We start from the raw sequence: 56,005 nt of genomic DNA, 5'->3' as shown, positions 1-56,005 counted from the left end.
GATGCGTGTGCGCAACGCGGTAGAGGGTTACGGCAAGCGCGAGGGCGCGATGCGACTCATCGCACGCGGCCTGTCGCCCACCACCGCATGGCCGGTGCAGGTGGCCGAGCGCGACCAGGCCACCTCGCAGTCGCGTTCCGCGTTGATGTTCTCCTTCCTGCCGTACTTCTTCGTGCTCACCGTGTTCCTCGGTGGCATGTACCTAGCCATCGACCTCACCGCCGGCGAGCGCGAGCGGCAGTCGCTGGAACCGCTGTTCGTGAATCCCGTGTCGCGGTGGAAGATCCTCGCCGGCAAGCTCGGCGCGATCTGCACCTTTTCGGTGGTGAGCCTGCTGCTCAGCGTGACCGCCTTCGCCACGGCGCCGTGGTTCATCCCCACCGACAAGCTGGGCATCGCGCTGGACCTCGGCTTGCGTTTCGGCGCGCAGGTAGTGGTGCTGATGCTGCCCCTGATCCTCCTGCTCGCCGCGCTGCAATCGCTGGTGTCCGCCTTCGCCAAGAGCTATCGCGAAGCGCAGACCTACCTGTCGATCCTCATGATCGTTCCGGTGCTGCCCAGCGCGCTGCTCTCGGTGATTCCGGTGCGCGCCGAGCCGTGGATGTACGCGGTGCCGCTGCTGGGGCAAAACCTCGGCATCGTGCAACTGCTGCGCGGCGACGGCGTACCTGGCTGGCAGATGGGGCTTTGCCTCGCCGGTGGATTCGTCGCGGCCATACTCGCGGTATGGGCCACGGCGTGGATGTACCGCTCCGAACGCCTGGCCATATCTGGCTGACGTGGTTGCGTAGGAGCGCGCCTTGCGCGCGACAGCTTTTCGCAAAGAGCAACAGGCCCTGTTGCTCTAGGCCCCAAAAGATGTCGCGCGCAAGGCGCGCTCCTACGTCAACGCCAGCGGACGTCCACGCCCACGAGGAAACTCCGCCCCGGTGCAGGTTCGTAATACCGGCCATTCCCGTCGTTGACGATCACCGACCCGATCACATGCCGGTCGGCAAGATTGTCCACGCGCGCGAAGGTATTCACCCGCCACGGGCCTTCGTCGAACACGTACCCGCCCGATAACCCGAACAGCGCATAACCGGGCGCGGATTCGGTACCGAGGTCGTTGACCGAGGTGGTGCCCATGGCGTTCATGTCCAGGCCCGCCTGCCATCCACGCGCGTCGCCGTAGTTCAATGCGGCATATCCAGTGGAACGAGGAACGCCCGGGATGTGCGTGCCGGCCTGCACCGGTGTGTCCGGCGCGGGGCACCCCGCCGATACGCAGGTGAGGAAGGGCGTGCGGAAACTTGCCTGCAGATGCGTGTACGAAGCGACGAATCGCAGGTTCCTCGCCAGCTCGTCCTTGAACGACGCCTCGATGCCCTGGCGGCGCGAGCGCGCGATGTTCTGGTAGGTCGTGCGTCCGCCGAGGTTCGTCGCCACGGCAAGTTCGTCGTCGCTGTCCGCGCGAAACACGGCGAGGCCCGCCTCCATGCTGTCGGTCGGGCGCAGCTTGAGGCCAAGCTCCGCGTTGTGCGAATGCGAGGGCTTGAGGTCGAAGGCGAGGCCGGGGCCACGGTCGGCGCGGTAGCCCAGTTCCGAGAAGGTCGGCGTTTCGAAGCCTCGTCCCCAGTTCGCGTACACGTGCATCCACGAGGCCGCGCGCCAGAGCACGCCGAACACCGGCGTGGTCGCCGAGTACTTCACCGTGCCGCTGTCGTCGGGGTTGCCGGCCGCCATGTAACGGTCGGTGGAACGGAAGCGCACGTCGCTGTGCCGGGCACCGCCCATCAGGGTCCAGTCGTCGGCCACGCGCCAGGTGGCCTGTGCGTACTGGTCGAAGTCGAACACGCGATCGATCTCGTCGCGGCGCTTCGCGCCACGCACGCCGAGCGTGTCGCCCACGAAGTTCTCGTAGCCCTGCCGATGCTGTTCCTGGTTGTCGTAGGCCACGCCGGCGGCCAGTTCGAACGGCCGCCCCGCGAGCGTGTCGTGCCATGTCCAGCGCGCGTCGCCGCCACCGTACTCGTTGTCCAGGTCCACCACGCCGCCGGAGTTGCCCGGCTGCGAGAGCTGGGTGGCGATGGGAATCGAAAGGTATTGCGTCACGCCGCGCTGGCCGTAATAACCCATCACGCGCAGGCTGTTGGCCGCGTCGATGCGCTGGTCGTAGATGAGCCCCGCCTGCTGCTGGTCCGCCGACTTGCGTGTGTTGAACGTGTCCGCGGCCGTCGCCACCTGGCGCGGATCGGCCTTGTACTGCTCGCGGGTGAGGCCGAGGGGGTCCTGCGCGTCCGGTACGTCGAGGGTATTCACCACCACGGTGAGCTTTTTATCGTCGTCGATCTTCCAGCCGATCTTCGCGTTGCCCGATTCGCGCCGCGCCGCGCTGTGGTCGCGATAACCGCTGGTGCGGAAGTGGGTGAAATCGACGTTGTAATCGACGGGACCGTCCACCCCGCGCGCATTCACCGAACTGCGAAAGTTGCCGTTGCTGCCCCCCGCGACGCCGAAGCGGAGTTCCGCGGGATCGGTGCCGTCAGCGGTGAACAGCTGCACCACGCCACCCGAGGCGTTGCCATAGAGCGCAGAGAACGGTCCGCGCAGGACTTCCACGCGGTCGGCCGAGTCGAGGTTGAAGTGCGACACCTGGCCCTGGCCGTCAGGCATGCTGGCCGGGATACCATCGGTATAGAGCCGCACGCCACGGATGCCGAAGGTGGAGCGCGCGCCGAAGCCACGGATCGATACCTGGGTGTCCTGGGCGTAGTTCTGCCGGTCGCGCGCCACGATGCCCGGGATGGCCTGCACCCGCTCGGACAGATTCACATCGAGCGACCCGTCGGGCGGCGTGGCGGCCACGTCGATGGCGGCGGGGATGTCGTAGGGAGACTGCGCGCTGCGCGTCGCGGTCACGACGACCGGGGCAAGCCGGACATCCTGTGCGGCGGCCATGCCGCACAGCGCAAGCAAGATACCGCCCGCCAGGGGACGAAGGTGGGGCAGGGACATGTGCTGGGTTCCCGGGGAAGTGGGGCGGTCATGATGCGTAAAGAAGTGTATGCGTTATCTCAATAGCGCATGCTAGCCTTTCCGCCCATCCCCCTGAGAGGTAGCGGTGCCGCCATGAAGAAGTTCACGAAGAAATTCATCATCGCCAATATGGTCGGCCTCGCCGCCTCCTTTGGCGCCCAGGCATACCAGGCCGATCAACCGGCCCAGGCCACGCCGCCAGCCAGCGCCGGGCAGGTGGCTTCGAACCAGTTGAAGGCCGCAGTCGACGGAAGCTGGCGTTCGGAGAAGAACAAGGCGCGCGACCCGTACCGCCACCCGGAGCAGATGCTGACCTTCTTCGGCATTCGTCCGGACATGACCGTGATCGAGATCTGGCCGTCCGGCGGCTGGTTTACGGAGATTCTCGCGCCATTCCTCCATGACAACGGTCACTACGTCGGCGCGGTGCCCCCGGACTCGAAGAGCGCCGCCGCGCTGACGAAGCGGTTTGGCTTCGACAAGGCGCACTTCGGCAACGCGAAACTGGTCGAATTCAACGACAAGGCCCCGAACCTCGGCCCCGACGGTTCCGCGGACATGGTCCTGACCTTCCGCAACGTGCACAACTGGGCAGCCGGCGGCAGCGCAGACGCCATGTTCAAGGCGTTCTTCAAGGTGCTCAAGCCAGGCGGCGTGCTCGGTGTGGAAGACCATCGCGCGGACAAGGGCAAGAAGCTCGACGAGGTCGTGAACACCGGCTACCTGCCGACCGATTACGTCATCAAGCTGGCGACCGACGCGGGCTTCAAGCTCGACGGGCAGAGCGAGATCAACGCCAACCCGAAGGACAACCACGACCATCCCAAGGGCGTGTGGACCCTGCCGCCGACGTACGAACTGGGCGAGAAGGACAAGGCGACGTATGCGGCGATCGGTGAGTCCGACCGCATGACCTTGCGTTTCGTAAAGCCCAAAACCGCGAAGTAAGGTGCTGGTCGCGCTGAACAAACCGTTTGGCGTGCTATGCCAGTTCACCGACGAGGCCGGCCGGCGCACACTGGCCGACTTCGTTCCGCAGAAGGACGTTTACGCGGCAGGCCGCCTGGACCAGGACAGCGAGGGATTGCTGCTGCTTACCGACGACGGCGGGCTGCAGCATCGCCTCGCCGATCCGAAGCACAAGCAGCCGAAGACGTATGTGGTGCAAGTCGAGGGCATCCCCTCGGATGATGCCCTCGAGCGCCTGCGCCGCGGCGTCGTGCTGAAGGACGGCCCGACCCTCCCTGCCGGCGTCGAGGCCATCGACGCACCCGAGTGGCTATGGCCGCGCGATCCGCCGGTGCGCTTTCGGAAGACGGTGCCGGATGCGTGGTTGCGGATCGTGTTGCGGGAAGGGCGTAACCGGCAGGTGCGACGGATGACTGCCGCGGTGGGGTTACCCACGCTCCGGCTGATTCGTGAGGCGGTGGGTGGTTATGAGCTGGATGGACTGGAACCAGGCCAGTTGCGAGTCATCGATCCTCGACCCGCCCGATAGCTAATGTAGGAGCGCGCCCTGCGGGCGACATCTTTTCGCCCCGGTCTGTAAACTTGCGCGCGAGCTCGAAGACACGGCCTCAAAAGCTGTCGCGCGCAAGGCGCGCTCCTACGGAGTGCTGGTCGCTGGGCGACCTACCACTCCGCGACCGAGCCATCCGGATGCCGCCACAGCGGATTCCGCCAGTCGACGGGCTCGCGGCTGCGCTCGATCACCAGTTCCTCGTTCACCTCGATGCCGAGGCCCGGCCCGGTGAACGGCTTCGCGTAGCCACCCTCGTCCAGCGCGAGCGCTTCCTTGTTCAGCACGTAATCCAGCACTTCGCCGCCGCGGTTGTAGTGGATGCCCATGCTCTGCTCCTGCAGCGTGGCATTCCAGCTGATGAAGTCCACGTGGAGGCACGAGGCGAGCGCGATCGGACCCAGGGGGCAGTGCGGCGCGAAGGCCACGTCATACGCCTCGGCCATCGCGGCGATCCGCACGCATTCGGTGATGCCGCCGGCGTGCGAGAGGTCGGGCTGGATGATGGCGATGCCGCCACGCTCGAGCACGTGCTTGAACTCGAAGCGCGAATACATGCGCTCGCCGGCCGCCAGTGGAATAGACGTCTGCGCGGCGATGCGCGGGTAATACTCCGCCTGTTCCGCCAGCACCGGTTCCTCGATGAAGAGCGGCCGGAACGGCTCCAGTTCCTTCACCAGCACCTTCGCCATGGGCGCCGAGACGCGTCCATGGAAGTCCAGCCCGAACTCGATGGTGTTGCCGAAGGCTTCGCGGATCTCGGCGACGCGCGCCACGGCATCGTCCACCGCCTTGCTCGAGGCGATCATGCCCAACTCTTCGCAGCCGTTCATCTTGAACGTGTCGAAGCCATGCGCGAGGCGTTCGCGGATCTGCGCGATGATGTCGGCGGGACGATCGCCACCGACCCAGCAGTATGTCTTCATGCGGTCGCGCACACGGCCGCCGAGCAATTCGAACACGGGGGCACCCAGCAGCTTGCCCTTGATGTCCCATAACGCCTGGTCGATGCCGGCGATCGCGCTCATGAACACGGCACCACCGCGGTAGAAGCCGCCGCGGTACATCGTCTGCCAGAGGTCGTTGATGCGCGAGGGATCCTTGCCGATCACGTACTCGGACAATTCATGCACCGCGGCCTCGACGGTGCGTGCGCGCCCCTCGATCACGGGCTCGCCCCAGCCGACGATGCCTTCGTCGGTTTCCATCTTGAGGAACATCCAGCGTGGCGGGACGCGATAGGTGGTGATGCGGGTAATCTTCATGCTTATACCGAGCGATAGGCTTTGACGAAGGCCTGCGCACGCTCTTGCGTGCGCGATACGGACTGTCCCGCTTTATACAGGTCGCCGCCCAGCCCCGCACCGATGCAGCCGGCGTCGAGAAAGTGACCGATGTTCTCCGGCGTGACGCCGCCGACCGCAAGCAGGGGAACATCGGGCGGCAGGACGGCCCGGATGGCCTTCACGTAGCCCGGTCCCCATTGCGACGCCGGGAACAACTTCAGCGACTGCGCGCCCGCCGCGAGCGCCGTAAAGGCCTCGCTGGGCGTGGTGAAGCCGATGGAGGTGTACATGCCGCGCTCGCGACCCCGGCGGATCACCGCGGGATCGGTGTTCGGCGTGACCAGCAGGTGACCGCCGAGGTCAGCCACGGCGTCAACGGCCTCGGGCGTGAGCACGGTGCCCGCTCCGACCAGCGCGCGGTCGCCGGCGGCGCCGAGCGCCAGCGGGATGCTGCGCTGCCAGTCCGGCGAATTGAGCGGTACCTCGATGGCATCGAAGCCTGCCTCGAGCAGCGCCTCGACGTGGGCGACGATCTCGTCCGGCGTGATGCCGCGAAGGATCGCGATGAGCGGTAGGGCGGTGGGCCAGGCCATGTCGTTCACTCGTGGTAGAGCTGGGAACGGCCGCCATCGATGCAGATGTCGGCGGCGTTGATGTAGCGGGCCTCGTCGGACGCGAGGAAGAGCGCGGTGTATGCGATCTCTTCGGGTTCGCCGATGCGCTTGTTCGGGAGGATCTCGGTCTGCTTGCGCCGCTCGGCGTCGGGGTCCGGCGCGGCGGCGAAGCCGGCCTCCGCGATGGCGGTGAGCACGAGGCCCGGCGAGATCGAGTTCACCCGGATGCCGTGTGCGGCGTACTCGATGCCCAGCGCCTTGGTCAGCCCGATCAGGCCGTGCTTGGCGACCGGATACGGGAAGCAGTGCGGAATGATCTTGTGCCCGTGCACGGAGGCGATGTTGACGATGCTGCCGCGCCCGAGTTCAAGCATGCCGGGCAGGACCGCCTTCGCGCAGTTCCAGGCGCCCTTGAGGTCGACCTCGAAGCAGCGTGTCCATTCCTCGTCGCTCAGTGCCAGCGGATCGTTGAAGACGTTGATGCCGGCATTGTTCACCAGCACGTCCGGCGCGCCGAAGCGGTCGGTCGCGGCGGCGACCATGCGCTGGATGGCGTCGGGACGCGTGACGTCGGCCTCGAAGAGCATGGCCTGGTCGGTATCGAGTCCGGCCAGGGTCGTGCGCGCCTGGGCGTTGTCCTCGAGCACGTTGAGCACGATCTTCGCCCCGTGCGCGGCGAACAGGCGGGCGATAGCGGCGCCGATACCCTGGGCCGCCCCGGTGACGATGGCCACCTTGCCGGCCAGCCGGGGCAGGGGCGTGGTGCGTGGATCGGGTCGCTGGCTCATGCCTTCACTCCATGGCCGTAGCGGGCTTCCGGCAAGCCCAGGCCGCGCGGCGGCTTGCCGATGAAGATGGCGCCGTTGGCGGGCTCGTCTTCCAGGATCGCAGAGGAGAGACCGACGTGAGCCGATGTGATCACCATCCGGTCGAGCGCCGGGCCGGCGAAGCTCACGCAACTCGGCTGCCGCGCGGGCAGGTCGATCACGGCATCGAAGCTGCCGTCGGGCGCGTAGCGGATCACGCGCGAGCCGCCCCACTGGGTGTTCCACAGGAAACCCTCGGCGTCGACCGTGGAGCCATCCGGTTCCCTTCCAGGGGGCAGTTCGGCGAAGACGCGGATGCGGTCCACCTCGCCGCTCGCGGCGTCGTAATCGCACGCCATGATCTGCGCCGTGGGCGAGTCGGCGAAATACATCGTGCCACCGTCCGGGCTGAAGCAGATGCTGTTGGTGATCGCCGCCTTCGGCAAGGCGAGGCGGCCGAGCTTTCCGTCATGGGTGTAGCGCCAGAACGAGGCGATCTTCTCCGGCCCGCGCTCGTTGAGCGTGCCGAAAATGAAGTTTCCGCCGCGGTCGCAGCGGCCGTCGTTCGCGCGCATGCCAATGAGGTCCGGCTCGATATCGTCGAGGACGTGCAAGGTGCCGTCGCGGGTATCGTAGCGGGCCAGCTGCTTTTCCAGCGCCAGCAGCAGCACGCCAGGCACATGGGTGAGCGCGAAACAGCACAGGCGCGCCGGGAGCTCGGCTTCGGACAAGGCGCCCGTGGCCGGATCGTATGCGTGCAGGCGCGACGTGGCGATGTCGGTCCAGCGGACCAGGTTCGCCAGGTCGTCCCAGATCACGCCTTCGGCATGGGCCTGCCGCTGTGGGGAAATCGGCTGGAAGATGTCGGTCATCAGCGGGATTGCCTGCGGTTCTTGAGCTGGTCGACGAGCACGGCGACCAGGAGGATCGCGCCGCGCACGAGGTACTGGTAGAAGGCGTCGATGTTCATGAGGCTCATCGCATTCTGCACGGTCCCCATGATGAGGACACCAACGACCACGCCGCTGATCGTCGCGCGGCCCCCCATGAGCGACACGCCGCCCAGCACGCAGGCCGAGATCACGTTGAGTTCGAAGCCCTCGCCCGCGTTCGGCTGGCCGCTGGTCATGCGCGAGGCGAGGATGATGCCGGCGAGTGCGGCGACCAGCCCCTGGATGAGGAAGATGGCGATGCGCACCCGGTCGACGGCGACACCTGCGAGGCGGGCAGCGTCGGGGTTGCCGCCGATGGCGAGGGTGTTGCGGCCATAGATCGTCTTGTTGAGCAGCACGCCGAAGACGATGAAGCAGGCGAGGGTGACCCAGACCGGCACCGGCAGGCCGAGCACCTGCGAGCTGCCGAGGGTGAAGAAGGCTTCGCTGCTGACGCCCACCGCCTGCCCGTGTGAGGCGATGAAGGCAAGGCCCCGCACGATTTCCATGGTCGCCAGTGTCGTGATCAGCGCGTTGATCTTCAGCTTGGCGATCACCACGCCGTTCACGAAGCCCACCAGCGCGCCGGCCACGATGGCGGAGGCGATGCCCACCGTCACGCTGCCCGTGGCATTGGACACGATGGCGCAGAACACGCCGGCGAAGGCCACGGTGGAGCCCACGGAAAGGTCGAAGTCGCGCGAAGCCAGGCAGAACATCATGGTGCAGGAGACCATGCCGATCTGCGATACCGACAGGGCGAGGCCGACCACGTTGTCCCACGAGAAGAAGTACTGCACCGTCATGCTGAGCACGGCGAACAGCACGATGAAGATGCCGATCAGGCTGTAGTCGTCGACAAGCTGCCAGAGCAGGGCGCGACGGCGAGCCTCGGGCGTCTCGCGAGTCGCGGCGATGGCGGCGGCGTTGGGCTCGGTCATGGGTCAGGCATTCCTTGGAAGGGTGGTTCCCGCGCTTTCGGGCAGGGCGGCGGCGAGGACGTTTTCCTCGTTGGCCGAGGCGCGGTCGAACTGAGCGGTGATGCGGCCGTGGCACATGGTGACCACGCGATCGGAAACGCCGAGCACTTCGGGAAGTTCGCTGGAGACCATTACCACGGCCACGCCGCGCGCGGCGAGTTCGTACAGCACGTTGTAGATCTCGTTCTTCGCCCCGACGTCGATGCCACGCGTGGGTTCGTCCACGATCAGCACGCGCAGGTCCTTCTCGGCCAGCCAGCGCGAGAGCACGGCCTTCTGCTGGTTGCCGCCGGAGAGCAGGCGGATCTCCTGGCGACGATGCGGCGTGCGGATGCGCAGGCGCTCGATATAGCTGTCCGCCGTGCTTGCCTCGATGCGGTCGTTCACGAACAGGCCGGCGGTGAGATGGTTGCGCCGCGCGCTGATGTTGATGTTCTCCGACACCGAACGCACGCCGATGATGCCTTCCTCTTTGCGGTCCTCGGGACAAAGCACGAGGCCGTGGCGGATGGCATCGCGGATGTGCGATGGCTTGATCGGCCGTCCGTCCACGCTCACCTCGCCGGCGGTGCGGCGATCGGCACCGTAAACGACACGCATGATTTCGGAACGTCCGGCACCGACGAGGCCGAAAAACCCGACGATCTCGCCCGCGCGCACGTCGAAACTCATCGGTACCGGCAAGGCACGGCCTGTCACGTCCTTCACGGAAAGGCGTACCTCGCCCTGCTCGCGCGGGCGGTACCCGAAGATATCGCTGATCTCGCGGCCGACCATGCGCTGCACCAGCGTGTCGCGCGTGACGCCATCGAGCGTGTCGAAGTCGGCCACCTTGCGGCCGTCGCGGAAGATCGTCGCCGCGTCGCAGAGTTCGAAGATCTCGTCCATGCGGTGCGAGATGTAGATCATCGCCTTGCCCTGCGCGCGCAGGTCGCGCACGAGGCGGAACAGTACGTCGGTTTCGCGGTGCGAGAGCGAACTTGTGGGTTCGTCGAGCGCGAGGATCTTCGCGTCGCGCAGGATCGCCTTCACGATCTCCACCATCTGTCGCTGGCCGATCGAGAGCTGCTTGAGCTTCGCGCGCGGATCCAGGTCGACACCCAGCGCATCCAGGCGTTCGCGCGTCCAGGCCAGGGCGCGGCGCCGATCGACGAGGCCGAAGCGGGTGGGCAGGCGGCCGAGCAGGAGGTTCTCCATCACTGAGAGCTCCGGCACGTACTGGAGTTCCTGGTGGATCACCGCCACGCCGGCCTCGATGGCGTCCGCCGCCTGGCGGAAATGCATGACCTGGCCGTCGATGGCCACTTCGCCCTCGTCGGGGATGTACTCCCCGCCGAGAATCTTCATCATCGTGGACTTGCCCGCGCCGTTCTCGCCGAGCAGGCCGTGCACGCTGCCCGCACGCACCTGGAAGCCGACGTCGCCGAGTGCCCGTACGCCGGGAAACGTCTTCCCGATGTGGCGGAACTCGAGGCGCGGCGCTCCGGCCATGGTCAAAGCCCCATTTCCTTGCGGATTTCGTCCGCGTTGGCACGCGTGATCAGCTTGCCGGTCGTGAGGGTGAGCGGCGGCGGCGCCTTGTCGTTCTTGATCCACTCGTACATGTTCACCGAGGTTTCGTAACCATGGCGTCTCGGGCTGATGAGCATGCTGCCGAAGAAGCCGGTGGATTGCGCCTTGGAGAACTCGTTGAGTGCGGACTTGCTGCCGCCGATGCCGACGCCGATGACGTTGTCCGCGTTGAAGCCACGACCCTCAGCGGCGCGCACGGCGCCGAGCACGGCTTCGTCGTTCAGGCCGAACGCCACCCAGTGCTTGTAATTCGGGTGCTGAGTGATCGCGATGTTCGCGGCGTTGAACGCGTTTTCGGTATCGGTCTTGGCCTGGGGGGCGTTGACGATGTTGGCCGCCGGGAAGCCTGCCGCGGTCAGCGTGGTGACGGCGCCGTTCGTGCGATCGCGTGCCGTGGGCAGCTGGTCGTAGGAAATGCGCAGCGCACCGGTCTCCTCCGGCTTCCAACCGCGCGCCTTCATCTCGTCAGCGATGGCCTGACCGACCTGCTCACCGATCTTCGAGGCCGAGATACCCATATGCGGCACGGAGTCGATAGGGTTGCCGGCACCGTCGACCAGACGGTCGTCCACGGTCATCAGCTTCAGGCCATCGGCCTTCGCCTTGGCGACGATGGAGGGACCCAGCTTCACGTCCGGCGTGCAGATCACGAAACCCTGCGCGTGCTGCGCCTTCAGGTTGTCGATGGTGGTGAGCACCTGGCCGCCGTCGGGCGCGCCGATCTTCACCAGGGTGAAGCCCTTCTCCTTCGCCGCCTGCTCGGCGTACCTCCATTCGTCCTGGAACCAGGGTTCTTCCGGCTGCTTCACCACGAAGCCGATCTTCACCTGCTCGTCGCCCGGCCCATGGGAACAGGCCGAAAGAGTCAGCGCCAGCGCGAGTGCCTTGAGTCCAGGGGCGATCTTGATCTTCATCTGCTGCTCCTCGTGAAACGCATGGTCATTACCCGGCCAGCCCGCGACGGCGGGCGACGGCGATGGCGCCGTAACCTGCGAGGTCGCGTTGCTCGTCGTCGCCCAGCACCGTGACGGTGCCGGAAAAGAAGTCGTCGCCTTCCACCAGCCTGGCGATCGCCTCGCGCAGGATCGGCTTGCCGCTGACGACGAAGCGCGTGCCCGGGCTCATCCGGATCGCGCTGGAATTCTTGAGGGTAAGAAGGTCGGAGCCGAGCACGGCGCCCAGCAGGAAGTTCGCGCGCGCATTGGCGTCGTATACCGCGAACTGGTCCAGGATGCGCACGCTGAAACATGCGCGTCCGAGGCCGATCCTGTTCGCCGACGCGGCGCCCGCGAGCAGCATCTCGGCGTCGATGCGCTGGGCAAAACCTTCCTTCAGCGAACTGGCAAGAATCGTGTCGTGCGAGATCACGTGCAGCAGTTCGCCCGCGAGCGTGGTGACGCAACCCTCGATGCGGCGCGCGGCGTCGATGCTCACGAACTTGGAATGCGACCCGGGCAGCACGATGACGGTGGGTTCGTGGAGGCCGAGGCGCTCGACCAGCGCGAAGGACTCCACCTCCTCGCCGCGCATCATGTCCATGGCCTCGCAGTTGTGCAGGCCGATGTGCTCGACGGCGTTGCGGACGCCGGGCACGAACCAGATCGGGTCCCGCCAGACATGGGGCAGGTGGCTTTCGCGCATGGCCCCGGCGAGGTCGTCGATGCCGACGGCGGCCACCACGTGCGGAATCTCGCAGAGGCCCATGTTCGAGGTGATCATGCCGGAGGCCAGGGCAAGGCCGATGTCGGCCTCGTCCAGGTTCGCCGCGGCGAGGGCGTCGGCGATCGTTTCGCGCACACCTTCCTCGAGCCGGGCCTTGCTGCCGGTGATCGCCGTGTCGCGCACGCCGACCTGCCGTGCCGCCTGGCCGATGACGCTGCCGTCCTGCCATACGCTGACGCGGGTATTGGTGGTGCCGGTGTCGATGGTAAGGGTGTTCATCGAGGATCCGCTCAAGGTCGCCCGGATTCTTGGCGTGGCCGCCCGGGACAGGCAAACTAGAATTTCTTCGTGCCTTCCCCAAATTTTTCTTGATGACCTTGCCATGAAGCGCTCGCTACCCCTCAACGCCGTGCGCGTGTTCGAGCTTGCAGCGCAGCATTCCAGCTTCACTAAGGCCGCTGAAGAATTGTCGCTGACCCCCGCCGCGGTGAGCGCTCAGGTCAAACTGCTGGAAACCTACCTGGGTACGCCGTTGTTTGTGCGTCGCAACAATCGACTGAGATTGACGGCAGCGGGAGAGAACTATTTTCCCCGCATCCGGGACGCTTTTCGTGCACTGCAGCAAGCCACCGACCAGGTGCGGGGCCAGCGAAGCGCCTCATTGCGGGTCTCCGTGCCGCCCACTTTCGGTACGAAATGGCTGGTGCCGCGGCTCTTCCGCTTTTTTGCGAAGCACCCGGACATCGCCGTCGAGGTGGTTACCGACGGTGGGGAGGGTGGTGGCTGGGATCTGGCCGTGGACGACCGGTTGGGCGAGGGGATGGAGCAGTCGATCCTTGCCGTCAGCCGGTACACCCCCGTTTGCGCGCCTGGTCTCGCCGGTCAATTGCGTGGCCCGGAGGACCTGCCGACGCAGATGCTCCTGCACGAACGCCCCGGGCGCCGAGCCGCGCCAGCCATCGGCTGGGACCAGTGGTTCGAGCGCGCGGGCGTCGCCCCGGGCCCCGTGTCCCGCGAAATGGGCTTCGGCGACGGCACGATGATGTTGCAGGCGGCGATCGAGGGTCAGGGCGTGGCCCTGGCGCAGGAGCTGCTGGTGGCCTACGACCTCGCCGCTGGCCGCCTCGCCGAGCCGTTCCGCCTGGAGGTGCCGTTGCAGCACACGTATTACCTGGCGGTGTCGCGCGAGGCGGAGTCGCGGGAGGAGACGGGATGGTTCAAGGCCTGGCTTTCCGCCGAACTAGGTAGTGCGGGGTAGAGTCGCTGGCCCGGCGACTTCCGTTCAGCAGTCCCTGGCCGTCTTCCGCTTGCGCCACCAGATGAACCCCAACGCCGCGACGGCGGCAACGATGGCCAGCCACACGCCGGTCTGTCCGCGGTGGATCCACATCGCCAGCCACTCGTGGTTGTGCGCGCCGAAGTAACCCAGGTAGACCCAGATCGGCACGCTGATGGCGGCGGCGAGGCCGTCGAGGAGCAGGAAGCGGAAGAAGCCCACCCGATGGGTGGCGCCGGCGGTGATGAAAACGGCGGTGCGCATGCCAGGCAGGAAGCGCGCCACGAACATCATGCGGTTCCCGTAGCGCTCGAACTTCTCCTGCACCTTGGCGTAGCGCTCGGGGGTGAGCAACCGCGCGACGAGGCGCCAGCTCATGATCCGCCCGCCGAAGTGGCGGCCGAGCAGGAACATCGTGGAATCGCCCACCAGCACGCCGGCCATGCCGACGCCGACCATGGTGTGCACGTCGCCATAACCCAGGCCGGTGATGATGCCGCCAGCGACCAGGCTGATGTCCTCGGGCAGGGGAATGCCGGCACCACAGAGCATCAGCGCGAAGAAGACGGCGAGATAGCCATTCCTTCCGAAGAAATCGACGAGGTCGTTGAGCAGGTCCATCAGTGGCGCACGATTCCGGGCTTGGCCGGTCCTTTGGATGCACGAAGGCGGGATGATCCCATGGATCGCGTTATGAACGCGGTGTGGCGCATCATTCGCCCTCCGCCGGGGCAGGTGCGGCGCGGGCCGCGAGCAGCACGCGAAGCTCCGCCTTCTCGGTGTCGTCGAGCACGCCCTCACGGCTGCGGGCGATGAGGAATTCACGGCGCTGCATCGTCACCTGGCGCTGCATCTGGGCCAGGGCGTCAAGGAACTCCACGCGCTGCATCTCCGCTTCGCCGATCACCTCGGCCTGCATCAGCTTCTGCAGCGAGGTGTACTCGGGCCGATCAAGGAAATGCTCAACGAGCACCGCCGGATTGATCCCCGGGCGGGCCCTGGCCACGTCGATCAGCTCCGCGAGCAGGCCCACGCCCGGCCGGTCCAGGCGCAGGAAGGGATAGGGCGGCTCGACGTCGTCGGCCAGTGCAGGCTGGGCCAGGAGGAGGGTGATGGCGCTGCGCACGAGGCTGCGCTGCACGTTGGCGGGACGGGCGGGCGCCCTGCGTGCCGGCTCAGGCTCGGCGTCCAGCACGGCCCGCGCACCGGTACGGCGCTGCAGTTCCTGGGCCATGAGGTCGCGGAAGGCGCCGTCGGGCAGCTTGGCGATGAGGGGCCGGGCGCGCTCGGCCAGGCGTGCCTTGCCGTCGATCCGGCTGGTGTCGACGTCGCGTCCGAGTTCCTCGAAGAAGTATTCGGACATTGGCATGGCGTCTTTCATGCGCTGTTCGAAGCCGTCCTTGCCTTCCTTGCGCACCAGCGTGTCCGGATCCTCGCCGTCGGGCAGGAACAGGAAGTGCGCCTGGCGGCCGTCGCGCATGCGCGGAACGATCGATTCCAGTGCGCGCCATGCGGCCTGGCGGCCGGCACGATCGCCGTCGAAGCAGAAATACACGTCGGGTGCGGCCCGGAACAGCACCTCCGCATGCTCAGGCGTGGTCGCGGTGCCCAGCGTGGCCACGGCGATCGGCAGCCCTGCCTGGTGCAGCGCGATGACGTCCATGTAGCCCTCCACCACCATGATCCGGGTGAGGTGCTGGTGGGCCTGCTTCACCTGCCACAGGGCGAACAGTTCCCGGCCCTTGTGGAACAAGGCTGTTTCGGGCGAGTTGAGGTACTTGGGGCTCTGTTCCGGCGAGAGCACACGGCCGCCGAACGCGATGACGCGGCCGCGCCGGTCGAGGATGGGAAACATCACCCGTTCGCGGAACCGGTCGTAGCGGTTGCCGCGCTCATTGCTGGCGACCATACCGGCTTCGTTGAGCAGCTGGCGCCGGCGGTCGCTCGTGCCGAGCGCCTTCATCACCCCGTCGAAGCCGGCGGGCGCCCAGCCGATGCGGAAGCGCTTCACGATCTCGTCGTCGAGGCCGCGGTGGTCGATATAGGCGCTGGCCTCGGGGCTGGTGCCCAACTCACGCTGGTAGAAGGAGGCGGCGTCGTCGAGGAGACTGTAGAGGTCGCTGCGATCCTCGCGCGGCTTGTCGTCGCGGCCGCCCTCGTACGGCACCTTCATGCCGGCCGATTGCGCCAGTTCCTCGATGGCGTCGGGAAACTCCAGCCGGTCGTAGTCCATGATGAACTTGATGGCGCTGCCGTGGGCACCGCAGCCGAAGCAGTGGAAGAACTGTTTCTGCGGGCTCACGTAGAACGATGGCGAGCGTTCGTTATGGAAGGGGCAGCATGCCGTCCATTCACGGCCGGCCTTCTTCAACGGCACGCGCCGCTCGATCACGTCGACGATGTCGACGCGGGTCAGCAGTTCATCGATGAAGTTGTCGGGAATTCGGCCACGCATCAGTCCCCTAGGATGCCATGCATCCGCTTCCGTAAGGAGTCCGGGAGGTCGTCAGAAGGCCATCTTGAAGACGCCGATCACGGCCAGGATCGCGATCACGAACAGGATCAGGAAGATGGCGAAGCAGACCTTGGCGATGGTGGCGGCCACGCCGGATACCCGGCTGAAGCCGAGCGCGCCGGTGACCAGGGCGATCAGGCCGAAGATGATGGCGTACTTGAGCATGGGTATTCCTCCTTGGGCGCGGGGGAGGATGCTGGGCAGGGTGTCGGAGAGCCGTGAAGCGTTGTAGGAGCGCGCCCTGCGCGCTCCTACACGGAAGCTCAGCTCAGCTTGGCCTTCACCTTGCCCGCCACGGCGGCCATGTCGGCGCGGCCGGCGGCCTTTTCCTTCACCAGCGCGACCACCTTGCCCATGTCGCGGGCCGTGGTGGCGCCGGACTCGATGATGGCCGAGTCGATGATGGCGGCCAGTTCGGCCTCGCCAAGCTTGGCCGGCAGGTAGCCGTCGATGACGCCCATTTCGTAGCGCTCGATGTCGGCCAGGTCCGTGCGGCCGGCCTTGTCGTACTGCTCGATGGAGTCGCGGCGCTGCTTCTGCATCTTCTCGAGCACGGCCAGCACCTGGGCGTCGTCCAGCTCGATCCGTTCATCGACCTCGCGCTGCTTGATCTGGGCCTGGACCAGGCGGATCACGCCCAGGCGGCCCTTCTCCCCGCCCTTCATGGCGGCCTTCATGTCTTCGGTGATCTTTGCCTTGAGGCTCATGCTTTTTTCTCCGGGACGACGAAAAGCCGGCTTCGCCTTTTGGCAAAGCCGGCTCGGGATTTCCGCCTGATCGCGGTGGCTGCGCGAACGCGCCAGCCGCGCTACCATGCCGGCCATGAGGCCGGATGGTGAATCAGTACATGCGGGTCCGGCGCGTCGTGTCGCGGGACAGACGGCGCAGATGGCGCTTCACAGCAGCGGCGCGCTTGCGCTTACGCTCCTGGGTCGGCTTTTCGTAAAATTCGCGCTTGCGCGTTTCGGCCAGCACGCCAGCCTTCTCGCACGTACGCTTGAAGCGGCGAAGGGCAAGCTCAAACGGCTCGTTCTCGCGGACTTTAACGCTCGGCATGGAAACTCCACTTGTTTAAACTGACCCGTGAATCCGGGTGAGCCGTGGATTATAACGTGATCGAGATGAGAAATTCAAAGCCCGTTTTGGGCGTGGAAACGTCCTGTGACGAGACGGGTGTGGCCCTGCTGCGCTGGGATCCTGACCAGCCCGGCCGCGGTCTGCTGTCCCATGCGCTTTTCAGCCAGATCGCCCTGCACGCCGAGTACGGCGGCGTGGTGCCCGAATTGGCCAGTCGCGACCACGTGCGCAAGCTGCTGCCCCTGGTCAGGGAAACCCTGAAGGCTGCCGGCATGACCACGGCCGACCTCGGTGGCGTGGCCTATACGGCGGGCCCGGGGCTGGTCGGCGCATTGCTGGTAGGCGCGTCCGCGGCGCGGGCCATGGCGTGGGCCCTGGGTGTCCCGGCCATCGGCGTGCACCACATGGAAGGCCACCTGCTGGCGCCGCTGCTCGAAGACGATCCCCCTGAGCCGCCCTTCGTGGCGCTGCTCGTGTCGGGCGGGCACTCGATGCTGGTGGAGGTCAAGGCCATCGGTCAGTACCGGGTCCTTGGCGACACTCTGGACGACGCCGCGGGCGAGGCCTTCGACAAGACCGCCAAGCTCATGGGCCTTCCCTATCCGGGCGGCCCGGCGCTGGCGAAACTGGCCGAGCAGGGTACGCCGGGCCGCTTCCGCTTCTCCCGTCCGATGGTCGGCCGCCCCGGGCTGGATTTCAGCTTTTCCGGGCTGAAAACCCAGGTGCTGTTGGCGTGGCAGGCCTCGGACAAGAGCGAGCAGACCCGGGCCGACATAGCGCGTGGTTTCGAGGAGGCCATCGTCGACACCCTGGCGATCAAGTGCCGTCGCGCGCTGGACGCCACCGGGGCGAAGCGGCTGGTGATCGCCGGGGGCGTGGGCGCGAACAAGCGTCTGCGCGAACAACTGGCGCAGGCGGGCGCGGCCGGAGGCTTCCGGGTCTACTTCCCTCGCCTGGCGTTCTGCACCGACAACGGCGCGATGATCGCCCTTGCCGGCGCCATCCGCCTGGCCTCGGGCCAGCACCAGGACGAAACCATCCAGGTGTTCCCACGCTGGAACCTCGAGACCCTGCCGGCGGCCTGATGGGGGCCGCTTGCGCAATCGTCTTTCGTCGTCGACCCTGTAACCCCTCTCCACCGCCATACCTCCATGGACATCGTCTTCATCGAAGACCTGCGCATCGACGCGGTCATCGGCATCTACGACTGGGAACGCCGGATCCGGCAGACGCTGTCGTTCGACCTCGAAATGGCGTTCGACAACCGCCGCCCGGCTGCCAGCGACGACATCGCCGACACGCTCAATTACAAGTCGATCTCCAAGCGTCTCCAGGCGTACGTGGAAGGCTCCAGCTTCGGCCTCGTCGAGACGCTTGCCGAGCGCTGCGCGGACATCGTGCGCGAGGAGTTCGGCGTGGCCTGGGTGCGGCTGAAGCTCTCCAAGCCCGGAGCCGTTCGTGGCGCCCGCGCGGTGGGCGTGCGCATCGAACGCGGCACGCGGCCGGCATGATCGAGCCGCAGCATATCCAGGCCCTTTTCGACGAAGTCGTCCCATCGCCGGTGCTGCGACGATGGGTACTCGTCGCAGGGCTGGTCGTCATGGCCTGGCTTGTTGACCTGCTAGGCCGCCTGTTCCTGCATCGCGTGGTGCGTGCGGCCACCCGGCACACGCAATGGCGCTGGGACGATGCGCTCTATGAATTCGGGAGCTTCCGCTGGCTCGCGCGGATGCTTCCCGGCATCGTCGTGTACTACGGCATCGAACTCCTGCTGCCGGTCGACGATGGCATGGGCGCCTTCGTGCGCAACCTCGCCGTGTGCTGGATCATCGTCTGCGTGATCTCGGCGATGGGCCGTGCGCTGCTAGCGTTCGAATCGCTGTACAGCGCCACGCCCGCGGGCAAGCGTTCGATCAAGGGTGTCGTACAGCTGCTGCAGATGGCGCTGTGGATCGTCGCGCTGGTGCTGGTGATCACCAAGCTCACGCACCAGAGCATCGGACTGCTGCTCTCGGGCATCGGCGCCATGTCGGCGGTGCTGCTGCTGGTCTTCAAGGACACCATCCTCGGCTTCGTGGCCGGCATCCAGCTGAGTACCAACGACATGCTGCACGTCGGCGACTGGATCACCATGTCGTCCGCGGGTGTCGACGGCGACGTCATCGACATCACGCTGCATACGGTGAAGGTGCGCAATTTCGACCGCACGATCGTCACGGTGCCGACCTGGAAGCTGATTTCGGAATCGTTCCAGAACTGGCGCGGCATGGCCGAATCCGGCGGGCGCCGGATCAAGCGGGAACTGTTCGTGGACGCGGCGTGCGTGCGTTTCCTGGAAGAGGAAGAGATCGAACGGTTCGGACGCGTGCATCTCCTGAAGGCTTATCTCGAACGCAAGCGCGAGGACATCCGGCGTTGGAACGAAGCGCTGGGCGAGCCCGGCAAGTTGGCGGTGAACCGGCGTCGGCAGACCAATATCGGCGCGTTCCGCGCTTATGCGGAGGCGTACCTCATGGCCCACCCCGACGTGCACGAGCGGATGACCCGCATGGTCCGCATGCGCGATCCCGGGGCGCAGGGTATTCCGCTGGAAGTCTATTGCTTCACGAATACGGTGGCCTGGCTCGACTACGAGCGCATCCAGGCCGACATCTTCGACCACCTCATCGCGATCCTTCCCGAGTTCGGGCTGCGTCCGTTCCAGCAGCCGTCGGGCGGCGACGTGCGCGAGGTAGTCGCCGGGCTGCGTCATGCCGTCGCGGCAGATGCCTGACGTGGGTCGCGCTTACCTTAGCCTGGGCTCCAATATCGACGCCGGGCGATGGCTCGGCCTCGCCGTGGCCGAACTGCGCGTCCGTTTCGGTGCGCTGGACGTGTCGCCGGTGTATCGCAGCGCGGCCGTGGGTTTCGATGGTCCGGATTTCCTCAATCTCGCCGTGGGCCTGGACAGCGACCTGGCACCAGAGGCGCTCAACGACTGGCTGCACGCACTGGAAGATCGCCACGGCCGCATTCGCGGCGGCGAGCGCTTCGCCAGCCGTACGCTGGACGTCGACATCGTCCTCTACGACGACCTTGTGCTGAGTGGCGAGGGCCATCTCCAGATCCCTCGCGGCGAACTGCGCCACGCCTTCGTGCTGAAGCCGATGGCGGATATCGCGCCCGGCCTGCGCCATCCCGTCAGCGGCCACACGATGGCTGAGCTCTGGGCGGCGTTCCCGGCGGAAAGCGAACCGCTCGCCGTGGACGAGCCGTGCTCGCTGGTCGTAGGAGCGCGCCCTGCGCGCGACAGTTCTTCGCCCCAGTCACGACGTTAGCGCGCCAACTCCAAGGCACCGCCTCAAAACATGTCGCACGCAAGGCGCGCTCCTGCGGGTAACTGGCGGGGGCGGGTCCAAGATGCTACAACGCCTCCCACATCGGACCACGGGGATACAAGGAAATGGGTAAGTTCGGACGCAGTTGGGCGCTGATGAAGGCCAGCGCCACCATCCTCCGCCAGGACAAGGAGCTGATGCTCTTTCCGTTGCTGGCCGGCCTGGCATCGCTGATCGTGGTCGCCACGTTCGCGTGGCCGGTGTATACGCTGTTCGCACACCACCACGTGGATCTCGAAGGCCAGCGCCAGCATGTCTCGCCGCTGTTCTTGCTGGTGAGCTTCCTGTTCTACTTCGTGCAATACGGCGTGGTGATCTTCTTCAACGTCGCACTCGCTTCGGCAGCCATGATTCGCCTTAGCGGCGGCAACCCCACCCTGGGCGATGGCCTCCGTACCGCCATGGCCAAGCTGCCGAACATCATCGGCTACGCCCTCATCGCCGCGACGGTGGGCATGATCCTGCGCGCCCTGCAGGAACGCCTCGGCTTCGTCGGTCGCATCGTCGTGGGCCTGCTCGGTCTTGGCTGGACAGTGGCCACGTTCCTCGTGGTGCCGGTACTCGCCGCGCAGGACGTGGGTCCGATCGATGCGGTGAAGCGCAGCACCTCGCTGCTTAAGCAGACCTGGGGCGAGAACCTGATCGGCAACGCCGGCATCGGCCTGGCCGGTGGCATCCTCACCGTCTGCCTGATCTTCGCCAGCGGCGTGCTGTTCTTCGCCGCGGTCGCGACGAAGTCGATCGCATTGATGGTCGCCGTGGGCGTGGTGGCGGTGATCGCGCTCATCGCCCTGAGCCTGTTCCAGACGGCGATGCACGGCGTGTACTCCGCCGCGCTTTATCGTTACGCGCAGGACGGCGATCCGGGTCAGGGCTTCGACCGTGCGCTGCTCGAATCGGCGTTCCGTTCGAAGAACTGACCCGTCCACTTTGTTTGTGTAGGAGCGCGCCTTGCGCGCGACAGCTTCTGGGCCGTGAGCGACAAGGCCTGTCGCTCTTTCGCGAAAAGCTGTCGCGCGCAGGGCGCGCTCCTACGGCATCTTGGTTCAGATCGTAAGGGCCCGGCCGCCATCCACGCGCACGACCTGCCCGGTCGTGTAATGCGCATCCATCAGCAGCCAGCGTACCGCCTCGGCGACATCCTCGGGCTCGCCCTTGCGGGCGAGCGGGGTCTTCGCGATCAGCGCGTCGGCGGCTTCCTCCGGTTTCCCCGATGATGGCCAGAGGATCGCGCCGGGAGCCACGGCGTTGACGCGCACTTCCGGTGCCAGTTCCTTCGCGAGCGACAGGGTAAGCATTTCGAGTGCCGCCTTCGCCATCGAATAGACGGTGTGGCCGGCCAGCGGCCGTTCCGCGTAAATGTCGACGATGCTGACGATCGCGCCTTTCGCTTCGCGCAACGCGGGTGCGGCCGCCTGGGCGAGAAAGAACGGTGCCCGCGCATTGGCGGCGAACAGGTCATCCCATTGCGCCGCCGTGGTCTGGCCGATCGGCGTCGGATAGAACGCCGAGGCGTTGTTCACCAGGCCGTCGAGTCGACCGAACCTGCGCACTACCGATTCGACCAACGGGTGCAGCGCCGCATCGTCTTCGAGTGCGGCAGCGAAGGTGGCCACGCTGCCATCGCGCACGGCGTTGAGTTCGCCCGCCAGCGCATCGGCTTCGCCGGCGGAATGGCGATAGTGCAGGGCGATCGAGCAACCTGCCGCATGCAGGCGGCGAACGGTCGCGGCACCCACGCGGCGCGCGCCGCCGGTGACGAGGATGACCGGGGAAGGGTTCACGGCTTGCTCCTGTTCGTGATCCGCACGAGCTTGCCGTAAACGGTGCCGCGCGTCACGTCGCGGGTTTGCGTCTTGCGACGGTTTTCTTCGCGGTGGCGGCGCGCGGGGCGGATTTCTTGGCGGCCTTGCGGGTAGCAGTTTTCTTCGCGATTGCCTTCTCTACCGCCTTGCGGGCCGAGGTCTTCGGCTTCGGATCACCGACGGAGTTGGCTCCCACAGGGTTTGCGGCAGTCCCGGAAGCCCGCCGTTTACTCTTCGCCGCAGGCGTATCGCCGTCGTCGATGTGGACGTCGCCGCTGAACAGGTCGATGGCGGTTTTCGCCACCTGGCCCGTGTCGTAGTAGGCGTAGGCGCCCACGCCCAGCGCGCCGACGATCGGTAGCCAGCGCGATATGCCCTTGCCGACCGCTCGTTTCGAAACACTCACGCCGATGCGTCCGGCGAGATGTTGCAGCACGCTCGTGGCGGCGGTGCGGAATACAAGGCGGTCGCCCACGCGGATCGCCACGTCGCGGAAGGCCTGCGCGGCGGTGTGACGGAAGAGGCACCAGAGCATCTGCTCGCGGCCGAGCGTCGCCGTCTTCCCGTACGCCGAGGCGATATCGCTGACCAGCTGGCCCTGGATCCGCCAGATGGCAACCAGCTCGGGCAGCACGGTGAGCCAGCCGAGCGGGCCGGGGGGCAGGGCCAGCGAGCCGGCCGTGATCGCGGCCTTGTTCGCGGCGGCGCTCGCCAGGCGACGGCATGCCTCATCGACGTTCCCCTTGCCGGCCCTCGGGATGTCGCTGTCCGGGATGCGGCTGACGAACTCCAGGATCGCCTTCGCCACGGGGCTTTCGCCGCGGTCGGCGGTGACGGGAACGATCTCCTTTGACGTCGAGGCCGGATCGCGTTTTACCATCGTCGTTGACTCCGTGTGCGGGTGCGCGGACATCGTCGCCGCCGTCACGTGATTCGTCCATGAAGCACCGGGGCGGTGGTGGCCGAAAGCAACGTGAAAGCTTCGGCCTTCACACTTATTGATACGTTATAACATTTTACGAAGTGAGCCCATGACCCCTGTTCGCCTCGCGTCCTGCATCGCACTGGCCCTCGCGGCCGCTACCGCCCACGCCGGCGACGTTCCCCCGCAAAAAGCCACGAACCTGGGCGCCGTCGACGTCACCGCGAGGCTGGATGAGGCGCGCAACAGCCTTTCGCCCGATACGGGCAGCAGCCAGTACGTGATGGACCGGCAGACCATCCAGGCCTTGCCGCTGGGCGATTCCACACCGCTCAACCAGGTGATCCTGCAGGCACCGGGCGTGGTGCAGGATTCCTACGGACAGCTGCACGTGCGCGGCGACCACGCGAACCTGCAGTACCGGATCGATGGGGTGCTCATTCCCGAAAGCATCGGAGGCTTTGGCCAGACCCTCGATGCGCGGATGATCCAGAACGTGAAGCTGCTTACCGGTGCCCTCCCGGCACAGTACGGCGAACGCACGGCGGCCATCGTCGACATCACCACCCGCTCGCCGTCGAAGGATGGGGTGGGCGGCAGCGTGGGAATCACCGGCGGGCAGTTCGGCACGGTGAACCCGAATGCCACCCTGTTCGGCCGCAGCGGTGCCTGGAGCTGGTTCCTCACGGCGAACTATCTCGAGAACGATGCCGGTATCGAGAACCCGACCTCCAGCCGCAAGCCGGTCCACGACCACACCAACCAGGTGAAGGCGTTCGGCGATATCTCTTACCTGATCGACAACGACACGCGCCTCAGCTTCCTGTTCGGCGCCACCAACAACCGCTTCGAGATCCCGAACAATCCCGGGCAGGCGCCGGAGTTCGGTTATCTCGATGTGACCAACTTCGACTCGGCGCAGCTGGATGAACGCCAGCGCGAGAAGACCCGCTTCGGCATCCTCAGCCTGCAGGGCAAGCTTGGCAGTACGGCTTACCAGGTGTCGGCGGGACAGCGCTACAGCAGTCTGGATTTCACGCCCGATGACATCGGCGACCTGATGTTCAATGGTGTCGCATCCGACGTCCGCCGGGCCAATCGCGCGAGCACGCTGCAGGCGGATTTCTCGACGCCGCTTGGCGACAGCCACACCTTGCGCTACGGCATGTATGCCTCGTTCGAAAGGGCCACGGCGACCAACGATGCGCTGGTCTTCCCCGCAGATGGCGACGGCAATCAGGCCTCGACCACGCCACTCAATATCGTGGATGCCAGCCGGATCGTCGCTCACACCTATGCGCTCTACCTGCAGGACGAGTGGAGCATCGGCGAGAAGTGGACGGTGAACTATGGCGCGCGCGCCGACCGCTATGACGCCTTTCGCCCGGAAAGCCAGCTCAGCCCGCGCGTGGGCGTTGTCTACCAGCCGACCGACAGCACCACGATCCACGCGGGGTACTCGCGCTACTTCACGCCGCCGGCGTCGGAGATGATCAGCCCAACGTCGATCGGGAAGTTCGCCGGCACGACCAATGCCTTGCCGGGCGAAGGCAACGACACGCCCCTGGCGGAGCGCTCCAGCTATTACGACATCGGCATCTCGCAGAAGCTCGGCAGTGAGTGGACGGTGGGCCTCGACAGCTACTATCGCCGCGTGTCCCGCATCCAGGACGAAGGCCAGTTCGGCACCGCGCTGGTCTATTCCACCTTCAACTACGACCAGGGCAAGGTAAAGGGCGACGAGTTCACCCTGAACTACGACGGTGGCGCGCTCACCGCGTACTTCAACTTCGCGTACAACCGTTCGGTGGGCAAGCGCATCATCACCGGCCAGTACAACTTCGATCCGGACGACCTCGCCTACATCCAGGACCATTTCATCCACCTGGACCACGACCAGAAGTACACCTCCTCGGGTGGCATCAGCTATGCCTTCGACGATGCGACGCGCGTCGGCGCGGATTATCTGTTCGGTTCGGGCCTGCGCCGCGACGGGCTGGTGCCGAACGGCGACACGATGCCCTCGTACTTCCAGTTGAACCTCAGCGTGTCGCACGATTTCCACCTCATGCCTGAGGGCGCCACGCACGCGCAGCTGGCCCTGGTGAACGCGCTCGACCGTACTTACGAGATCCGCGACGGCTCGGGCATCGGCGTGGGCGCACCCCAGTTCGGACCACGCCGGGGCCTGTTCCTGTCCCTTCAGCAGGATTTCTGATCGCGATCCGTTATCCTGCGGGCTCAATCCCGAACACGCACGGCATGAACGCGAAGCTTCCCGAACCCGGCGCCGACGAGCGCGCTCATTCCGACCACCTCGCGAGCCTGCTGCGCGAGGAGATCGCCGCCCGCGGGCCGATGCCATTCTCGCGTTTCATGGAGCGCTGCCTCTATACCCCCGGCCTCGGCTATTACAGCGCCGGGAAGGCCAAGTTTGGCGCCGAAGGCGATTTCGTCACGGCGCCCGAACTGGGCACGCTTTTCGCCCGTTGCATGGCACGTGCGTTCGAGCCGGTGCTGGCTTCGCTGGGGCCCGATGCGGACTTCCTCGAACTCGGCGGCGGCACCGGCGCCTTCGCCGAAGCCGCGCTGCTGGCGCTGGATGCCGCAGGACGGGCACCGCGCCGCTTCATGATCCTGGAGCCGAGCGCGGACCTGCGCGAACGCCAGCGGGAACGCTTGCGCGCGGCATTGCCTGCCGGGCTGTTCGCTCGCGCGGTCTGGCTCGATGGGCCGCTGGAAACGGAATGGGACGGCGTGCTGTTCGCGAACGAAGTGATCGACGCGCTGCCGACCACGCGCTTCACCACGCGCGACGGCGAGGTCTATGAAGAGCACGTGATCCTCGACGGTAACGGGAGCTTCGCGCGCAGTGACCGTCCCGCCGATACCCTGGTGGGCGGCGCCGTGCGCCATGTCGAACGTGACCTCGGCCGCGAGTTCGAAGCGGGATATCGCAGTGAGATCCTGCCGCAGTTGCCGTACTGGCTGCAGGCGGTGGCCGGCACCCTGCGTCGCGGCGCGATGATATTCGCCGACTACGGCTATACGCGCGGCGAGTTCTACCTGCCCGAGCGCACCGACGGCACCCTGCGCGCCTTCTACCGGCATCGTACGCATGGCGACGCCTTCCACCTTCCCGGTCTGCAGGACCTCACCGCGTCGGTGGATTTCACCGCGCTGGCAGAGGCCGGCAACAGTGCCGGATTCGGCGTAGCCGCGTACATGCCGCAGGCGCAGTTCCTGCTAGCTACCGGCATGCAGGAATTTTTCGAGAGCGACTACCTCGCGCTGGAGGACGAAGCGGCGCGCTATCGCCTGGCGCAGGAAGTGAAGAAGCTCACGCTACCCGAGCAGATGGGCGAACGCTTCCAGGTGATGATGTTCGCCAAGGGGATCGACGCGGCGGCGCTGCCGGCGGATGTCATGGCGGCCGACCGGGGCTCGCGGTTGTAAAAGCACTGCCGCCACAACTGTAGGAGCGCGCCCTGCGCGCGACAGTTTTTCGCGAAGAACAGCAGGCCCTGTTGCTCAAGGCCTCAAAAAATGTCGTACCCGACGCGGGCATAAACGCGCAAGCGCGCTCCTACGAGGGCCTCGGCACTTGGGTAATTGCCTGTACCTGCGCCTTCTTCATCGCCTCGCCGATCGCCGGCCCCTGCAAACCCTTCTCCACGAACGGCTGCGACGTGATCGCCGCAGCGCCCTCGCGGCAGGCGCGCAGGAAATCCGCCTGCGGATAGTCCGCATCCTCGCTGCCGAGGCGCCCGCGCTTGTCGGCCATGCACGTAAGCAGGAAGGTCTCCAGTCGCGCGGGACGGCGCAATGCGTCCAGGCCTTCGAACAGGCGCAGGATCGTCGCAGGCTTCAGCTCCAGCGCCATGTGCGCATTGAGATGGTGCTTGCAGACCATCTCCGCCATGAAGGCGTATTCCACCGGTACCTTCAGCCGCGCCGAGATCGCACGCACCGGCTCGATGCCTCGCTGCTCGTGCATGATGTGCCGGGGCAACACATCGGCCGGAGTCAGCGCCTTGCCGAGGTCGTGGGTCAGCGCGCACCAGCCAACGAGCGCGTCGCCGGGCGCGAGCTTCGCGGCGGCATCGGCCACCAGTTCCACATGGACGCCGGTGTCGACTTCGGGATGAAACTCCGGTCGCTGCGGCACGCCGTAGAGCGCATCCACTTCGGGGAACAGCACGCGCAGCGCGCCACTCTCGCGCAGCACGCGCAGGAAGGCCGACGGCATCGGCTCCGACAGCGCCTTGCGCGTTTCCGCCCATACGCGCTCGGGAACGAGATGATCGACTTCACCGTCCTCCACCATGCGCCGCATGAGCGCCATGGTCTCGTCCGCCACGCTGAAACCCAACGGCGCGTAGCGTGCCGCGAAACGGGCCACGCGCAATAGCCGTACGGGATCCTCCGCAAAAGCGTCGGACACGTGCCGCAACGTCCGCGTCTCGATGTCGCGCACACCGCCAAAGGGATCCACGAGGGTGCCGTCTTCATGCTGCGCGATGGCGTTGATGGTAAGGTCGCGCCGCTCCAGGTCCTGCTCCACCGTCACCGATGGATCGGCATGGAAGGCGAAGCCGTGGTAGCCGCGGCCCGTCTTGCGTTCGGTGCGCGCGAGCGCGTACTCCTCCTTGGTCTGTCCATGCAGGAAGACCGGGAAATCCTTGCCAACCGGGCGGTAACCGGCGGCGAGCATGTCTTCGGGCGTGGCGCCCACCACGACCCAGTCGCGGTCGATCACGGGGCGGCCCAGCAGCGTGTCGCGGACGGCGCCGCCAACAAGATAGATATCCATAGGTGTCTTCAGGTACGGCGCCGGGCGCGAGCTTCGTCGAGACGACGCTGGCGCACGGATGGGCCGAGCAGGCGGGGCAGCCAGGCAGAGAGTCGCTGCGGCTGGATCCCGAGTTGGGCGAGGCCGTCGACCTGACCCACCGAGTCCGTCAGCAGCGAGCGGAAGTTGTCCGGCGTGAAGGGTTTGCCGGGGGCGAACTGCGCGATCTGCGCCTGCAGGCGGCCGAGCGTATCGGGCATGGGCAACACCAGGCGGTACCGGCCACGTGCGTCGCGGATGCCCCGCACGATGTCGATCAGGGACCACGTCTCCGGGCCATACAGTTCGTACGTGCGCAGCACGGACGACGGATCGGTGACGGCGCGTGCGATCGCTTCCGCGACGTCGCCGACGTAGACCGGCGCCATCTTCGCCCGGGGGCGCGGGAGCGGCACGATGGGGGCGATGCGCAACAGGCCGTCGAAGCGCGTGACGAGGCCATCGCCCGGCCCGAAAATGGTGCTGGGTTCGTAGATGGTCCAGTCCAGCGTGGATGCCTTCACCAGCGCCTCCGCTTCGCCACGCGAACGCAGGTAGGCGGATGATCCCTGACCGGCTTTCAGCGAACTCATGAGATGCAGGCGATGTACGCCGCTGTCGCGACAGGCTTCCACGACGAGGCGTACCAGGTCCACATGCACGCGCTGAAAGGTTTTCCGGCCGCTTTCGTTGAGGATGCCCACGAGGTGGATGACGGCATCCGCATCGGCGATGTGCCGGCGCAGGCTCGGCGGATCATAGACGTCGGCGCTTACGACGGTGACGTTTCGTCCCACGGCGCGCTGCCGGTGTGCCTCGCGGTTGCGTGAAAGCAGCAGCAGGCGGTGTCCGTCGGCGGCCAGCCGGGGCACGAGGCTGCCGCCGAGGAACCCGGTGCCGCCGAGGATGACGATGCGCTGTGCTTTCATGCGAGCAGCGTAGGCCCCTTCCGTGCCGCCGCCAAGCGGGTCACTGCCTGGGTTCCTGCGGGGTGGGCGCCGACGAGGCCTCGGCCGGCGCCGGCTGCAAAACGGCTGGCGTCGTGGGCGGCGTCGGCTTCGCCACCGCGGGCGCGGGGCAGGTCACCGGCTTGCGCACCGCTCCGCCATTCGGCAATGCGTACACGTTGCCGAATGGCGTCATCCGGCTGGCGATGGACAGCGCATTGCCGTTGAGGCGCCAGTCGTAGATGACGGCGAAGGCCATCACACGGGCGACATACTCGCGGGTTTCCTTGTATGGAATGCTGGCCACGAAGAGGTCGGGCTCCAGGGTGCCCCGTGCTTCCACCCATTGGTCGACCTTGTTCGGGCCGGCGTTGTAGGCGGCGCTGGCGAGCCAGGGCGCGCCGCTGTAGCGGGCCGCCATCTGCGCAAGGTAACGCGTGCCCAGGACGATATTGGTTGCCGGCTCGTAGAGGCTTTCGCCGCCGCCCCAGGAAAGGCCGTTGCGCTTCGCCACCAGTGCCGCCGTGGTCGGAAGCAGCTGCATGAGGCCACGTGCGTCGGCGCCGGAGCGGGCGTCGCTCATCCAGGCACTTTCCGCGCGGATGATCGCGTACGCCCACGGCGCCTCGATGCCGGCCTGGCTGGACTGCTCCACCACGCCGTCCTGGCGCGCCAGCGGAAAGCGCTGCTCGTAAAGGCGCAGTGCATCGCCGGACGACAGCCCGAACACGGCGCGGTCGTACCAGCCCTTGCGGAAAGCGAGGTCGGCGGCAAGGCGTCTGGTGTCCGCGTCGCGGCTGGTGAGCGCCGCCGTCCATTCGCGCCGTGCGAGCTTCTGCAAGCCCACGGCATAGAGCTCGAAAGCGCGATCGAGGCCCGGATCCGAAAGCAGCGCGGCTTCGCGGGTTTCGTCCGTCGCCATGCTCGAGGGGCAGATGGCGTAAGCGGCGTCGACCCGGTCGGCGGCGAGGAAGCCGAAATAGGTGGCCTCCTGGGCCACCGCACGGTACAGCGCCTGCGCCTCGGCCTGCCGGCCGAGTTTCGCGAGTACGAACGCGCGGAAATAACGCCACTCGCCGTCGTCTTTTTGCGATTCGCCGAGTGCATCCATCGCGGCCAGCGCCGCCGTCCAGTCCTGCCGGGCGAGGGCCACGCGCACGCGCCATTCGCGGGTGGCGTCGGTCTGCGCGCCCGGGGGAAGGGCCGCGAGGCGGTCGAGCGCCGATTCGTCGAAATCCGTGGCGTGGAACAATGCCAGGGCATTCTCCACCGCGCCACGCTGCTGCTCGCTGAGAGTGAAGCGCGGCTTGAGCGATTGCCACGCGGTATCCGCGACCGTGGACTGCTTTCGCGCCATGCGCTGCAGCGCCAGGGTCAGCGCCTGGCGGTGACGGGGCGTATCCGGCCAGGTGGAGGCTTCGCGAAGGGCGCTGGCGGGGTCGTTCAGGGCCTGGCCGATGCGTTGTGCGGCGGGAGCGTCCGTCGGTGGCAGCCACGGTGCCAGGGACGCAACGGTGCCGCCCTTGCCGGCATCGGCGGCGGCGTCGATGCGCGACCACACGCGCTCGCTGGTGAGCAGTCCCTGGTCATGTGCGGCGGCGATGACGGGATCGCACGCGTCGGGCAGGCTCGGTTTTTTCCACAATGCGGCGAAGTCGCTTTCGAAAATCAGCGGCTCGTTGCGCGCGAGCTTCGCCTGCAATGCGAAACAACTCAAATTGTCGCCCAGCCCGGGCTGGTACATCGCGCTGAATGTGGTCCAGTCCTTGCGCCGGGCGAGTTCACCCAGGAAGTCGCGGCGGAGGTCGGCGGCGGGAATCAGGCCCGGATATCGCGCGAGGTAGGCGTCCACGCGCGCGCGGTCGAGCGTACGCAGATCGTGTTCCAGCGCCGCCGCCTCCAGGTAGGGAAACAGCACGTAGCTCTCCAGCCCCGTCGCCTGGGCGCGCCACGCCTCGCCACCCTGCTGCTGTGCCACGGCGTAGGCCTGGCGGAAGCGGGCACGCTCGGTATCCGTCCCCGCAGCCGTGGCGGCGGGGGCGGGGGCGGCAACGAAGCCGCTGATGGCGAGGGCGAGACAGGCCAGGGCCCGGAGGGAGCGGCGGGTGCGTCGCGGTGCCGGAGCAGCCATCATCGGGTCTTCCTTTACGAATACATACCCTGGCAATTGTAGGGAATACCGGGCGCAAGCCGGATGAACGACCCGCGCGGGAGGCATTCGCCCTCGGGGGCGCCGCCCGCTAAGCTTGCCGCGCTCACTTTCTGCTCCCGACTGGAACGGCATGACGCCCCACACCCCGTACGCGCGGTTCGCGCGCCCGCTCGCATGGATCGTCCTCGTCATCGCCGCCGCCTTTGGCGCGGCGTACTGGTGGCTGCTGGGCCGGCCGGTGGATTTGCCGGATTCGCCTACCGCGAAGATCGCCTGCGTGTCGTACGCCCCCTTCCGGTTCGACGGTGAAACACCGTTCGACCCGCACGCCTTCATTTCGCCCGAACGGATCGACGCCGACCTCAAGGTCCTGTCGACCCGGTTCGATTGCGTGCGCACGTACTCGATGAGCCAGGGGCTTGGCGCCGTGCCCGACATGGCCGGCCGCTACGGCATGAAGGTACTCATGGGCATCTGGCTGGGCCGCGACCTGGCCGCCAACGAACGCGAAGTGGAACTCGCCCTGGCGGCGGCGAAACGCGACGCGGGTAGCCTGCGCGGCATCGTCGTGGGCAACGAGGTGCTCCTGCGCCAGGAGCTGACGGAGAAGGCGCTGGCGAGCTATATCGAGCGCGTGAACGCGGCCACCGACGTGCCCGTGACCTACGCGGACGTGTGGGAGTTCTGGCAGCAGCATCCCGCCCTGGCCAAGGCCACCGATTACGTCACGATCCATATCCTGCCCTACTGGGAAGACGAGCCCGTGGCGCCGGAAAAGGCGGTCCGCCATGTGGCCGACGTGTACCAGCGGATGAAGGTCGAATTCCCCGGCAAGCAGGTGATGATCGGCGAAACGGGCTGGCCCAGCGAGGGACGCTCGCGTCGCGACGCGGGCGCCAGCCTGGTGAACGAGGCGCGCTACTTGCGCGAGTTCCTCAACTACGCCGCGACCGTGGACATGCCGTACAACCTCATCGAGGCGTTCGACCAGCCATGGAAGCGCGACCTCGAAGGTACGGTGGGCGGCTTCTGGGGCATCTTCGACGTGCAGGGCCGGCCGAAGTTCGCGATGAGCGGGTCGGTGGTCGAAGAGCCTCGCTGGTCGTGGGCCATCGCGGCGGGCGGTACCGGTGCCCTGTTCTTCCTTTTGGCCGGCGCTTTCCGCCGGCGCTGGCGCGGCGTGGCGGGATGGATATCGCTTGCGCTGTCCGGATTCGCCGCCGGCACCGCCCTGGCGGCGCACGCACGGCTGCTGTACTTCGCCTGCCGTAACCCTCTGGAGTGGGCCGTTGGCATCGCGGCCGGCATCGCCGCCGCGCTGACGGCACTCTCCCTCGCCCGCGCGATCGCCGCGCGCCTCGCGGCGCCCGTGAATCCCGCCGAGGTTGCGCCACCACCGGCCCAGCGACGCCTCTTGGGCATCGCGTGGACCGAGGTCTTCACGCCGCAGCGCTTCCTCTGGATGTTCTTCTTCGCGCTGTACGGCATCCTGATGGTCTTCAACGGACGCTACCGCGACTTTCCCATCGGCCTTTTCGCGATGCCGTGCATCGGCTTCCTGATGCTTGCCCTGCTGCACACGCGCGAAAGCCCGCTGATGCCGCTCGTGGAGGAACGCGTGCTGGCGATCTGGCTCGTGCTGCTGGGCGCCGCGGTGGTGGCGCAGGAACTCGGTGCCAACGCCGTCGCATGGGGCTGGTTGTTGCTCAACCTCACACTGGCCCTGCCGGTGCTGCTGGCGTGGCGCCGGGCCGGATCTGTCCGGTAGGGGCGCGCCTTGCGCGTGACAGCTTTTCGCGAGGAGCAACAGGCCTGCCATGTAGTCGCGAAAGGCTGTCACGCGCAGGGCGCGCTCCTACCCGAAGGCAGGTGGGCTCAGGCGGCGGCGGTCTTTGGCCGGTCGAACTGCACGCGCACGAGGCGTAGCGTGCCGACCAGCAGCGCCAGCGCGCCGCCTTCATAACAGTACAACTGCAATGCCACGACGCCGAGGCACACGGCGAGCGTGGCGGCGAACGCATGTCGCCAGAATAGCGCCAGCAGCGCTGCGAGCACGGCCGCATAACCGTAGCCGTTGTCGAGGAAACCCCGAACGATGGCATTGCGCAGGCCGCACCACCACGCTGCCGCTTGCGCATCGCAGGCATGCGCCATGTACGGCGGTTCGATGAATGCGTAACGCGTGAGGACGGCTGCCAGGGCGACGGCGACGATGATGCCCCAGGGCAGGGCGATGTGCAGGTTCGATTTCATGGTCGTGTCGGTGCCTGGTCCATGGTTGCCGCGCCCAAGGCTCGTGCGAGGGACAATGGCAGGCGGATCTCCGCGGCCAGGGGCAGGTGGTCGGAGAACGCGCGGGGCAACGTCCACATCCGGTCGAGTTTGATGTCGGCGGAGGTGAGGATGTGGTCGAGTGCGCGTCGCGGATTCCAGCTCGGAAAGGTCGGTGTCGCCACCGTCGGCGGCTGCAGGGCCGTCCGGTCGAACAGGTGGCGCATTTCCGCGCTAGCCGGCTCGGTATTCAGGTCGCCCATCAGCACGGCATGCGGATATGGCGCGAGCAGTTCGGCGATGAAGGCGAGCTGGCCCATGCGTGCGGCGGCCCCCAGCGAAAGGTGCGCGATGACCACCACCAGCGCATCCGTGCCGTCGCCGAAGCGGACGAGCAGCGCGCCGCGACCCTTGATCCGGCCGGGCAACGGGTAGTCGATGACTTCGCTCGGTTCGATACGGCTCAGCAGGCCGTTGGCGGAATGCGCCACGCGGGCCATCGGCCGGTTCGGCTGGTGGCTCCAGTACGGCATGCCGGATGCCTCGGCGATGTATCGGGTCTGGTTGAGGAAGCCGGAGCGCAGGCTTCCCGCATCCGCTTCCTGCAAGCCGACAAGGTCGAACTCGTGGAGCAGTTCGGCCAGCGAATCAAGGTTGGCCAGCTTGGATCGGCCGGGCAGCACGGCGTTGACGCTGCGGGTGACGTAATCGCTGTAACGCTGGACGCTCGCGCCGGCGAGGATATTGCAGCTCAGCAGGCGCAGCGTGCGCTCCGGAGCGGTTGAATGGTTCGGCGTGGCGCGGGTCATGGATGCGGCATCGGTTCTCGGCTGGCCCATGGGAGCCAGAGGATGCCCCCCGTCACGTGAACGGGGGGCATCGATGGAGGCTTACTTGCTGCCCTTCAGTTCCCGGTCCACCAGGTACTTCACGACGCCGTTGAGCTGGTCGAAGTCCTTGATCTGGTTGCTGCGGTACTTGCCGTCGACGACGATCGTGGGCGTGCCGTCGATGCCCCAGGCCTGGACCAGCTTGCCGTCGGCGAGGATGCGCTGGCGAATACCCTCGTCCTTCGTCGCCAGTTCGATGAACTTCGTCTTGTCGACGTGATAGTTCATGGCGTACCAGCCAGCCAATTCCTCGATGGTGTGAATCGGGTAATGGTCGGTGTGGATCGCCTTGAACAGCGCAGCATGGGCCTGATTCGCCACGCCCAGTTTCTGCGCCGCGTAGTAGGCCTGCGCGTAGGGCAGCCATGCATCATTGAAGGCGGCCGGAACCACCCGGAACGTTACGCCCCTGGGCAATTCCTTTTGCAGCGTTTCCGCATACGACTCGTAGTGCGCGCAGTGGATGCATCCATACGAGAACACTTCAACGACCTCGACCTTCCCGTCCTTCGGGTCGAGACGCTGCGGCGTGGTGGTGGCCACGTACTCCTGGCCTTCGGTAAACGACGGTGCGGCCGCATCGGCCGCGGGGCGCGCACTGCATGCGGCGGTCAGCGCGAGGCCGACGAAAAGGAGCGAAAGGCGCTTGAACATGGAGATCTCCGGCTGGGGTCGAATCGCGGTCACTTGCCCGCGGCTTCCTTGGTGACGAGCCACTGGGTGAGCTCGACCGCCTGCGGATATCCGCCGGCGCTGATCGGGGTGAGACGGTATTTGCCGTTCACGACGATCGTAGGCGTGCTATCGACCTCGTAGGCGCGGATCAGTTCATCGGCGCGCTTCATCTTGGTGTTGATCGTGAAGGAACTGGCGGTGCCGACGAATTCCTCCGGCTTCACGCCGAACTTCGCGTAGAACTTCGCGACGTCGTCGATAGTCGGCCAGGCCGAAGGCGCCTTCGGCTTGGCTGCCTTCTGATCCATGATGCCCAGTTCACCGCTTTTGAACACCGCGTCGAACATGGCGTCGTGGCTCTGCTTGTCCACGCCGAAGGCCTGGGCCGTGAGGTAGGCGCGTTGCAGCAACGGCCAGTTCTCGTCCGGGCGGAACGCGGCCGGGGTGTACGTCATCACCGTGCCCTTGGGCAGGTTCCTGGCCAGTTCGTCCACGATGCCGTGGAACTGGAAGCAGGCCGGGCAGCCGTACGAGAACACCTCGGTGACCTCGATTTTGCCTGGCGTGCTGGTCGGCTGGGCGGGATCGATGCGGAAGTAGTGCTTGCCCTCGACCCACTTGCCCTCGTCCACGAAGGGCTTGGGCGCCGGGCGATTGTCGTCGGCATCCGCGGCCGGGGCAGGCGTCGCGACGGCGGTGGCGGCATCGGTAGCCGGCGCAGCTGCCGTGGCGGTCGAAGCGGCGGCAGGCGCGGGCGTGGGCGCCGCCGGAGCAGTGGGAGCCGTGGCGGCGGTCGACGCCGCGGCCGGGGTATTGGCGGCGGTATCGTTGGTGCCGCCACCGCAGGCGGCAAGCGCGATCAGGGCGGCGCAGAGGAGGGGAAGGCGCATATGCATGGGGGTCCTTTTCTTACCTTCTTAAACAGGAACGGGCCCGAAGGCCCGTTCGATCTCTTCAGAGTACCCTTAACTTTAACGCCTCAGGGCGTCGCCGGCGCAGCAGAAGCCGGTTCGTTCGTGTGCAGGCCCTCGAGATAGCTCGCCACCGCGGCGATGTCCTTGTCGTCGAGCTTCTGCGCGATGCTGGCCATGATCCTGGTGTGAGCGTCGTCGCTCTGCGGGCCATTGTCGTGCCAGCCCTTCAGGCGCGCCTCGACGTACTTGGCGTGCTGGCTGGTGAGTTGCGGGTAGTGCGCGCCCGGGTTACCGCGGCCGTCCGGGCCGTGGCAGGCCATGCAGGCCGGGATGCCGCGGTCGAGGTCGCCCTGGCGGTAAAGCGTCTGGCCCTGCTCGACCAGCGCCTGGTCGGCCACGCCGGGCAGGGAGGTCTTCGTGGCGAAGTAGGCGCCGATGTCGTGCATGTCCTGCTCGGACAGCGGCTGCGCGAAGCCCATCATGATCGGACTCATGCGCTTGCCCGATTTGAAGTTGGCCAGCTGGGCGGCGATGTACTGCTCACTCTGCCCCGCAAGCCGCGGGTACTGCGGATCGGCGGAATTGCCATCCATGCCGTGGCAGGCGCCGCAGACCGCGGCCTTGCCCTGCCCGGTGGTGGCATCGCCGGGCTTGAGCGCGGCGGTGGCTTCGGCACCGGCGGGTGCCACGGGCGTCGCGGCCTGCGGCATGCCCGGAGTGGCCGGGTCCGACGCGGGATTCGCAACGGGTTTCGCGGCAACGGTGGCGGCCGGAGCCGGCGCGGATGCCGGCTTCGCGGGGGCGGCGGTCTGGGCCGCGGCTGCATTCATGACAAGCAACGCGGTAATGGCAGCGGCGGCGTGCCGAAACTTCATAAGTCTCTCCAAAGGGAACCTTCCGGACCGTGGGCGCGCACCCTGCCGCGCCTCAACCAAAAGATTATGGCGGGCGCAGGAGAGCCCGGTCAAACCGCGTCACTGCGCGCGGCGGTACTCGATCGCATACACTCCCGAACCTTCGCTTCCTCGCGCCCTGCGGCCCCCTAGCCATGTCTTCCAATCCCTTGAACAGCGCGCGCTTCGTGCTGGCCGCGAATGAAATCACCCAGCTTCCCTACGATCAGGGGGCGGAGGTGGCCTTTGCCGGCCGGTCCAACGCGGGCAAGTCCAGCGCGTTGAATGCGCTCACGGGGCACAACGGCCTGGCACGCACCTCGAAGACGCCGGGCCGCACGCAGCTGATGGTGGTGTTCGACCTGTCGCCGCTGAAAGTGGAGGGTGCGGCGCCGATCGACACCCGCCTGGTGGACCTGCCCGGCTACGGTTACGCGAAGGTGCCCGAGGCGATGCGCCAGCATTGGCGCGGCGAGATCGACGCTTATCTCAAGATCCGCCGCAGCCTGCGCGGCATCGTACTGATCGTGGACATTCGCCACGAACTGAAGGACTTCGACCGCACGATGCTGGAGTTCTGCGCGGCCACGGAGTTGCCGTGCCACGTGCTGATGACCAAGTCGGACAAGGTCTCGCGGGGCGAGGCCTCGAAAGCGCTGGAAGCGCTTCGCAAGGATTTTCGAACGAACAGCGTGCCGGGCACGGCGCAGATTTTTTCATCCACCGCGAAAACCGGCGTGGAAGAGGCGCGTGCGCGGGTCATGGAACTGCTGGGCACACCGCGCCCGCACGAACTCTGACGCTACCCCAATCGTAGGAGCGCGCCCTGCGCGCGACATGTCTTGAGGCAGTGACCCGGAGCTGGCGCGCGAGGATGGGGACAGGGGCGAAAACATGTCGCGCGCAGGGCGCGCTCCTACCGTGAAGGCCGGAACGTCAGCCCAGGGTCGCCATGAACGCGCGGCACATCGCTTCCATGCCCTTGCGATCCTCGTCGTCGAAGCGCGCTACCGACGGGCTGTCCACGTCCCACACGCCGAACAGGCTGCCGTCGGCCTTCACCAGCGGCACCACGATTTCGGAATTCGACGCCGAATCGCAGGCGATGTGCCCCGCGAACTCGTGCACGTCGCGGACCACCTGGGTTTCGCGCGTCTGCGCCGCCGTGCCGCAGACGCCGCGCCCGAGCGCGATGCGGATGCAGGCTGGCTTGCCCTGGAACGGACCAACGACCAGCTCCGTGCCGTCGAACAGGTAGAAACCTGCCCAATTGAGGTCGGGAACGGCATCGTAGACGAGCGCGGCGAAGTTGGCGGCATTGGCGATGACGTTCGTCTCGCCATGCATGAGGCCCTCGGCCTGCTGGGCCAGTTCGGCGTAGAGGGTTGCCTTGTCGCCGGTGGCGATGGCCTTGGCTTCGAACATGGCGGTTCCGGCGCGATTCGTAGACAGAAGCCGTGTATGGTGCCACGTCCCCGCTTCCGCAAGGCCGCGCACCCATGTCGAAACACCTCTTCGTGGCCGGTACCGATACCGGTATCGGCAAGACCCACGGCGCCCAGGCGCTGGTTCATGCGTTCCGCCAGGCGGGCGAGCGCGTGGCCGGCATGAAGCCGATCGCCAGCGGCTCAGGGCGCGGACGCGGAGGCGGCATGCGCAACCAGGATGCGCTCGACCTGCAGGCGGCCAGCTCGTCGCCGCCGGATTACGACCTGGTCAATCCGATCGCACTCGAAGAGGCGGTAGCGCCGCACCTCGCCGCCGCGCGTTCCGGCAAAGTCATTGACTGGCCTCCGCTGGACGCGGCATTCGAGGCGTTGACGGCGGATTACGAGCGCGTGGTGGTCGAGGGCGTGGGCGGCTGGCTCGTGCCACTCGGCAGCGGCATGTCGATGGAGGACATTCCCATGCGCTGGAACCTGGGCGTGGTGATGGTGGTGGGCATCCGGCTCGGCTGCATCAGCCACGCGCGGCTCACCGCGCGAGCCATCGAGGCCGACGGCTGCCGCTTCGCCGGATGGATCGCGAACATCGTGGAACCGACCATGCCGCTGCTGGAGGAAAACATCGCCACCTTGCGCGAATGCCTGCCCGCGCCATGCCTTGGCGTACTGCCCCATCGCGTCGCGCCAGCCTCCGCCGCCATACTGCTCGACCTCGCGATGCTTGCCTGACGGCGTGTTCACGCCTTCCGCTTTAACTAGGACGCCATGACGACTTACTACTTATCCGTAAAGGACCTGGGCAAGGCGAGAGGCCCGGACAAAGATATCTCCTTCGAAGGCCTTGATCCGGTCAGTCTTGCCTCGGCCATCGCCGATGCGATGCGCAGCGACGACCTGTTCAAGCGTTGGCGAGCCAAGCAGCCGGAACCGGACGAGGTGGACCCCTCGCTGGGCGTGACGGACGGGGGCGCCTCGGCCAGCGGGGAGCTTTCCAGCGATCGCACCGACGTGCAGCTGACCACCACGCTGCCGATGCGCATCGTGAAGCACCGGCTGAACCTCCTGATCGGGTCGAGCTGGGAGCTCCGCGATACCCGCTGACCGGTAGGAGCGCACCCTGTGCGCGACAGCTTTTCGCGAGACATGAGGGCTGGCGCGAAAAGCTGTCGCGTACAGGGTGCGCTCCTACCGAAAGTTACAGGCCTGACCTGTGGCTGTTGTCCCGGCCTGGCCTCGCCGCTAGAGTCGGGGCCTTTCAACGCCCAGGGGACAGTCAGTGCCGAAGCTCCGCATGCTCGTGATCGCAACATCGATCGCCCTCACCGCCGCCTGCTCGTCGTCCAACGACGCCGACAAGATGGCCCCGGCCCCCTCCGGCAGCGCTCCCGCTACACCGGCCACCGCTGGCACGGCACAGGCATCCCACGTGAACCCGTTACTTACCCCAAGCCCGCTGCCGTTCCAGGCCCCGCCCTTCGACAAGATCGTGGATGCCGACTTCCAGCCCGCGCTGGACGAAGGCATGAAGCAGCAGCTGAGCGAGATCGAGGCGATCGCCAACGCGCCCGAAGCGCCGACCTTCGAGAACACCATCGTCGCGATGGAGAAGTCCGGCGTGCTGCTGAAGCGCGTGGAGGCCGCGTTCAGCGCCCTCACCGGCGCCAACACGAACGACACGCTGCAGAAGGTCGAGGAAGAGGAATCGCCGAAACTTGCCGCGCATAGCGATGCGATTTACCTCAACGACAATCTGTTCAAGCGCGTGGAAACGCTCTACGACAAGCGCGATTCGCTGAACCTCGATCCGGAATCCGCACGCCTGCTCGAAGTCACCTACAAGGACTTCGTCCACGAAGGCGCGAAGCTCTCCCAGGCCGACAAGGACAAGCTGAAGGAGATCAACAAGGAAGAATCGACGCTCAGCACGAAGTTCACCAACCAGCTGCTCGCCGCGACCAAGGCCGGCGCACTGGTGGTCGACAATCCGAAGGCGCTCGACGGCTTGCCGGAGGCCGATATCCAGGCGGCCGCGCTGGCCGCGAAGGACCGCAAGCTGGACGGCAAGTATGTCGTCACCCTGCAGAACACCACGCAGCAGCCGGCCCTGCAGGCGTTGAACGATCGCGCCACGCGCGAGAAGCTGTTCAAGGCCTCGTGGGAGCGCGCCGAACACGGCGACGCGAACGACACCCGCGAGATCGTCACGCGCATCGCCCAGCTGCGCGCTGATCGCGCGAAGCTGCTCGGCTTCCCGAACTATGCCGCGTGGAAGCTCGACGACCAGATGGCCAAGACGCCGGACGCCGCCGAGAAGTTCATGGAGCGCCTCGTGCCCGCCGCCGTGGCTCGCGCCAAGGCCGAATCGTCCGATATCCAGAAGGCCATCGACGCGGAGAACGCCGGCTTCCAGGTCCAGGCCTGGGATTGGGACCACTACGCCGAGAAGGTGCGCAAGGCCAAATACGATCTCGACGAGTCGCAGATCAAGCCGTACTTCGAGCTGGACAACGTGCTGCAGAACGGCGTGTTCTACGCGGCCAACCAGCTCTACGGGATCACCTTCAAGGAGCGCAAGGACATCCCCACGTGGCAGCCGGACATGCGCGTGTTCGAGGTATTCGACAAGGACGGCACGTCCATGGCGCTGTTCTATTGCGATTACTTCAAGCGCGATAACAAGGGCGGCGGCGCGTGGATGAGCAATCTCGTCGACCAGTCGAAGCTGTTCGGCACGAAGCCGGTGGTGTTCAACGTCACCAACTTCACGAAGCCGGCTTCGGGCCAGCCAGCGCTGCTGTCGTTCGACGACGTGACCACCATGTTCCATGAGTTCGGCCATGCGTTGCACGGCATGTTCGCCAACTCGCAGTACCCGTCGCTCTCCGGCGCCAACACCGCGCGCGATTTCGTCGAGTTCCCGTCGCAGTTCAATGAGCAGTGGGCCACCGATCCGAAGGTGTTCGCGCACTACGCCACGCACTACAAGACGGGCGAGCCGATGCCGGCCGAACTGGTCGCGAAGATCAAGAAAGCGAAGAGTTTCAACCAGGGCTACGCCATGAGCGAACTGATCTCGGCGGCGCTCCTGGACATGCGCTGGCACATGCTCCCCGCGGGTGGTCCGAAGCAGGACGTGGACGCGTTCGAGGCCGATGCGTTGAAACAGGCGGGCTTCACCCTTCCGCAGGTGCCGTCGCGCTATCGCTCCAGCTACTTCCAGCACATCTGGGGTAACGGCTATGCCGCAGGTTATTACGCGTACCTGTGGACGCAGATGCTCGATTCCGATGCCTTCGAGTGGTTCAAGGAACACGGTGGACTGACCCGCGAGAACGGCCAGATCTTCCGCGACAAGATCCTCTCGCGCGGCAACACTGTCGAGTTGGGCAAGCTCTATCGTGACTTCCGGGGCAAGGACCCGAGCATCGAGCCGATGCTGAAGGATCGCGGCCTGAAGTAGGAGCGCGCCTGCGCGCGACATCTTTTCGCCGACCCTGGGAGCTGGCGCGCCAGCTCCGGGAATGCCATGAAAAGATGTCGCGCGCAGGGCACGCTCCTACAAAATCAGGGCGCCAGTTCGATATGACTGAGCTTGAGGTTGCCTCCGCGCCACACGATGCCCTGGACTTCTTCCAGTGGCGGCGCGCGGTACTCGATGGTGTGGTGTAGCCGGCTTCCCTCTTGGGTTCGCAGGGGCTTGGGCCGGTGCAGCGTGAATGCCTGCACTTCCGCCAACGTCGTATGCCTCAGCAGGCCGATGTGCGCGTCGGCCGTCCTGCTGTCCACCTCGACATGGAACGTCACGTACTGGTAGGCATGACGGAACAGCAGCTGGCACGCACTGCGCAATCGCGGCTTGCCTTCATTCACGGCAGTGAGCGCGAATCCGTCGTCGACATCGACGATGACCAGGGGTTCTTCCCCCGTGATCACGAGGATTTCGCCCAGGTCGTGCGTGCTGTTCGCCGCGAGTGTTCGGGACGGCGCGTGGTCGAAGCGTTCGGTATAGGGTGCCGTGGCCGTGGCTCCCTTCCCCTCGGAGAGCGTGGACAGTATGTCCCTGGGCGGTGCGTGCAACGTCATGTCGCGTTCCTCCTTGTATGAAGCTTCCTTCCTGGATCGTCTTCACCAGAGCATAGGTGAAGAAGGGCAATCCGCCACGGATATGAAAAAGCCCCTTCCCGCGAAAGGGAAGGGGCTTGGCGCCGGCGTGCCGGAAACGCGCTGCATTTGCCGGTTGCCGCTATCCGTTGGATATGCGTCGCCGATAACGCATGTAGAGGCGCTTCATGAGGTAGAGCACCTGGCCGGCGAAGCCCTTGTCCTGGGCCTGGAGGAGCTTGCCGTTCTCCTCGTAGAGCATCTTCATCTGGCTGTCTCGCGAGCCGATCAGGCCGTGCAGGGTGGACACGTCCGCGTCGCTCAGGGTGTGGCCGGCGACGAAGTGCGACGGAAGCTGCTGGTTCACGTAGTGCGTGGTATGTCGGCCGGCCGTTTCTTCGGCGGCGCGCTCCTTCGTATAGAAGTACAACGCGATCGATTTGCGCGAGAGCCCTGGGCGATCCTGGGGAAGCGTGATCTGCCGGAAGCCGTGCCAGCTGTGCTCGGTGGTTTCGAAGATCACGCAGCGGTTGAACAGGGGCATGACGCTTACCGCCGGTTCCGGCTCTGCGTACGGATCGCGATACAGGTCCAGCAGGCCACCCCAGCTTTCCTCCCATTCGTGGTTGAGGTACACAATGAGGTTCAGGCGGCGATGCCAGCGCTCGCTGGGGTGGTAGTTGAAGTCGATGTGCGCGCTGAGCGGCTGGCCATCGCGGTTTTCATGCGTACCGCCGCCGAGGTAGAAGGGATCGTAGAGCAGCCCTTCGATGCCGGTGATCCGGCCGACATAGTCAAGGAAGGCGGGAGTCTGGATCACGTCGTCGAGCTGGCGATAAGCGGGGCCCAGTCGCGCCATGGCGTCGACGGTCGATTTGTTGCCCGCGTGGCCGTCGTCGCCGATGTAGTTGCCACGCTCGAAGGCGGGGAACTCACGGAGCAGCTCGTCGATGTAAGCGCGCTCGAAGAAATCGTCGATGACGACGTGGCGGAAAGGCTGCGCATCGGCGAACGCGCGTGCGTGGTTGTCCACGTTCGCGCGAACCGCGGGACTGACGATGGTTTCGTGACTCACGTTGGAGGTTCCGGCCCTGAACACTTCGGACATTTTAGAGCACAAAGGGGGGCGTTACGCACTATTGGTGATCGCTCGCTTGTGCGAGTCGCCATGGCATCGATATTTGGGCACCGAGGGCCCGACACCTCTCCCGATCACTGAGGTGCCGGACCCGGCGAGCAAAAAGGTCGCTATCCCGACACAGCACGAGCAGAGGGACCTGCAGGAGTCTCTGCGGGCGGCCGCAGGCGTAAGAGGTGCTCCTGTTCCTCGCGCTTGCGCTTATCCTCCCGCCATTGATGCTCGTACTCATCCCATTCCTTCATCCTTTCCGGATCATCGTTCCGCGCCTTCTCGTAGTATGCGTGGAGCTTCGAGAGCGTTGCCTTGTCGGAGCATCGATCGGAGTCGAGCAATGGAAAGCCGTTCGAATAGACGATACGTCGCCCCGTTTGATTCGATTCGTTCCAGTACATGCTGTCGAAGGAGGACGTGGCGTCGTAGACGATGGTTTCGCCGAGGAGGTTGCCTGTGCTCGCCTCATATGCGCGCTTGAACATTGGATAATCCCAAGAGTTGCCGAGTGGGATAGGACTAGCCTCTGGGTCCGGATGCGGGATACGGTGAAGAATCGACGGCAGTACCCAGAATGGGCTATAGGTATCGACGCGAATGCAACCATCAGGGCTCAACTCTGACGATTCAAGTGTTGCTAAAGTGCGTTCCCACCAGTTGGAAGCTTGGTAGAAGCACAAGCTGCCGACTACCGCGATCACGGCCAACGTGCCTTTCGGGTTCATGGTTCCATGTCCCGGTCAGTGGGAGGATCTAGCTCCAAAGTCATGTCGACAGGCTCCCACACGACATCGGAGTAGACGATGAAGTCGCCGCCGAGCCCTGTTACTCGCCTGTAGCTCTCGAAATCATGATTGAAGACATGACTTACCGGTTCCTTGCCCAGGTGCGAGATCACGCCGTGCGACGTCAACGGCAGGGGAGGTTGGATCGAGTGCAGGACGCCTGTCTTTGTCCATGTACCAAGGAACTGGAAGCCGTTGAAATCATAGGTGTCGCGGATGTAATAGCCCGCGTGCGTGGCCCGAATCGTTACCCGTTGACTGCGTGGGTCGCGCTTTGCCTCTCCAATCAGCGCAACCTTCAATGTAGCCATGCCGAGACTCCCATACATATCGTCTAGTGGGTCTGAGAATCCGCCAAACTCTCGGGCGTTCGACTGATGGAGTCCGTCCAATCGGAAAGCAGAGTAGGTCTGACTGCCGAAGATGCTCCAATCAGGAGACAATTGAATCTTCGCCGTTTTCGTTCTCAATTCCTTTCGTGCTGGTTCGTTTGCCATGGCTGTACGCAGCTCGTCCATCATGGATCGAAGGCGTTGATATGATCTGGCCCAGCTCATGCGCACGGTGTTTTGATCTATTTGCGTAAACGATGGCATGAGATTCGGCGAGGTTTTTCGCTTCTTCCAGTCCGTCGGAAGAACCCAGGCAGGTGTTTGCAGCCATCGCTCCATCAACTGCGCTGAAACCGTCCAGCCCATGCGGCGCATCGCCGTAGGGATGGACTTGATGAGCTCGACGGTCTCGGCATCCTCGCGGGACCAGTGATTCCCATACATGGTGTTACTCCTTGTCGTTGGCTGCGCCATCTCGGCGGTTGCTTGGCATGGTAGTCGGAAGATGGGGTTGAAGAAAGCTGGTTTAGCATGCGACAGACTAGAAAGACGCGGTGGATTTCGTGCGCATTTCATGACGCATGTGAGTTCCCATGAACACATCCCGTACAAGCGACCGAATGTCCATTTTTCTCATCGGTGGTCGGAGGCATGACGAGCGAAACGGTCAAGCGCCGCCATGGCTGGTCGAAGTGCAGCGCGAGATGTGCCAGCGTCCAGTCGTCCGGGGCACCCGGCACCATGCCGGAAGCCAGGTCATCGTTATCCTCCGCCGGGCGGACCACGGCCACCCCTCCCAAGGGAAGCTCCACCCGGAAATGATCCAGGATGAGCGGATTGCCCGGCAGGATTTCCTGCGCCGGAAGATGGTCGAAGCTCTCGCCGGGGTTTTGCGCGGCGGAAGCGGGGGAGGCAAGAATGACCATCGATGCGATGGCCACGGCTTCGCTTGACGCTGTCGCGACGACGGTGCGTGTCGCGACAGCCGGCGAGCGTATCCCGTCACCGGATGACGGAATGCACGAGAGGAATGCCATCCATTTAAAGTGTGACCCGCGTCCAATTAAAGGAGCCGCAATAAAAAGTTCTTCACGCACTGCGGAGAGTTTTCCGGGCTCGGCTCCGCCATCGTGTTGGGCTTGTACATCGTGGCGTCCGGCGAGGAGGAGCCGGGGTGGGCCCCTCTGCGCTCAAACAGCGTTCGCACAGCGAACGAACTCGCTCAGAGGGACCCACCCCGGTACCTCTCCGAACACAGAGGCACCTTGCGGGCGAGCGAAAGGTCGCTATTCCTGCATGGCAGAAGAAGACGGGCGTGGAGTAGCCTCCACAGACGGCCGCACGCGTAAGAGGTGTTCCTTTTCCTCATGCTTGCGTTCCTCCTCCTGCCACTGACGCTCGTACTCATCCCATTCCTTCATCCGCGCTGGGTATTCGCTACGCCTTTGCTCACGGTATGCATCGAGCTTCAATAGCGTTGCTTTGTCGGCACAGCGATCCGAATCGACCAGCGGGAAGCCACCCGACGTGACGATTCGACGGCCCGAATCATTTGGTTTATTCCAATAAATGCCGCTGAAGGCAAGAGCGGCGTCATAGACGATGGTTTCTCCGAGGAGGTTACCTGTGCTCACCTCGTATGCGCGCTTGAACATCGGATAACCCCACGAGTTGCCTAGTGAGATAGGGTTTGCCTCTGGGTCCGGATGCGGGATACGGTGAAGAATCGACGGCAGTACCCAGAATGGACTATGGGTATCGACACGCATGCAACCGTCGGGGCTAAGTTCCGACGATTCAAGTGTGGCGAAAGCACGCTCCCACCAGTTGGACGCCTGATAGAGGCACATGCTGCCGACTACCGCGGCGACAGCAAATATGCCGCTCCGTTTCACCGGATCGCACCCGTTCTCTTCGGTGGATCCAGTTCAAAGGTCATGCCCACGGGTTCCCATAGAACATCGGAATAGATGATGAAGTCCCCGCCGAATCCCGTCGCACGTCTATAGGTCTCGAAGTCATGGTTGAACACATGACTTACTGGCTCTTTGCCCAGGCGCTGGATCACACCGTGGGATGTCAAGGGTAGAGGAGGCTGAATTGAACCTAGGACACCGGTCTTTGTCCACGCGCCGAGAAACTGGAAGCCGTTGAAATCATAGGTGTCACGAATGTAATAGCCCGCATGAGTGGCCCGAATCGTTACTCGTTGGCTAAGAGGATCGCGCTTTGCCTCTCCAATCAAGGCAACTTTCAGGGTGGCCATACCGAGGCTTCCATACATATCGTCCAGCGGGTCCGAGGGCCCACCAAACGCTCGGGAATTGGATTGGTGCGATTGATCCAATCGAAAGGCCGAATAGGTTCGATTGCCGAAGCTGGTCCAGTCAGATGTCAGTTGTATATCGGCTGTTTTTAGGCTCAGTTCGTCCTGTGCCGGCTTGTTTGCCATCACCGAACGAAGTTGTTCCATCATGGCTCGAAGGCGTTGATATGACATGGCCTAACTCATACGCACGGTGTTTTGGTCCATCTGTGTGAACGAAGGCATGAGCGTCGGAGCGGTTTTCTGTTCTTTCCACTCGATTGGAAGAACCCAGGCAGGCGCTTGCAACCACCGCTCCATCAACTGCGCTGAAACCGTCCACCCCATCCGGCGCATCGTCGTCGGGATGGATTTGATCATCTCGACGGTCTCGGCATCCTCGCGGGATCGTGGATTCCCATACATGGTGTTGCTCCTTGTCGTTGGCCGCGCCATCTTGGCAGTCGGTCCGCATGGTAGTCGGAAGACGTGGTCGACGAAAGTTAGTTAGCGTCCGACATGATGAAAAAACGCGGTGTATTTCGTGCGCATTTGATGACATGCGGGAGTTCTCATGAACATATCCCGTACAAGCGACAGGATGTCCGTTTTTCTCAAACGCGTGTCACCGAAATCCGTGTTGAAATCCGTCGCGCGCCAAGTGCGTGCACGAACATCACTTACAGCGTCATCAAGGAATTCGATGAAAAGCATCTACCTGAAACTGAGCGGCCCCGACATCAAAGGCGAATCGTCCGACAAGGATCACAGCGGCTGGATCGAGCTGAGTTCCTGGCAGCATCACCTGTTTCAGCCGACGTGCCCCGTTGCCTCCACCTCGGGCGGTCACGCCGTGGAGCGCACCCAGCACGGCGCCTTGACCGTCATCAAGGAAATGGACTCATCAAGCCCAATGCTCTTTCAGGCCCTGTCCGGGGGTACCACCTTCCAATCGGCGCAGATGGATCTATACCGCAGTGCCGGTGACGGCAAACGCGTCAAGTATCTTGAGATTCAACTGAAGAACGTAATGATTTCGCAGATCGGCATGGGCGGCGACGGCTCGCTACCGACCGAGACCATCGCGCTGAAGTACGCCGCGATCCAGTGGAAGTACCAGAAGCAGAATATCGATGGGGGGATGGGCGGCGTCACTTTAGGAGTGTGGAGCCTGAGCAAGAACGACAAGACGTTTGTCGCCTGACGCCATGTCGAAGGCGCGGCGCCTCCTGCCGCATGCCATGGTGTGCAAGTCCCTGCGATGGCGCAGCCGAGCCCTACCGGGCGGCTCCTTAGAGCGCGAAGAAATGAAAAAGGCCACACCCTCACGGGTGCGGCCTCTGCTTTACCTATGCGAATTACACGTATGCGAGTTTACTCGCCGATCGTCAGCAGCGAGGCGTTGCCGCCCGCGGCCGTGGTGTTGATCGTGAGCGTGCGCTCGCCGGCGAAACGGAGCAGGTAGTGCGGGCCGCCCGCCTTCGGGCCGGTGCCCGAAAGGCCTTCGCCGCCGAACGGCTGTGCGCCGACCACCGCGCCGATCTGGTTGCGGTTGACGTAGCAGTTGCCCACACGCGCACGGCTCTGGATGAACTCGATGGTGTCGTCGATGCGGCTGTGTACGCCCAGCGTGAGGCCGAAGCCCGTGCCGTTGATCTGGTCGATCACCTTTTCCAGTTCCGAGCCCTTCCAACGGATCACGTGAAGCACGGGACCGAAGATTTCACGAGTGAGGATTTCCAGCGACGGGATCTCGTACGCGCGCGGTGCGAAGAAGGTGCCATTCGCAGTTGCCTCCGGCATCGGCACTTCGGCGATCTTCTTCGCTTCGCGATCCATGCGCGCGGCATGGTCGACGAGGATCTTGAGCGCGTCTTCGTCGATCACAGGGCCCACGTCGGTGGAGAGCAGGCCGGGATCGCCCACCTTCAGCTCGGCCATGGCGCCGGCGAGCATGCCGATGACCTTGTCGGCGATGTCTTCCTGCACGAACAGCACGCGCGCGGCGGAACAGCGCTGCCCGGCGGACTGGAAGGCGGAGGCGATCACGTCCTTCACGATCTGCTCGGGCAGGGCGGAGGAGTCGGCGATCATCGCGTTCTGGCCACCGGTCTCCGCCACCAGGGCGGCGATCGGGGCATTACGCGCGGCGAGCGCGCGGTTGATCGCCCAGGCCGTTTCGGTGGAGCCGGTGAAGGCCACGCCCGACACGCGCGGGTCGCGGGTGAGTGCCGCGCCGACCGTGGCGCCATCGCCCGGCAGGTACTGGAGCACGTCGGTCGGCACGCCGGCCGCGTGCAGCAGCTTCACGGCTTCGTAGCCGATCAGCGAGGTCTGCTCCGCGGGCTTGGCGATCACCGAGTTGCCGGCGGCGAGCGCGGCGGCCACCTGGCCCAGGAAAATCGCCAGCGGGAAGTTCCACGGGCTGATGCAGACGAACACGCCGCGGCCGTTGAGGAACAGCTGGTTGCTTTCGCCGGTGGGACCCGGAAGCTGCTCCGGCTGGCCGAACAGACGGCGGGCCATCGTCGCGTAATAACGCAGGAAGTCGGCCGCCTCGCGGATCTCGGCGATGGCATCCGGCAGGCTCTTGCCCGCTTCGCGCACGCACAGCGCGATGAACTCGGCGCGGTTATGTTCCAACTGCTCGGCAGCATGCTCGAGGATGGCGGCGCGGCTGGCCGCCGGAAGGCGATCCCAGCCCGGCTGCGCCTTCACGGCGGCGGCCAGTGCCTTGTCGACCATGCCGGCGTCCGCGTTCTCCACCGTGCCGACGATCCGGCGGCGGTCGGAGGGATCGGTCACCTCGACCTTCGTGCCGCCGCCGGCGCCGCCGGAGACCAGCGGAACGGCGTTCCACGGGCCGCTGTGGCGGTTCACGGCATCGGCGAGTTCGTTGAGCTCGTTGTCGTTAGCGAAGTTCATGCCCATGGAGTTCTTCCGAAGTTCACCGTAGAGATTGACTGGCAGGGGGATGCGGGGATGGGGGATCGAGGCGAAGGAGCGAACGATCTCGCACGGGTCGGCGACCAGATCGCGTACCGGCACGCTCTCGTCCACCACGCGATTGACGAAACTCGTGTTTGCGCCGTTCTCGAGCAGGCGGCGTACCAGGTAAGGAAGCAGGTCTTCATGGCTGCCCACCGGCGCATACACGCGGCAAGGCACGTTGAGCTTGTCCTTGCCGATCACTTCCGCGTAGAGGTCGGCGCCCATGCCGTGCAGGCGCTGGTTCTCGTACGGGTGGCCCTGCGCGATGTGGTGGATCGCGGCGATGGTGTGTGCGTTGTGCGTGGCGAACTGCGGGTAGACGGCGTCCGGGCCGGCAGCGAAGAGGCGGCGTGCGCAGGCCAGGTAGGAAACGTCGGTGTTCGGCTTGCGCGTATACACCGGGTAGCCCGGCAGGCCATTTTCCTGGGCGCGCTTTACCTCGGCGTCCCAATACGCGCCCTTCACCAGGCGCACGAACCAGCGGCGGCCGGTGGCGCGGGCCTTCTCGGTCACCCAGTCGATGATGAAGGGCGCGCGCTTCTGGTAGGCCTGGATGACGATGCCGAGGCCGTTCCAGCCTTCCAGCGAGGGATGCTCGAAAACGTCGCCGATGATGTCGAGCGACAATTCGAGGCGATCGGCTTCCTCGGCGTCTACCGACAGCGCGATGCCATTCCGGAACGCCAGCTGCGAGAGCTCGAGCAGCTTCGCGCCGAGTTCCGCGCGGGCACGGGAGCGGTTGCCCACCTCGTAGCGCGGGTGCAGCGCGGAAAGCTTGACCGAGATCGACGGCGCTTCCAGGTTGCTGGGAAAGGGGCCGCGCGCGCCGAGGGCATTGATGGCGTCGCGGTAATCCTGCTGGTAGCGCTCCGCGGTTTCCTGGGTGAGCGCCGACTCGCCGAGCATGTCGTACGAGTAGCGATAGACCGCGTGCTCTTTTTCATTGGAGCGGTCCAGCGCTTCCTTGATGGTGCGGCCCATGACGAACTGGTGGCCCATGATCCGCATGGCCTGGCGTACGGCCAGGCGCACCACCGGCTCGCCCGCGCGGCCAACCAGACGGCGCAGGGCGGAGGTGAAGTCGTGGCGGGTTTCCTCGGCCAGGTTCACCAGGTGACCGGTGAGCATCAGGCCCCAGGTGGACGCATTGACGAACAGCGACTCGCTCTGGCCCAGGTGCTTCTTCCAGTCAGCCTCGCCGAGCTTGTCGCGGATGAGCTTATCCGCCGTGGCTTTGTCGGGAATGCGCAGCAGCGCCTCGGCCACACACATCAGCAGCACGCCTTCCTCGGAGGAAAGGTCGTACTGGCGCATGAAGGATTCGACGGCGCTCTGGTCCTTGGCCCGTGCGCGCACGCGCGTGACCAGGCCGGCGGCGACGTCGATGACGTGCTCGCGTTCGGTCGGGGGCAGGGTGGCCTGGGCCAGCAGGTCGTTGACGGCCTCGGTTTCGTCGCGCAGCCAGGCGGCCGTGATGCGCGCACGCGCCGGTTCGGCGCCGGTCGGAAGTTCGGGACGGAGGATGGTCGGGTTCACTTGGGTGTTCGGGGCGAGGGAGACCGCTCATTGTAGGGGAGCAGAGGCCTTCGTGTGTTATTGCGACACCGCGTGGCACAAGGCCCCGGCCCCCGGTGCGACAACGCGCCGCCTTCCAACCTTGCCGCTTCCTGACTAGCGCCCTATCATCCCAATGTTCCAGGCACGCCGGGCTCCCATGATCGTGCTTCGACCGACCGCCGCGGGTCAGCCGCGCGTGTTGTGGCTACGGCCCAACCGTGCGCTGGATAAGCGCGGTCTGCGTCGTTTGATCGTGGGCCTTGCGGCGATGACCCTGGCGACGGCGTCACTCGGTGCGTGGCAGGGGAATGTATTCGCCCCCGTCTTCGCACTGATCGAAGCCTTCGTCGTGGGGTTCGCGCTTGGCGCGGCCTGGCGGGCCGGCGACAGGGGTGAACGTATCGCGATCGGGCCGGATATGCTGGAGGTACGTGCCGTGCCGGGACACCGGACGGTCCGCTTCCAGACGTATTGGGTACGGATCGGACTGGCGCCGGGTAACGGACGGCAGCGGTTGTTGCTCACGTCGCACGGCAACGAGCTCGAAATCGGGGCTTTCCTTGGGGAAGAGGAAAGGACCGAGGTGTCAAGGAAACTCATGGTGCTGCTGTCCGAAGTCTCTGGCCAGACGCGCAGGTAGGTTCAACAAAGGTGCAAGACATGACATCTGGCGGCATCGGACGATCTTTATCGGCGTGGGCGGCGGGCGCCTTCGCGCTGTTCGGAGGGGCGGCTTGGGCCAACCCGGAACCGAATCAGCTGAACATGACCAAGGGAGCGGCCGAATGGTCGCCCTATGCCATGCACATGGTGGCCCTCTGGGTCTGCGTGGTGATCGGCATCGTCGTCTTCGGCGCCATGTTCATCGCGATGTTCCGCTTCCGTAAGTCGCGCGGCGCCGTGGCCGAGAAGTGGTCGCACAGCACGAAGCTCGAGGTGATCTGGACGGTTCTGCCCGTCATCATCCTGATCTTCCTCGCGCACCTCGCCACCGGCGGCCTTACCTCGTTCGCCGACACCACGAACTCCGAGATGACCATCAAGGTCACCGGTTATCAGTGGAAGTGGCGCTACGACTATGTCGACTACAAGGGCAAGGGCGTCGACAAGGTCGGCTTCATGTCCAAGCTGGAAGAAACCTCCAACCGCACCCGCCAGCTGAAGTCCAACCTCGACCCGGGGAAGATCCAGGTCGACGGCTACCAGACCTATCTGCTGGACGTGGACAAGCCCCTCGTCCTGCCGACCAACACGAAGATCCGCTTCGTCATCGTCGGCGGCGACGTCATCCACTCGTGGTGGGTGCCGGCGCTGGGCTGGAAGATAGACGCCATCCCGGGCATCGCCAATTCGGCCTGGACCAATATCAAGGAGCCTGGCGTCTACCGCGGCCAGTGTGCCGAACTTTGCGGCCAGGACCACGGTTTCATGCCGATCGTGGTGAAGGCCGTTCCCAAGGCCGAATTCGAACAGTGGCTGGCCACGCAGGAAGACGAGGCCAGGTTGCAGAAGGCCGCGCAGACCGCCCAGGCCGCCCCCGCCCCGGCCCCCCAGGGTTAACTCGCACGTTTAGGTAGAGGTAAGGCCATGGCGCACGCAGCCACCCACGAGCACCACGATCACCATGGAGCCCCCAAGGGGTTCTTCCAGCGATGGGTGATGTCCACGAACCACAAGGACATCGGCACGCTGTACCTGATCTTCTCGCTGACGATGTTCTTCATCGGCGGCGCCTTCGCGATGGTTATCCGCGCGGAGTTGTTCAAGCCGGGCTTGCAGCTCGTGCAGCCGTATTTCTTCAATGAAATGACGACGATGCACGCGCTGGTGATGATCTTCGGCGCGATCATGCCCTCCTTCGTGGGTCTCGCGAACTGGATGATCCCCCTGATGGTCGGCGCGCCGGACATGGCCTTGCCGCGCATGAACAACCTGTCGTTCTGGATCCTCCCGTTCGCCTTCATCATGCTGCTGTCCACCCTGTTCATGCCGGGTGGCGGTCCTGCCAGCGGCTGGACGATGTATCCCCCGCTGTCGCTGCAGGGCGAGTCGGTGGCTTACGTGATCTTAGCGATCCACCTGCTGGGCATCAGTTCGATCATGGGCGCGATCAACATCATCGCCACCATCCTCAACATGCGCGCGCCGGGCATGGACCTGCTGAAGATGCCGGTGTTCGTGTGGAGCTGGCTGATCACGGCATTCCTGCTGATCGCAGTGATGCCGGTGCTCGCCGGTGCGGTCACCATGCTGTTGACCGACAAGTACTTCGGCACCAACTTCTTCAATGCCGCCGGCGGCGGTGACCCGGTGCTGTTCCAGCACATTTTCTGGTTCTTCGGGCATCCCGAGGTTTACATCATGATCCTGCCGGCGTTCGGGATCATCTCGGAGATCATTCCCACCTTCGCCCGCAAGCCGATTTTCGGCTATCGCGCGATGGTGTTCGCAATCGCCTCCATCGCCTTCCTCTCGTTCATCGTCTGGGCCCACCACATGTTCGCCGTGGGCCTGCCGATGGGTGCGGAGATCTTCTTCATGTACGCCACGATGCTGATCGCGGTGCCTACGGGCGTGAAGGTGTTCAACTGGGTGTCCACGATGTGGGGCGGCTCGATGACCTTCGAGACCCCTATGCTGTTCTCGATCGCCTTCGTGATCCTGTTCACCATCGGTGGCTTCTCGGGCCTCATGCTCGCCCTGGCCCCGGCCGACTTCCAGTACCACGACACCTACTTCGTGGTGGCGCACTTCCACTACGTGCTGGTGACCGGCGCCGCCTTCGCCATCATGGCCGCCGCGTATTACTGGCTGCCGAAGTGGTCGGGCAACATGTACAACGAGACCTGGGGCAAGATCCATTTCTGGTCCAGCGTCATCTCGGTCAACGTGTTGTTCTTCCCGCAGCACTTCCTGGGCCTGGCCGGCATGCCGCGCCGCATCCCGGATTACAACGTGGCCTTCGCGAACTTCAACATGGTCAGCTCCATCGGCGGCTTCTGGTTCGGCGCCTCGCAGCTGATCTTCCTGGGCGTGATCGTGCACTGCGTGTACTTCTCGAAGAAGAAGGCCGCCGATCGCTCGTGGGAAGGCGCCAAGGGCCTCGAGTGGACCGTGCCGTCGCCGGCACCGTTCCACACCTTCGACGTGCCGCCGGTCATTCATGACGACGAGCTCGCCCACGGCAATACGGAACACTGACGGATGCAAGGCATGACCGACGTCGAATTCGAGGCGCGCCGCAAGCGCGCCCGCCGCACCGCCCTCTATGCGGGCGGGTTCGCGGTGGCCGTGTTCGTGCTCTCGATCGTGCAGATGCTGAAGGTCTGACCGGTTCAAACAAGATATCCACGGGAAACCACCATGGGTCACCAGCAACAAGACGTCTATTTCGTACCAAGCAAGAGTTACTGGCCGATCGTGGCCGCGATCTCCATGTTCGTCACCGTTTACGGTGCCGCGCACTGGCTGAACGCGCAGCCGGGCGAGGGCGGTATCGGCAAGCCGCTCTTCTGGGTCGGCATCGCCATGATCCTGGGCATGTTCTTCGGCTGGTTCCGCTCGGTGATCAACGAGTCGCTGGCCGGTAGCTACAACGGCCAGGTGGACCGCTCGTTCCGCATGGGCATGATGTGGTTCATCTTCTCCGAAGTCATGTTCTTCGGTGCCTTCTTCGGCGCGCTGTTCTACACGCGCGTGTTCTCGGTGCCCTGGCTGGGTGGCGAGGGCCACGGCGTGCTCACCCATCAGTTCATCTGGGAAAATTACAACGCGGCCTGGGGTGCGGCCGGTGGCGGCGGCCCCGAGGCGATCGGCGGTTCGTTCCAGACCATCGCGGCGTGGGGCCTCCCACTGCTCAACACGCTGATCCTGCTGTCCTCCGGCGTGACCATCACCATCGCGCACCATGCGCTGAAGGCGGGCCACCGCAAGGCGCTGCTGATCGGCCTGGGCGCCACGGTGCTGCTGGGCTGCCTGTTCCTGTGGTTCCAGGCGCACGAATACGCGGAAGCGTACGAGCACTTCAACCTCACACTGGGCAGCGGCGTGTACGGCGCCACGTTCTTCATGCTCACGGGCTTCCACGGCATGCACGTGACCCTGGGCACGATCATGCTGGCGATCATCTGGGTTCGCAGCGCGAAGGGCCACTTCACGAAGGACGACCACTTCGGCTTCGAAGCCGTGGCGTGGTACTGGCACTTCGTCGATGTGGTCTGGCTGGCGCTGTTCCTCTTCGTCTACGTGCTCTGATCCGAAAGAACCCGCCGCGAGGCGGGTTTTTTTTACGTGCGCCCGGCAGGGCGCACCTGCTAGGAGGTGAAAGTCCTCTACCCACCCGGCAAGGGGAAGGGTTAGCCAGAGGCAAGGGCGATTCGGGTGACTGGTCGTCTGAAGGAAGCCCGAGGCAAAACGCTGGCCT

At 65.4% G+C, this 56,005-nt stretch carries 53 protein-coding genes and 1 pseudogene (1 of these 54 cut by a window edge); 21 read left to right on the top strand and 33 right to left on the bottom strand.

The annotated features are described in order from the left end of the window. A protein-coding gene (locus tag VGM71_RS05135) for an ABC transporter permease (protein WP_331542743.1) crosses the window boundary here: on the top strand, window positions 1–778 show its 3' portion. 398 nt of this gene lie to the left of the window's left edge; only the last 778 of its 1,176 coding nucleotides appear in the window; its start codon lies beyond the left edge, outside the window; it ends in the stop codon at window positions 776–778. 107 nt (window positions 779–885) lie between these two features. Here the strand turns inward: VGM71_RS05135 and VGM71_RS05130 are convergent, their stop codons facing one another. Next, on the bottom strand, window positions 886–2,997 hold the full coding sequence (locus VGM71_RS05130; protein ID WP_331542742.1) for a TonB-dependent receptor: 2,112 nt from the start codon (window positions 2,995–2,997) through the stop codon (window positions 886–888). 114 nt (window positions 2,998–3,111) lie between these two features. Here VGM71_RS05130 and VGM71_RS05125 point away from each other — a divergent pair, with 114 nt between their 5' ends. Both VGM71_RS05125 and VGM71_RS05120 read left to right on the top strand, forming a co-directional pair. Then, window positions 3,112–3,966 (top strand): methyltransferase, encoded by an 855-nt coding sequence (locus VGM71_RS05125; protein ID WP_331542741.1) that lies wholly within the window; start codon window positions 3,112–3,114, stop codon window positions 3,964–3,966. A 1-nt stretch (window position 3,967) separates the two neighbouring features. Further along, window positions 3,968–4,516 carry a pseudouridine synthase gene (locus VGM71_RS05120; protein ID WP_331542740.1) on the top strand — a complete coding sequence of 183 codons (549 nt, stop codon included), beginning with the start codon at window positions 3,968–3,970 and terminating at the stop codon, window positions 4,514–4,516. A 134-nt stretch (window positions 4,517–4,650) separates the two neighbouring features. Here the strand turns inward: VGM71_RS05120 and dgoD are convergent, their stop codons facing one another. The 8 genes from dgoD to VGM71_RS05080 are packed head-to-tail and all read right to left on the bottom strand — an operon-like array spanning window position 4,651 to window position 12,668. After that, window positions 4,651–5,802 (bottom strand): galactonate dehydratase, encoded by a 1,152-nt coding sequence (gene dgoD / locus VGM71_RS05115; protein WP_331542739.1) that lies wholly within the window; start codon window positions 5,800–5,802, stop codon window positions 4,651–4,653. Window positions 5,803–5,804: 2 nt separating this feature from the next. Continuing rightward, window positions 5,805–6,416: a 2-dehydro-3-deoxy-6-phosphogalactonate aldolase gene (locus tag VGM71_RS05110; protein WP_331542738.1), complete on the bottom strand. Its 612-nt coding sequence runs from the start codon at window positions 6,414–6,416 to the stop codon at window positions 5,805–5,807. Between the two features lie 5 nt (window positions 6,417–6,421). Continuing rightward, complete coding sequence (locus VGM71_RS05105) at window positions 6,422–7,225, bottom strand: SDR family oxidoreductase (protein ID WP_331542737.1); 804 nt, start codon at window positions 7,223–7,225, stop codon at window positions 6,422–6,424. After that, window positions 7,222–8,115: an SMP-30/gluconolactonase/LRE family protein gene (locus VGM71_RS05100; RefSeq protein WP_331542736.1), complete on the bottom strand. Its 894-nt coding sequence runs from the start codon at window positions 8,113–8,115 to the stop codon at window positions 7,222–7,224. The genes VGM71_RS05105 and VGM71_RS05100 overlap by 4 nt, the downstream gene beginning before the upstream one ends. Continuing rightward, window positions 8,115–9,116: an L-arabinose ABC transporter permease AraH gene (gene araH / locus VGM71_RS05095; RefSeq protein ID WP_331542735.1), complete on the bottom strand. Its 1,002-nt coding sequence runs from the start codon at window positions 9,114–9,116 to the stop codon at window positions 8,115–8,117. Before araH ends, VGM71_RS05100 begins: the two co-directional genes overlap by 1 nt. A 3-nt stretch (window positions 9,117–9,119) precedes the next feature. After that, a complete protein-coding gene (araG, locus tag VGM71_RS05090; protein ID WP_331542734.1) occupies window positions 9,120–10,646 on the bottom strand; it encodes an L-arabinose ABC transporter ATP-binding protein AraG in 1,527 nt (508 codons plus the stop codon). A gap of 2 nt (window positions 10,647–10,648) precedes the next feature. Beyond that, the gene (locus VGM71_RS05085) at window positions 10,649–11,641 is read right to left on the bottom strand and encodes an arabinose ABC transporter substrate-binding protein (RefSeq protein ID WP_331542733.1); all 993 of its coding nucleotides are present in this window, start codon (window positions 11,639–11,641) and stop codon (window positions 10,649–10,651) included. 28 nt (window positions 11,642–11,669) lie between these two features. Beyond that, window positions 11,670–12,668 carry a 2-dehydro-3-deoxygalactonokinase gene (locus VGM71_RS05080; RefSeq protein ID WP_331542732.1) on the bottom strand — a complete coding sequence of 333 codons (999 nt, stop codon included), beginning with the start codon at window positions 12,666–12,668 and terminating at the stop codon, window positions 11,670–11,672. On the opposite strand from VGM71_RS05080, the gene VGM71_RS05075 reads away from it, so the two are divergent. Then, window positions 12,661–13,647 carry a LysR substrate-binding domain-containing protein gene (locus VGM71_RS05075; protein ID WP_331542731.1) on the top strand — a complete coding sequence of 329 codons (987 nt, stop codon included), beginning with the start codon at window positions 12,661–12,663 and terminating at the stop codon, window positions 13,645–13,647. The genes VGM71_RS05080 and VGM71_RS05075 overlap by 8 nt on opposite strands. 24 nt (window positions 13,648–13,671) lie before the next feature. Here the strand turns inward: VGM71_RS05075 and VGM71_RS05070 are convergent, their stop codons facing one another. The 5 genes from VGM71_RS05070 to rpsU all read right to left on the bottom strand — a co-directional run bounded on the left by VGM71_RS05070 (window position 13,672) and on the right by rpsU (window position 17,236). Then, on the bottom strand, window positions 13,672–14,286 hold the full coding sequence (locus tag VGM71_RS05070) for a DedA family protein (RefSeq protein WP_331542730.1): 615 nt from the start codon (window positions 14,284–14,286) through the stop codon (window positions 13,672–13,674). Between the two features lie 91 nt (window positions 14,287–14,377). Next, window positions 14,378–16,120 (bottom strand): DNA primase, encoded by a 1,743-nt coding sequence (gene dnaG, locus VGM71_RS05065; protein WP_331542729.1) that lies wholly within the window; start codon window positions 16,118–16,120, stop codon window positions 14,378–14,380. 51 nt (window positions 16,121–16,171) lie between these two features. After that, window positions 16,172–16,345, bottom strand: coding sequence for a DUF1328 domain-containing protein (locus VGM71_RS05060; protein ID WP_331542728.1), 174 nt, complete (start codon window positions 16,343–16,345; stop codon window positions 16,172–16,174). A gap of 98 nt (window positions 16,346–16,443) precedes the next feature. Next, on the bottom strand, window positions 16,444–16,887 hold the full coding sequence (locus tag VGM71_RS05055; protein WP_331542727.1) for a GatB/YqeY domain-containing protein: 444 nt from the start codon (window positions 16,885–16,887) through the stop codon (window positions 16,444–16,446). A 133-nt stretch (window positions 16,888–17,020) separates the two neighbouring features. Then, on the bottom strand, window positions 17,021–17,236 hold the full coding sequence (gene rpsU, locus VGM71_RS05050) for a 30S ribosomal protein S21 (protein WP_029213735.1): 216 nt from the start codon (window positions 17,234–17,236) through the stop codon (window positions 17,021–17,023). Window positions 17,237–17,301: 65 nt separating this feature from the next. On the opposite strand from rpsU, the gene tsaD reads away from it, so the two are divergent. The 5 genes from tsaD to VGM71_RS05025 all read left to right on the top strand — a co-directional run bounded on the left by tsaD (window position 17,302) and on the right by VGM71_RS05025 (window position 21,554). Continuing rightward, window positions 17,302–18,342 (top strand): tRNA (adenosine(37)-N6)-threonylcarbamoyltransferase complex transferase subunit TsaD, encoded by a 1,041-nt coding sequence (tsaD, locus tag VGM71_RS05045; RefSeq protein WP_331542751.1) that lies wholly within the window; start codon window positions 17,302–17,304, stop codon window positions 18,340–18,342. Between the two features lie 66 nt (window positions 18,343–18,408). After that, window positions 18,409–18,768, top strand: a complete 360-nt coding sequence (folB, locus tag VGM71_RS05040) for a dihydroneopterin aldolase (RefSeq protein WP_331542726.1) — start codon at window positions 18,409–18,411, stop codon at window positions 18,766–18,768. Further along, entirely contained in the window at window positions 18,765–20,030 is a 1,266-nt protein-coding gene (locus VGM71_RS05035) for a mechanosensitive ion channel family protein (RefSeq protein ID WP_331542725.1), read from the top strand. Before folB ends, VGM71_RS05035 begins: the two co-directional genes overlap by 4 nt. 1 nt (window position 20,031) lies before the next feature. Then, window positions 20,032–20,574, top strand: a complete 543-nt coding sequence (gene folK, locus VGM71_RS05030) for a 2-amino-4-hydroxy-6-hydroxymethyldihydropteridine diphosphokinase (RefSeq protein ID WP_414675090.1) — start codon at window positions 20,032–20,034, stop codon at window positions 20,572–20,574. A gap of 125 nt (window positions 20,575–20,699) precedes the next feature. Beyond that, the gene (locus tag VGM71_RS05025; protein ID WP_331542723.1) at window positions 20,700–21,554 is read left to right on the top strand and encodes a DUF6159 family protein; all 855 of its coding nucleotides are present in this window, start codon (window positions 20,700–20,702) and stop codon (window positions 21,552–21,554) included. Window positions 21,555–21,680: 126 nt separating this feature from the next. Here VGM71_RS05025 and VGM71_RS05020 read toward each other — a convergent pair whose 3' ends face one another. Next, entirely contained in the window at window positions 21,681–22,418 is a 738-nt protein-coding gene (locus VGM71_RS05020) for a pteridine reductase (RefSeq protein WP_331542722.1), read from the bottom strand. A gap of 52 nt (window positions 22,419–22,470) precedes the next feature. Continuing rightward, window positions 22,471–23,319 (bottom strand): hypothetical protein, encoded by an 849-nt coding sequence (locus tag VGM71_RS05015; RefSeq protein WP_331542721.1) that lies wholly within the window; start codon window positions 23,317–23,319, stop codon window positions 22,471–22,473. 151 nt (window positions 23,320–23,470) lie between these two features. Between VGM71_RS05015 and VGM71_RS05010 the strand changes: the two genes are divergently transcribed. Both VGM71_RS05010 and VGM71_RS05005 read left to right on the top strand, forming a co-directional pair. Beyond that, window positions 23,471–25,579, top strand: coding sequence for a TonB-dependent receptor (locus VGM71_RS05010; RefSeq protein WP_331542720.1), 2,109 nt, complete (start codon window positions 23,471–23,473; stop codon window positions 25,577–25,579). A 44-nt stretch (window positions 25,580–25,623) separates the two neighbouring features. Further along, window positions 25,624–26,817, top strand: a complete 1,194-nt coding sequence (locus VGM71_RS05005) for a class I SAM-dependent methyltransferase (RefSeq protein ID WP_331542719.1) — start codon at window positions 25,624–25,626, stop codon at window positions 26,815–26,817. Between the two features lie 130 nt (window positions 26,818–26,947). Here the strand turns inward: VGM71_RS05005 and VGM71_RS05000 are convergent, their stop codons facing one another. The 3 genes from VGM71_RS05000 to VGM71_RS04990 are packed head-to-tail and all read right to left on the bottom strand — an operon-like array spanning window position 26,948 to window position 31,273. Then, complete coding sequence (locus VGM71_RS05000; RefSeq protein WP_331542718.1) at window positions 26,948–28,174, bottom strand: multifunctional CCA addition/repair protein; 1,227 nt, start codon at window positions 28,172–28,174, stop codon at window positions 26,948–26,950. Between the two features lie 8 nt (window positions 28,175–28,182). Further along, window positions 28,183–29,121, bottom strand: a complete 939-nt coding sequence (locus tag VGM71_RS04995; protein ID WP_331542717.1) for a complex I NDUFA9 subunit family protein — start codon at window positions 29,119–29,121, stop codon at window positions 28,183–28,185. 40 nt (window positions 29,122–29,161) lie between these two features. Next, window positions 29,162–31,273, bottom strand: coding sequence for a transglycosylase SLT domain-containing protein (locus VGM71_RS04990; protein WP_331542716.1), 2,112 nt, complete (start codon window positions 31,271–31,273; stop codon window positions 29,162–29,164). Between the two features lie 148 nt (window positions 31,274–31,421). Here VGM71_RS04990 and VGM71_RS04985 point away from each other — a divergent pair, with 148 nt between their 5' ends. Further along, on the top strand, window positions 31,422–33,059 hold the full coding sequence (locus tag VGM71_RS04985; protein WP_331542715.1) for a glycoside hydrolase family 17: 1,638 nt from the start codon (window positions 31,422–31,424) through the stop codon (window positions 33,057–33,059). Between the two features lie 107 nt (window positions 33,060–33,166). Here the strand turns inward: VGM71_RS04985 and VGM71_RS04980 are convergent, their stop codons facing one another. From VGM71_RS04980 to VGM71_RS04960, 5 genes are all read right to left on the bottom strand, one after another. Next, window positions 33,167–33,544, bottom strand: a complete 378-nt coding sequence (locus VGM71_RS04980; protein ID WP_331542714.1) for a hypothetical protein — start codon at window positions 33,542–33,544, stop codon at window positions 33,167–33,169. After that, window positions 33,541–34,371 (bottom strand): endonuclease/exonuclease/phosphatase family protein, encoded by an 831-nt coding sequence (locus tag VGM71_RS04975; RefSeq protein ID WP_331542750.1) that lies wholly within the window; start codon window positions 34,369–34,371, stop codon window positions 33,541–33,543. Before VGM71_RS04975 ends, VGM71_RS04980 begins: the two co-directional genes overlap by 4 nt. A gap of 81 nt (window positions 34,372–34,452) precedes the next feature. Then, window positions 34,453–35,106, bottom strand: a complete 654-nt coding sequence (locus VGM71_RS04970) for a thiol:disulfide interchange protein DsbA/DsbL (protein ID WP_331542713.1) — start codon at window positions 35,104–35,106, stop codon at window positions 34,453–34,455. A gap of 29 nt (window positions 35,107–35,135) precedes the next feature. Next, window positions 35,136–36,017 carry a thiol:disulfide interchange protein DsbA/DsbL gene (locus VGM71_RS04965; protein ID WP_331542712.1) on the bottom strand — a complete coding sequence of 294 codons (882 nt, stop codon included), beginning with the start codon at window positions 36,015–36,017 and terminating at the stop codon, window positions 35,136–35,138. An 89-nt stretch (window positions 36,018–36,106) separates the two neighbouring features. Beyond that, on the bottom strand, window positions 36,107–36,916 hold the full coding sequence (locus tag VGM71_RS04960; RefSeq protein WP_331542711.1) for a c-type cytochrome: 810 nt from the start codon (window positions 36,914–36,916) through the stop codon (window positions 36,107–36,109). A 173-nt stretch (window positions 36,917–37,089) separates the two neighbouring features. Here VGM71_RS04960 and yihA point away from each other — a divergent pair, with 173 nt between their 5' ends. After that, window positions 37,090–37,734, top strand: coding sequence for a ribosome biogenesis GTP-binding protein YihA/YsxC (yihA, locus tag VGM71_RS04955; RefSeq protein WP_331542710.1), 645 nt, complete (start codon window positions 37,090–37,092; stop codon window positions 37,732–37,734). Window positions 37,735–37,870: 136 nt separating this feature from the next. Here the strand turns inward: yihA and VGM71_RS04950 are convergent, their stop codons facing one another. After that, entirely contained in the window at window positions 37,871–38,359 is a 489-nt protein-coding gene (locus VGM71_RS04950; protein WP_331542709.1) for a GAF domain-containing protein, read from the bottom strand. Window positions 38,360–38,433: 74 nt separating this feature from the next. Between VGM71_RS04950 and bioD the strand changes: the two genes are divergently transcribed. The 3 genes from bioD (at window position 38,434) to dcp (ending at window position 41,839) form a co-directional block, all read left to right on the top strand. Next, window positions 38,434–39,108: a dethiobiotin synthase gene (bioD, locus tag VGM71_RS04945; protein WP_331542708.1), complete on the top strand. Its 675-nt coding sequence runs from the start codon at window positions 38,434–38,436 to the stop codon at window positions 39,106–39,108. A 36-nt stretch (window positions 39,109–39,144) separates the two neighbouring features. Continuing rightward, entirely contained in the window at window positions 39,145–39,480 is a 336-nt protein-coding gene (locus VGM71_RS04940) for a hypothetical protein (RefSeq protein ID WP_331542707.1), read from the top strand. A 175-nt stretch (window positions 39,481–39,655) separates the two neighbouring features. Then, window positions 39,656–41,839, top strand: a complete 2,184-nt coding sequence (dcp, locus tag VGM71_RS04935) for a peptidyl-dipeptidase Dcp (protein ID WP_414675089.1) — start codon at window positions 39,656–39,658, stop codon at window positions 41,837–41,839. Between the two features lie 104 nt (window positions 41,840–41,943). Here dcp and VGM71_RS04930 read toward each other — a convergent pair whose 3' ends face one another. The 7 genes and pseudogenes from VGM71_RS04930 to VGM71_RS04900 form a co-directional block, all read right to left on the bottom strand. After that, window positions 41,944–42,462 carry a hypothetical protein gene (locus VGM71_RS04930; protein ID WP_331542706.1) on the bottom strand — a complete coding sequence of 173 codons (519 nt, stop codon included), beginning with the start codon at window positions 42,460–42,462 and terminating at the stop codon, window positions 41,944–41,946. A gap of 160 nt (window positions 42,463–42,622) precedes the next feature. After that, a complete protein-coding gene (locus VGM71_RS04925) occupies window positions 42,623–43,555 on the bottom strand; it encodes a 2OG-Fe(II) oxygenase (protein ID WP_331542705.1) in 933 nt (310 codons plus the stop codon). Between the two features lie 173 nt (window positions 43,556–43,728). After that, entirely contained in the window at window positions 43,729–44,337 is a 609-nt protein-coding gene (locus tag VGM71_RS04920; RefSeq protein WP_331542704.1) for a hypothetical protein, read from the bottom strand. Next, window positions 44,334–45,173 (bottom strand): DUF6402 family protein, encoded by an 840-nt coding sequence (locus VGM71_RS04915; RefSeq protein ID WP_331542703.1) that lies wholly within the window; start codon window positions 45,171–45,173, stop codon window positions 44,334–44,336. The genes VGM71_RS04920 and VGM71_RS04915 overlap by 4 nt, the downstream gene beginning before the upstream one ends. A 128-nt stretch (window positions 45,174–45,301) precedes the next feature. After that, complete coding sequence (locus VGM71_RS04910) at window positions 45,302–45,826, bottom strand: hypothetical protein (protein ID WP_331542702.1); 525 nt, start codon at window positions 45,824–45,826, stop codon at window positions 45,302–45,304. A 189-nt stretch (window positions 45,827–46,015) separates the two neighbouring features. After that, complete coding sequence (locus tag VGM71_RS04905; protein ID WP_331542701.1) at window positions 46,016–46,498, bottom strand: hypothetical protein; 483 nt, start codon at window positions 46,496–46,498, stop codon at window positions 46,016–46,018. Window positions 46,499–46,620: 122 nt separating this feature from the next. Next, window positions 46,621–47,415: pseudogene (locus VGM71_RS04900) on the bottom strand (DUF6402 family protein). A 322-nt stretch (window positions 47,416–47,737) separates the two neighbouring features. On the opposite strand from VGM71_RS04900, the gene VGM71_RS04895 reads away from it, so the two are divergent. Further along, complete coding sequence (locus VGM71_RS04895) at window positions 47,738–48,238, top strand: type VI secretion system tube protein Hcp (RefSeq protein ID WP_331542700.1); 501 nt, start codon at window positions 47,738–47,740, stop codon at window positions 48,236–48,238. Between the two features lie 170 nt (window positions 48,239–48,408). Here the strand turns inward: VGM71_RS04895 and putA are convergent, their stop codons facing one another. Then, complete coding sequence (gene putA, locus VGM71_RS04890) at window positions 48,409–51,561, bottom strand: bifunctional proline dehydrogenase/L-glutamate gamma-semialdehyde dehydrogenase PutA (protein WP_331542699.1); 3,153 nt, start codon at window positions 51,559–51,561, stop codon at window positions 48,409–48,411. A gap of 178 nt (window positions 51,562–51,739) precedes the next feature. Between putA and VGM71_RS04885 the strand changes: the two genes are divergently transcribed. From VGM71_RS04885 to VGM71_RS04870, 4 genes are all read left to right on the top strand, one after another. After that, window positions 51,740–52,222, top strand: coding sequence for a DUF2244 domain-containing protein (locus VGM71_RS04885; protein WP_331542698.1), 483 nt, complete (start codon window positions 51,740–51,742; stop codon window positions 52,220–52,222). Between the two features lie 20 nt (window positions 52,223–52,242). Beyond that, window positions 52,243–53,142, top strand: a complete 900-nt coding sequence (coxB, locus tag VGM71_RS04880; protein ID WP_331542697.1) for a cytochrome c oxidase subunit II — start codon at window positions 52,243–52,245, stop codon at window positions 53,140–53,142. A 27-nt stretch (window positions 53,143–53,169) separates the two neighbouring features. After that, window positions 53,170–54,783, top strand: coding sequence for a cytochrome c oxidase subunit I (gene ctaD, locus VGM71_RS04875; protein ID WP_331542696.1), 1,614 nt, complete (start codon window positions 53,170–53,172; stop codon window positions 54,781–54,783). A gap of 162 nt (window positions 54,784–54,945) precedes the next feature. Beyond that, on the top strand, window positions 54,946–55,836 hold the full coding sequence (locus VGM71_RS04870; protein ID WP_331542695.1) for a cytochrome c oxidase subunit 3: 891 nt from the start codon (window positions 54,946–54,948) through the stop codon (window positions 55,834–55,836). The last annotated feature ends 169 nt before the right edge of the window (window positions 55,837–56,005 follow it).

Source organism: Luteibacter sp., from assembly GCF_036499525.1.
In the GTDB taxonomy this organism is placed as follows: Bacteria; Pseudomonadota; Gammaproteobacteria; order Xanthomonadales; family Rhodanobacteraceae; genus Luteibacter.
Note: the sequence above shows the minus strand (reverse complement) of the source record. Positions and strands in the feature narration are given on the sequence as shown.

Coding starts and splice junctions, on each gene's coding strand:
- VGM71_RS05130 (WP_331542742.1), bottom strand. CDS start 2,997: ATGTCCCTGCCCCACCTTCGTCCCCTGGCGGGCGGTATCTTGCTTGCG.
- VGM71_RS05125 (WP_331542741.1), top strand. CDS start 3,112: ATGAAGAAGTTCACGAAGAAATTCATCATCGCCAATATGGTCGGCCTC.
- dgoD (WP_331542739.1), bottom strand. CDS start 5,802: ATGAAGATTACCCGCATCACCACCTATCGCGTCCCGCCACGCTGGATG.
- VGM71_RS05110 (WP_331542738.1), bottom strand. CDS start 6,416: ATGGCCTGGCCCACCGCCCTACCGCTCATCGCGATCCTTCGCGGCATC.
- VGM71_RS05105 (WP_331542737.1), bottom strand. CDS start 7,225: ATGAGCCAGCGACCCGATCCACGCACCACGCCCCTGCCCCGGCTGGCC.
- VGM71_RS05100 (WP_331542736.1), bottom strand. CDS start 8,115: ATGACCGACATCTTCCAGCCGATTTCCCCACAGCGGCAGGCCCATGCC.
- araH (WP_331542735.1), bottom strand. CDS start 9,116: ATGACCGAGCCCAACGCCGCCGCCATCGCCGCGACTCGCGAGACGCCC.
- araG (WP_331542734.1), bottom strand. CDS start 10,646: ATGGCCGGAGCGCCGCGCCTCGAGTTCCGCCACATCGGGAAGACGTTT.
- VGM71_RS05085 (WP_331542733.1), bottom strand. CDS start 11,641: ATGAAGATCAAGATCGCCCCTGGACTCAAGGCACTCGCGCTGGCGCTG.
- VGM71_RS05080 (WP_331542732.1), bottom strand. CDS start 12,668: ATGAACACCCTTACCATCGACACCGGCACCACCAATACCCGCGTCAGC.
- VGM71_RS05070 (WP_331542730.1), bottom strand. CDS start 14,286: ATGGACCTGCTCAACGACCTCGTCGATTTCTTCGGAAGGAATGGCTAT.
- dnaG (WP_331542729.1), bottom strand. CDS start 16,120: ATGCGTGGCCGAATTCCCGACAACTTCATCGATGAACTGCTGACCCGC.
- VGM71_RS05060 (WP_331542728.1), bottom strand. CDS start 16,345: ATGCTCAAGTACGCCATCATCTTCGGCCTGATCGCCCTGGTCACCGGC.
- VGM71_RS05055 (WP_331542727.1), bottom strand. CDS start 16,887: ATGAGCCTCAAGGCAAAGATCACCGAAGACATGAAGGCCGCCATGAAG.
- rpsU (WP_029213735.1), bottom strand. CDS start 17,236: ATGCCGAGCGTTAAAGTCCGCGAGAACGAGCCGTTTGAGCTTGCCCTT.
- tsaD (WP_331542751.1), top strand. CDS start 17,302: ATGAGAAATTCAAAGCCCGTTTTGGGCGTGGAAACGTCCTGTGACGAG.
- folB (WP_331542726.1), top strand. CDS start 18,409: ATGGACATCGTCTTCATCGAAGACCTGCGCATCGACGCGGTCATCGGC.
- VGM71_RS05035 (WP_331542725.1), top strand. CDS start 18,765: ATGATCGAGCCGCAGCATATCCAGGCCCTTTTCGACGAAGTCGTCCCA.
- VGM71_RS05025 (WP_331542723.1), top strand. CDS start 20,700: ATGGGTAAGTTCGGACGCAGTTGGGCGCTGATGAAGGCCAGCGCCACC.
- VGM71_RS05015 (WP_331542721.1), bottom strand. CDS start 23,319: ATGGTAAAACGCGATCCGGCCTCGACGTCAAAGGAGATCGTTCCCGTC.
- VGM71_RS05010 (WP_331542720.1), top strand. CDS start 23,471: ATGACCCCTGTTCGCCTCGCGTCCTGCATCGCACTGGCCCTCGCGGCC.
- VGM71_RS05005 (WP_331542719.1), top strand. CDS start 25,624: ATGAACGCGAAGCTTCCCGAACCCGGCGCCGACGAGCGCGCTCATTCC.
- VGM71_RS05000 (WP_331542718.1), bottom strand. CDS start 28,174: ATGGATATCTATCTTGTTGGCGGCGCCGTCCGCGACACGCTGCTGGGC.
- VGM71_RS04995 (WP_331542717.1), bottom strand. CDS start 29,121: ATGAAAGCACAGCGCATCGTCATCCTCGGCGGCACCGGGTTCCTCGGC.
- VGM71_RS04990 (WP_331542716.1), bottom strand. CDS start 31,273: ATGATGGCTGCTCCGGCACCGCGACGCACCCGCCGCTCCCTCCGGGCC.
- VGM71_RS04985 (WP_331542715.1), top strand. CDS start 31,422: ATGACGCCCCACACCCCGTACGCGCGGTTCGCGCGCCCGCTCGCATGG.
- VGM71_RS04980 (WP_331542714.1), bottom strand. CDS start 33,544: ATGAAATCGAACCTGCACATCGCCCTGCCCTGGGGCATCATCGTCGCC.
- VGM71_RS04975 (WP_331542750.1), bottom strand. CDS start 34,371: ATGACCCGCGCCACGCCGAACCATTCAACCGCTCCGGAGCGCACGCTG.
- VGM71_RS04970 (WP_331542713.1), bottom strand. CDS start 35,106: ATGTTCAAGCGCCTTTCGCTCCTTTTCGTCGGCCTCGCGCTGACCGCC.
- VGM71_RS04965 (WP_331542712.1), bottom strand. CDS start 36,017: ATGCGCCTTCCCCTCCTCTGCGCCGCCCTGATCGCGCTTGCCGCCTGC.
- VGM71_RS04960 (WP_331542711.1), bottom strand. CDS start 36,916: ATGAAGTTTCGGCACGCCGCCGCTGCCATTACCGCGTTGCTTGTCATG.
- yihA (WP_331542710.1), top strand. CDS start 37,090: ATGTCTTCCAATCCCTTGAACAGCGCGCGCTTCGTGCTGGCCGCGAAT.
- VGM71_RS04950 (WP_331542709.1), bottom strand. CDS start 38,359: ATGTTCGAAGCCAAGGCCATCGCCACCGGCGACAAGGCAACCCTCTAC.
- bioD (WP_331542708.1), top strand. CDS start 38,434: ATGTCGAAACACCTCTTCGTGGCCGGTACCGATACCGGTATCGGCAAG.
- VGM71_RS04940 (WP_331542707.1), top strand. CDS start 39,145: ATGACGACTTACTACTTATCCGTAAAGGACCTGGGCAAGGCGAGAGGC.
- VGM71_RS04930 (WP_331542706.1), bottom strand. CDS start 42,462: ATGACGTTGCACGCACCGCCCAGGGACATACTGTCCACGCTCTCCGAG.
- VGM71_RS04920 (WP_331542704.1), bottom strand. CDS start 44,337: ATGAACCCGAAAGGCACGTTGGCCGTGATCGCGGTAGTCGGCAGCTTG.
- VGM71_RS04915 (WP_331542703.1), bottom strand. CDS start 45,173: ATGTATGGGAATCACTGGTCCCGCGAGGATGCCGAGACCGTCGAGCTC.
- VGM71_RS04905 (WP_331542701.1), bottom strand. CDS start 46,498: ATGCGTGTCGATACCCATAGTCCATTCTGGGTACTGCCGTCGATTCTT.
- VGM71_RS04895 (WP_331542700.1), top strand. CDS start 47,738: ATGAAAAGCATCTACCTGAAACTGAGCGGCCCCGACATCAAAGGCGAA.
- VGM71_RS04885 (WP_331542698.1), top strand. CDS start 51,740: ATGATCGTGCTTCGACCGACCGCCGCGGGTCAGCCGCGCGTGTTGTGG.
- coxB (WP_331542697.1), top strand. CDS start 52,243: ATGACATCTGGCGGCATCGGACGATCTTTATCGGCGTGGGCGGCGGGC.
- ctaD (WP_331542696.1), top strand. CDS start 53,170: ATGGCGCACGCAGCCACCCACGAGCACCACGATCACCATGGAGCCCCC.
- VGM71_RS04870 (WP_331542695.1), top strand. CDS start 54,946: ATGGGTCACCAGCAACAAGACGTCTATTTCGTACCAAGCAAGAGTTAC.